56 protein-coding genes (2 of these 56 only partly in view) are annotated in these 55,692 nt (G+C 63.8%); 29 read left to right on the forward strand and 27 right to left on the reverse strand.

Features of this window, described 5'->3' with window-relative positions:
* The 4 genes from glnT to F3H95_RS18460 all read right to left on the reverse strand — a co-directional run.
* Positions 1-76, reverse strand: the start of a protein-coding gene (glnT, locus tag F3H95_RS18445; RefSeq protein ID WP_149747066.1) for a type III glutamate--ammonia ligase. Its footprint begins 1,232 nt before the window's first position; only the first 76 of its 1,308 coding nucleotides appear in the window; it begins with the start codon at positions 74-76; its stop codon lies beyond the left edge, outside the window.
* 82 nt (positions 77-158) lie between these two features.
* The gene (locus F3H95_RS18450; protein ID WP_149747067.1) at positions 159-1,487 is read right to left on the reverse strand and encodes an FMN-binding glutamate synthase family protein; all 1,329 of its coding nucleotides are present in this window, start codon (positions 1,485-1,487) and stop codon (positions 159-161) included.
* A gap of 14 nt (positions 1,488-1,501) precedes the next feature.
* Entirely contained in the window at positions 1,502-2,188 is a 687-nt protein-coding gene (locus tag F3H95_RS18455) for a GXGXG domain-containing protein (protein WP_149747068.1), read from the reverse strand.
* Between the two features lies 1 nt (position 2,189).
* Positions 2,190-3,095, reverse strand: a complete 906-nt coding sequence (locus tag F3H95_RS18460; RefSeq protein ID WP_149747069.1) for a glutamine amidotransferase family protein — start codon at positions 3,093-3,095, stop codon at positions 2,190-2,192.
* Positions 3,096-3,339: 244 nt separating this feature from the next.
* Here F3H95_RS18460 and F3H95_RS18465 point away from each other — a divergent pair, with 244 nt between their 5' ends.
* From F3H95_RS18465 to F3H95_RS18525, 13 genes are all read left to right on the forward strand, one after another.
* Positions 3,340-5,655, forward strand: coding sequence for a bifunctional salicylyl-CoA 5-hydroxylase/oxidoreductase (locus F3H95_RS18465; RefSeq protein ID WP_149747070.1), 2,316 nt, complete (start codon positions 3,340-3,342; stop codon positions 5,653-5,655).
* A gap of 7 nt (positions 5,656-5,662) precedes the next feature.
* Positions 5,663-6,448, forward strand: a complete 786-nt coding sequence (locus F3H95_RS18470) for an SDR family NAD(P)-dependent oxidoreductase (RefSeq protein WP_149747071.1) — start codon at positions 5,663-5,665, stop codon at positions 6,446-6,448.
* Positions 6,449-6,470: 22 nt separating this feature from the next.
* On the forward strand, positions 6,471-6,890 hold the full coding sequence (locus tag F3H95_RS18475; protein ID WP_142880581.1) for a thioesterase family protein: 420 nt from the start codon (positions 6,471-6,473) through the stop codon (positions 6,888-6,890).
* On the forward strand, positions 6,883-7,278 hold the full coding sequence (locus F3H95_RS18480) for a RidA family protein (RefSeq protein ID WP_149747130.1): 396 nt from the start codon (positions 6,883-6,885) through the stop codon (positions 7,276-7,278). Before F3H95_RS18475 ends, F3H95_RS18480 begins: the two co-directional genes overlap by 8 nt.
* Positions 7,279-7,310: 32 nt before the next feature.
* Positions 7,311-7,736: a cupin domain-containing protein gene (locus tag F3H95_RS18485; protein ID WP_142880580.1), complete on the forward strand. Its 426-nt coding sequence runs from the start codon at positions 7,311-7,313 to the stop codon at positions 7,734-7,736.
* Complete coding sequence (locus tag F3H95_RS18490; RefSeq protein ID WP_149747072.1) at positions 7,736-8,584, forward strand: fumarylacetoacetate hydrolase family protein; 849 nt, start codon at positions 7,736-7,738, stop codon at positions 8,582-8,584. The genes F3H95_RS18485 and F3H95_RS18490 overlap by 1 nt, the downstream gene beginning before the upstream one ends.
* Before the next feature lie 2 nt (positions 8,585-8,586).
* On the forward strand, positions 8,587-9,378 hold the full coding sequence (locus tag F3H95_RS18495; protein WP_149747073.1) for an SDR family oxidoreductase: 792 nt from the start codon (positions 8,587-8,589) through the stop codon (positions 9,376-9,378).
* A 178-nt stretch (positions 9,379-9,556) separates the two neighbouring features.
* Positions 9,557-10,486 carry a transcriptional regulator gene (locus F3H95_RS18500; protein ID WP_149747074.1) on the forward strand — a complete coding sequence of 310 codons (930 nt, stop codon included), beginning with the start codon at positions 9,557-9,559 and terminating at the stop codon, positions 10,484-10,486.
* A gap of 123 nt (positions 10,487-10,609) precedes the next feature.
* The gene (locus F3H95_RS18505; RefSeq protein ID WP_149747075.1) at positions 10,610-12,121 is read left to right on the forward strand and encodes an alpha-N-arabinofuranosidase; all 1,512 of its coding nucleotides are present in this window, start codon (positions 10,610-10,612) and stop codon (positions 12,119-12,121) included.
* A 7-nt stretch (positions 12,122-12,128) separates the two neighbouring features.
* Positions 12,129-13,199 (forward strand): ABC transporter ATP-binding protein, encoded by a 1,071-nt coding sequence (locus tag F3H95_RS18510; RefSeq protein WP_149747076.1) that lies wholly within the window; start codon positions 12,129-12,131, stop codon positions 13,197-13,199.
* 89 nt (positions 13,200-13,288) lie between these two features.
* Complete coding sequence (locus F3H95_RS18515) at positions 13,289-14,563, forward strand: extracellular solute-binding protein (RefSeq protein WP_142880574.1); 1,275 nt, start codon at positions 13,289-13,291, stop codon at positions 14,561-14,563.
* A 79-nt stretch (positions 14,564-14,642) separates the two neighbouring features.
* Positions 14,643-15,521, forward strand: coding sequence for a sugar ABC transporter permease (locus F3H95_RS18520; RefSeq protein ID WP_149747131.1), 879 nt, complete (start codon positions 14,643-14,645; stop codon positions 15,519-15,521).
* Positions 15,518-16,345: a carbohydrate ABC transporter permease gene (locus F3H95_RS18525; protein WP_142880573.1), complete on the forward strand. Its 828-nt coding sequence runs from the start codon at positions 15,518-15,520 to the stop codon at positions 16,343-16,345. The genes F3H95_RS18520 and F3H95_RS18525 overlap by 4 nt, the downstream gene beginning before the upstream one ends.
* Positions 16,346-16,357: 12 nt before the next feature.
* Here the strand turns inward: F3H95_RS18525 and F3H95_RS18530 are convergent, their stop codons facing one another.
* From F3H95_RS18530 to F3H95_RS18590, 13 genes are all read right to left on the reverse strand, one after another.
* Complete coding sequence (locus F3H95_RS18530) at positions 16,358-17,215, reverse strand: FoF1 ATP synthase subunit gamma (RefSeq protein ID WP_149747077.1); 858 nt, start codon at positions 17,213-17,215, stop codon at positions 16,358-16,360.
* Positions 17,212-18,762, reverse strand: a complete 1,551-nt coding sequence (locus F3H95_RS18535) for a F0F1 ATP synthase subunit alpha (protein WP_149747078.1) — start codon at positions 18,760-18,762, stop codon at positions 17,212-17,214. The genes F3H95_RS18530 and F3H95_RS18535 overlap by 4 nt, the downstream gene beginning before the upstream one ends.
* Positions 18,755-19,492, reverse strand: a complete 738-nt coding sequence (locus F3H95_RS18540; RefSeq protein ID WP_149747079.1) for a F0F1 ATP synthase subunit delta — start codon at positions 19,490-19,492, stop codon at positions 18,755-18,757. The genes F3H95_RS18535 and F3H95_RS18540 overlap by 8 nt, the downstream gene beginning before the upstream one ends.
* 12 nt (positions 19,493-19,504) lie before the next feature.
* The gene (locus F3H95_RS18545; RefSeq protein ID WP_142880569.1) at positions 19,505-19,750 is read right to left on the reverse strand and encodes a F0F1 ATP synthase subunit C; all 246 of its coding nucleotides are present in this window, start codon (positions 19,748-19,750) and stop codon (positions 19,505-19,507) included.
* Between the two features lie 2 nt (positions 19,751-19,752).
* The gene (locus F3H95_RS18550; protein WP_149747132.1) at positions 19,753-20,454 is read right to left on the reverse strand and encodes a F0F1 ATP synthase subunit A; all 702 of its coding nucleotides are present in this window, start codon (positions 20,452-20,454) and stop codon (positions 19,753-19,755) included.
* Positions 20,454-20,756: an ATP synthase subunit I gene (locus F3H95_RS18555; RefSeq protein WP_210248570.1), complete on the reverse strand. Its 303-nt coding sequence runs from the start codon at positions 20,754-20,756 to the stop codon at positions 20,454-20,456. The genes F3H95_RS18550 and F3H95_RS18555 overlap by 1 nt, the downstream gene beginning before the upstream one ends.
* Positions 20,743-21,051: an AtpZ/AtpI family protein gene (locus tag F3H95_RS18560; protein WP_149747080.1), complete on the reverse strand. Its 309-nt coding sequence runs from the start codon at positions 21,049-21,051 to the stop codon at positions 20,743-20,745. The genes F3H95_RS18555 and F3H95_RS18560 overlap by 14 nt, the downstream gene beginning before the upstream one ends.
* Positions 21,048-21,494: a F0F1 ATP synthase subunit epsilon gene (locus F3H95_RS18565; RefSeq protein ID WP_244618066.1), complete on the reverse strand. Its 447-nt coding sequence runs from the start codon at positions 21,492-21,494 to the stop codon at positions 21,048-21,050. Before F3H95_RS18565 ends, F3H95_RS18560 begins: the two co-directional genes overlap by 4 nt.
* A complete protein-coding gene (gene atpD / locus F3H95_RS18570; protein WP_149747081.1) occupies positions 21,494-22,942 on the reverse strand; it encodes a F0F1 ATP synthase subunit beta in 1,449 nt (482 codons plus the stop codon). Before atpD ends, F3H95_RS18565 begins: the two co-directional genes overlap by 1 nt.
* A 201-nt stretch (positions 22,943-23,143) precedes the next feature.
* Entirely contained in the window at positions 23,144-24,409 is a 1,266-nt protein-coding gene (locus F3H95_RS18575; protein ID WP_149747082.1) for an ABC transporter substrate-binding protein, read from the reverse strand.
* A 1-nt stretch (position 24,410) separates the two neighbouring features.
* Complete coding sequence (locus F3H95_RS18580) at positions 24,411-25,457, reverse strand: aldo/keto reductase (RefSeq protein ID WP_149747083.1); 1,047 nt, start codon at positions 25,455-25,457, stop codon at positions 24,411-24,413.
* Positions 25,458-25,461: 4 nt separating this feature from the next.
* The gene (locus F3H95_RS18585) at positions 25,462-25,806 is read right to left on the reverse strand and encodes a TIGR04076 family protein (RefSeq protein ID WP_142880562.1); all 345 of its coding nucleotides are present in this window, start codon (positions 25,804-25,806) and stop codon (positions 25,462-25,464) included.
* Complete coding sequence (locus F3H95_RS18590; protein WP_149747084.1) at positions 25,803-26,516, reverse strand: GntR family transcriptional regulator; 714 nt, start codon at positions 26,514-26,516, stop codon at positions 25,803-25,805. The genes F3H95_RS18585 and F3H95_RS18590 overlap by 4 nt, the downstream gene beginning before the upstream one ends.
* 100 nt (positions 26,517-26,616) lie before the next feature.
* On the opposite strand from F3H95_RS18590, the gene F3H95_RS18595 reads away from it, so the two are divergent.
* From F3H95_RS18595 to F3H95_RS18635, 9 genes are all read left to right on the forward strand, one after another.
* The gene (locus F3H95_RS18595) at positions 26,617-27,417 is read left to right on the forward strand and encodes an ABC transporter ATP-binding protein (protein WP_142880631.1); all 801 of its coding nucleotides are present in this window, start codon (positions 26,617-26,619) and stop codon (positions 27,415-27,417) included.
* A complete protein-coding gene (locus F3H95_RS18600; RefSeq protein WP_142880560.1) occupies positions 27,414-28,157 on the forward strand; it encodes an ABC transporter ATP-binding protein in 744 nt (247 codons plus the stop codon). The genes F3H95_RS18595 and F3H95_RS18600 overlap by 4 nt, the downstream gene beginning before the upstream one ends.
* Positions 28,154-29,065: a branched-chain amino acid ABC transporter permease gene (locus F3H95_RS18605; protein WP_142880559.1), complete on the forward strand. Its 912-nt coding sequence runs from the start codon at positions 28,154-28,156 to the stop codon at positions 29,063-29,065. The genes F3H95_RS18600 and F3H95_RS18605 overlap by 4 nt, the downstream gene beginning before the upstream one ends.
* Entirely contained in the window at positions 29,062-30,045 is a 984-nt protein-coding gene (locus F3H95_RS18610) for a branched-chain amino acid ABC transporter permease (RefSeq protein WP_149747085.1), read from the forward strand. The genes F3H95_RS18605 and F3H95_RS18610 overlap by 4 nt, the downstream gene beginning before the upstream one ends.
* 5 nt (positions 30,046-30,050) lie before the next feature.
* Positions 30,051-31,520 (forward strand): aldo/keto reductase, encoded by a 1,470-nt coding sequence (locus tag F3H95_RS18615; RefSeq protein ID WP_149747086.1) that lies wholly within the window; start codon positions 30,051-30,053, stop codon positions 31,518-31,520.
* 169 nt (positions 31,521-31,689) lie between these two features.
* Positions 31,690-32,229 (forward strand): gluconokinase, encoded by a 540-nt coding sequence (locus F3H95_RS18620; protein ID WP_244618067.1) that lies wholly within the window; start codon positions 31,690-31,692, stop codon positions 32,227-32,229.
* 111 nt (positions 32,230-32,340) lie between these two features.
* Positions 32,341-33,291 (forward strand): DUF1403 family protein, encoded by a 951-nt coding sequence (locus F3H95_RS18625; RefSeq protein WP_149747087.1) that lies wholly within the window; start codon positions 32,341-32,343, stop codon positions 33,289-33,291.
* Between the two features lie 2 nt (positions 33,292-33,293).
* Complete coding sequence (locus F3H95_RS18630; RefSeq protein ID WP_142880555.1) at positions 33,294-33,947, forward strand: SMC-Scp complex subunit ScpB; 654 nt, start codon at positions 33,294-33,296, stop codon at positions 33,945-33,947.
* Between the two features lie 140 nt (positions 33,948-34,087).
* A complete protein-coding gene (locus F3H95_RS18635; protein WP_149747088.1) occupies positions 34,088-35,959 on the forward strand; it encodes an adenine deaminase C-terminal domain-containing protein in 1,872 nt (623 codons plus the stop codon).
* A gap of 96 nt (positions 35,960-36,055) precedes the next feature.
* Here the strand turns inward: F3H95_RS18635 and F3H95_RS18640 are convergent, their stop codons facing one another.
* The 4 genes from F3H95_RS18640 to F3H95_RS18655 form a co-directional block, all read right to left on the reverse strand.
* Positions 36,056-37,126, reverse strand: a complete 1,071-nt coding sequence (locus F3H95_RS18640) for an ABC transporter ATP-binding protein (RefSeq protein ID WP_142880553.1) — start codon at positions 37,124-37,126, stop codon at positions 36,056-36,058.
* A gap of 7 nt (positions 37,127-37,133) precedes the next feature.
* Entirely contained in the window at positions 37,134-37,925 is a 792-nt protein-coding gene (locus tag F3H95_RS18645; RefSeq protein ID WP_149747089.1) for an ABC transporter permease, read from the reverse strand.
* Position 37,926: 1 nt separating this feature from the next.
* On the reverse strand, positions 37,927-38,754 hold the full coding sequence (locus F3H95_RS18650) for an ABC transporter permease (RefSeq protein WP_142880551.1): 828 nt from the start codon (positions 38,752-38,754) through the stop codon (positions 37,927-37,929).
* A gap of 186 nt (positions 38,755-38,940) precedes the next feature.
* Positions 38,941-39,909 carry an ABC transporter substrate-binding protein gene (locus F3H95_RS18655; protein WP_244618074.1) on the reverse strand — a complete coding sequence of 323 codons (969 nt, stop codon included), beginning with the start codon at positions 39,907-39,909 and terminating at the stop codon, positions 38,941-38,943.
* 609 nt (positions 39,910-40,518) lie between these two features.
* Between F3H95_RS18655 and repA the strand changes: the two genes are divergently transcribed.
* The 3 genes from repA (at position 40,519) to repC (ending at position 44,204) form a co-directional block, all read left to right on the forward strand.
* Complete coding sequence (gene repA, locus F3H95_RS18660) at positions 40,519-41,706, forward strand: plasmid partitioning protein RepA (protein WP_142880549.1); 1,188 nt, start codon at positions 40,519-40,521, stop codon at positions 41,704-41,706.
* 72 nt (positions 41,707-41,778) lie between these two features.
* On the forward strand, positions 41,779-42,762 hold the full coding sequence (gene repB / locus F3H95_RS18665) for a plasmid partitioning protein RepB (RefSeq protein ID WP_149747091.1): 984 nt from the start codon (positions 41,779-41,781) through the stop codon (positions 42,760-42,762).
* 161 nt (positions 42,763-42,923) lie between these two features.
* Positions 42,924-44,204 (forward strand): plasmid replication protein RepC, encoded by a 1,281-nt coding sequence (gene repC / locus F3H95_RS18670; protein ID WP_149747092.1) that lies wholly within the window; start codon positions 42,924-42,926, stop codon positions 44,202-44,204.
* Between the two features lie 35 nt (positions 44,205-44,239).
* Here repC and F3H95_RS18675 read toward each other — a convergent pair whose 3' ends face one another.
* The 4 genes from F3H95_RS18675 to F3H95_RS18690 form a co-directional block, all read right to left on the reverse strand.
* Positions 44,240-45,310 carry a Gfo/Idh/MocA family oxidoreductase gene (locus tag F3H95_RS18675; RefSeq protein ID WP_149747093.1) on the reverse strand — a complete coding sequence of 357 codons (1,071 nt, stop codon included), beginning with the start codon at positions 45,308-45,310 and terminating at the stop codon, positions 44,240-44,242.
* Positions 45,307-46,329, reverse strand: coding sequence for a Gfo/Idh/MocA family oxidoreductase (locus F3H95_RS18680; protein ID WP_142880545.1), 1,023 nt, complete (start codon positions 46,327-46,329; stop codon positions 45,307-45,309). The genes F3H95_RS18675 and F3H95_RS18680 overlap by 4 nt, the downstream gene beginning before the upstream one ends.
* A 222-nt stretch (positions 46,330-46,551) precedes the next feature.
* On the reverse strand, positions 46,552-47,832 hold the full coding sequence (locus F3H95_RS18685; protein WP_142880544.1) for an extracellular solute-binding protein: 1,281 nt from the start codon (positions 47,830-47,832) through the stop codon (positions 46,552-46,554).
* A gap of 123 nt (positions 47,833-47,955) precedes the next feature.
* Positions 47,956-49,074 carry a glycoside hydrolase family 88 protein gene (locus F3H95_RS18690; RefSeq protein WP_149747094.1) on the reverse strand — a complete coding sequence of 373 codons (1,119 nt, stop codon included), beginning with the start codon at positions 49,072-49,074 and terminating at the stop codon, positions 47,956-47,958.
* Between the two features lie 195 nt (positions 49,075-49,269).
* On the opposite strand from F3H95_RS18690, the gene F3H95_RS18695 reads away from it, so the two are divergent.
* Together F3H95_RS18695 and speB are read left to right on the forward strand one after the other, a co-directional pair.
* Complete coding sequence (locus tag F3H95_RS18695) at positions 49,270-50,058, forward strand: IclR family transcriptional regulator C-terminal domain-containing protein (protein WP_149747095.1); 789 nt, start codon at positions 49,270-49,272, stop codon at positions 50,056-50,058.
* A gap of 177 nt (positions 50,059-50,235) precedes the next feature.
* Entirely contained in the window at positions 50,236-51,297 is a 1,062-nt protein-coding gene (gene speB / locus F3H95_RS18700) for an agmatinase (RefSeq protein WP_149747096.1), read from the forward strand.
* A gap of 16 nt (positions 51,298-51,313) precedes the next feature.
* On the opposite strand, the gene F3H95_RS18705 is transcribed toward speB, so the two are convergent.
* Positions 51,314-52,354, reverse strand: a complete 1,041-nt coding sequence (locus tag F3H95_RS18705) for a dipeptidase (protein ID WP_149747097.1) — start codon at positions 52,352-52,354, stop codon at positions 51,314-51,316.
* Between the two features lie 304 nt (positions 52,355-52,658).
* On the opposite strand from F3H95_RS18705, the gene F3H95_RS18710 reads away from it, so the two are divergent.
* Both F3H95_RS18710 and F3H95_RS18715 read left to right on the forward strand, forming a co-directional pair.
* Positions 52,659-54,167, forward strand: a complete 1,509-nt coding sequence (locus F3H95_RS18710; protein WP_149747098.1) for a serine hydrolase domain-containing protein — start codon at positions 52,659-52,661, stop codon at positions 54,165-54,167.
* A 79-nt stretch (positions 54,168-54,246) separates the two neighbouring features.
* Positions 54,247-55,131 (forward strand): LysR family transcriptional regulator, encoded by an 885-nt coding sequence (locus tag F3H95_RS18715; protein ID WP_142880538.1) that lies wholly within the window; start codon positions 54,247-54,249, stop codon positions 55,129-55,131.
* 36 nt (positions 55,132-55,167) lie between these two features.
* Here F3H95_RS18715 and F3H95_RS18720 read toward each other — a convergent pair whose 3' ends face one another.
* Positions 55,168-55,692: the 3' portion of a D-amino-acid transaminase gene (locus tag F3H95_RS18720; RefSeq protein ID WP_149747099.1), read on the reverse strand. Its footprint extends 342 nt past the window's final position; the window shows 525 of its 867 coding nt (coding positions 343-867); the start codon falls outside the window, past its right edge; it ends in the stop codon at positions 55,168-55,170.

Raw genomic sequence — 55,692 nt, forward strand, 5'->3', positions numbered from 1 at the left:
CGAACAGGTCCGTATAGCTGATCATGAAATAGCGAATGCCGCGCTCGGCGGCGAAATCTGCAAGATGCTGTGTCACGTCGTTCCCCTGTTTTTATGGATTGAGACACAATCAGCGATGAAAAAGGCCGCCTTCCCGAAGAAAAGGCGGCCGGCAGTTTTCAGAAGCCTCCCTTGCCCGGATACCAGTCGGTGCCGGCAAGCGGTACCTTCGCCATGGCGGCGGCCTCCATCGTCAGCGCACAGAGGTCTTCCGGCTCCAGATTGTGCAGCCTGTTCTTGCCGCAGGCGCGGGCAATGGTCTGCGCCTCGAGTGTCATGACCTTGAGATAGTTGGCGAGACGTCGACCGGCGACGACTGGATCGAGCCGGGCGGCAAGCTCGGGGTCCTGCGTCGTGATGCCGGCCGGGTCCCTGCCTTCGTGCCAGTCGTCATAGGCACCGGCGGTGGTGCCGAGCGCGCGGTACTCTTCCTCCCATTTCGGGTCGTTGTCGCCGATGGCAACCAGCGCCGCCGTGCCGATCGAGACCGCATCGGCGCCCAGTGCAAGCGCCTTCGCCACATCGGCGCCGGAGCGGATGCCGCCGGAGATGATCAACTGCACTTTGCGGTGCAGGCCGAGATCCTGCAGGGCCTGCACGGCGGGGCGGATGCAGGCGAGCGTGGGCATTCCGACATGCTCGATGAAGACATCCTGGGTTGCGGCTGTGCCGCCCTGCATGCCGTCCAGCACCACCACATCAGCCCCGGCCTTCACGGCAAGCGCCGTGTCGTAATAGGGACGCGCTCCGCCAACCTTCACGTAGATCGGCTTTTCCCAGTCGGTGATCTCGCGCAGTTCGAGGATCTTGATTTCCAGATCATCCGGCCCGGTCCAGTCCGGATGGCGGCAAGCGGAGCGCTGGTCGATGCCTTTCGGCAGGGTGCGCATCTCCGCCACCCGGTCGGAAATCTTCTGCCCCAGCAGCATGCCGCCGCCGCCGGGTTTGGCCCCTTGCCCGACGACAATCTCGATGGCATCGGCGCGGCGCAGGTCGCGCGGGTTCATGCCGTAGCGGGAGGGAAGGTACTGATAGACCAGCACCTGGGAATGACCGCGCTCCTCGTCCGTCATGCCACCGTCGCCGGTCGTGGTGGAGGTGCCGGCCAGGGTCGCGCCACGCCCCAGTGCTTCCTTGGCATTGCCGGACAGCGCGCCGAAACTCATGCCGGCAATGGTGATCGGGATCTTCAGCTCGATCGGCTTCCTGGCGAAACGGGTGCCGAGCACCACCGAGGTCTCGCACTTCTCGCGGTAGCCTTCGAGCGGATAGCGGGAAATGGAGGCGCCGAGGAACAGCAGGTCGTCGAAATGCGGCACCTTGCGCTTGGTGCCGCCGCCCCTGATGTCGTAGATGCCGGTTGCTGCCGCCCGGCGGATTTCCGCCAGCGTATGGTCATCGAAGGTGGCAGACTTGCGCGGCGGGGTCAGCGGATTGTGATAGCTCATGAACGCCCCTTGCCTCAGTATGCGTCGGCATTGTCGATATGGAAATTGTAGAGTTTGCGGGCGGACCCATAGCGCCTGAACTCTTCCGGCTTCACGCCGGTGACGCCCGCCTTTTCCAGAAGCCTGGCCAGCTTTTCCAGATGCTTCGGCTTCATCGGCTTCTCGATGCAATCGGCGCCGAGGCTTTTCACCGAACCGCGCACGAAAAGCTTTGCCTCATAGAGGGAATCGCCCAATGCCTCGCCGGCATCACCACAGACGACGAGATGGCCTGACTGCCCCATGAAGGCCGACATGTGACCGATCGATCCGTGCACGACGATATCGATGCCTTTCATCGAGATGCCGCAGCGCGAGGCCGCATTGCCCTTGATCACCAGCAGCCCGCCGCGCCCGGTGGCGCCCGCATATTGCGAGGCATCCCCCTCCACGATCACGGTCCCGGACATCATGTTTTCCGCCACCCCCGGCCCGGCCGAGCCATGGACCGTGACGGTTCCGCCGTCGTTCATGCCGGCACAGTAATAGCCGACCGATCCATGCACCTCGACCGAAACCGGACTGTCGATGCCGACCGCAACAGCGTGATGCCCGCGCGGGTTCACCACCTCGAAGCGGGTGTCGTTCGTGCCCTGCTCCAGCCCGTGCAGCGCGCTGTTCAATGCCCGGAGTGGCGTTGCGGAGAGATCGAAAACAGGCATGTCAGGCGGCCTTCTCGTGGTCCCAGAAGTAGACGGTGGCGGGTTCCGGCTCCCAGACGCGTGCGGCCTCGATGTCCGGAAGGTTGACGAGGGCCCGATATTCGGAGCCGAAGGCGACGTAACGGTCGGTTTCGGCCATCACGGCCGGCTTGCAGGCAATCGGATCGCGCAGCACGCCGAAGCCGGTCCGGGTGCCGACGACGAAGGTGAAGAAGCCGTCGAGATCGTCCAATGCGCCGGTCAGAGCTTCGCCAAGATCCTTGCCGGAGGCCATTTCGGCGGTGAGATAGGCGGCGGCGACCTCGGAATCATTGTCCGTCTCGAAGGTCATGCCGCTCCGCACAAGCGTACGGCGCAGGTTGTTGTGATTGGAGAGCGAGCCGTTGTGGACCAGACACTGATCCGGTCCGGTGGAAAAGGGATGGGCGCCAAGCGTGGTGACCGCACTTTCGGTTGCCATGCGCGTGTGGCCGATGCCGTGCGTACCGCCCATGGCCCGGACGCCGAAGCGGGAAACGACATCGCCCGGCAGCCCCACTTCCTTGAAGATCTCGACACTTTCGCCAGCACCCATGATGCGGATTGACGGCCGAAGCTTCTCCAGCAAGGCGCGGATGTCGCCCCGGCGGTCTGCGGCGATCTCGATCACCGCATGCGTGTTCTTCTCCGTCACCGTGGCGGGCAGGCCGGCTGCGGAAAGCTCTGCTGTCAGATTGGCAAAATCCGCGCCCGGTCTGGCCGATTGCACGGTGATCTTGGCGATTCCCGGCCGAGGCGTGCCGTAAATGGCGATTCCGGCGGAGTCCGGCCCCCGATCCGTCATGGTGATCAGCATGTCCGAGAGAAGATCACCCAGCTGTGGTGTAAGGCTCTTGTCCTTCAGGAACAATCCCACAATGCCGCACATCCGCGTTCTCCCTGATATCGCTGCCTGTATGCTTAGCAGCGTGGCGGAATGAAATCAATCACAGGGAATAAAAGTTGCCTTATAAGAATTATTGGCTACATCTGAAAGCCTCCGACGTGGCCGATCTCAGACAGTGTTCGATGGTGCGGCTGGGCAGTTGACAGGCCTCGGCTCTCTAGATACTTTAACCTTAAAATAAATCGAAGCCCTTCCGCGATCGAGGGGCGCGACCACGGAGGGTTTCATGCGTATCGTCTGCATTGGCGGGGGGCCTGCGGGGCTTTATTTTGCGCTTCTGATGAAGAAGCTGCATCCGGACCACACGGTCACGGTGGTGGAGCGGAACCGTCCCTATGACACCTTCGGATGGGGGGTGGTGTTCTCCGACCAGACGATGCAATCGATGCGCGCCTGGGATGGCGAAAGTGCCGCCGAGATCGAGGACGCCTTCAATCACTGGGACGATATCGAGGTTCTGTTCAAGGGAACCCGTCAACGCACCACCGGTCATGGTTTCGTCGGCATTGGCCGCCGCAAGCTGCTGAACATCCTGCAGGCGCGCTGCGAGGCGCTGGGCGTAGAGCTGGTCTTCGAACGGGAAGCCGAGAGTGATCTGGATTTCCCTGAGGCTGATCTGGTGATCGCCTGCGACGGCGTGAACTCCCGTATCCGCGCCCGTTACGCCGAGGTGTTCCAGCCCGACATGGTGGTTCGTCCGAACCGCTATATCTGGCTTGGTACCCACAAGCTGTTCGACGCCTTCACCTTCGATTTCCGCAAGACGGATCACGGCTGGTTCCAGGCGCATATCTACAAGTTCGATGACAAGACCTCGACCTTCATCATCGAAACGACGGAAGAAGCCTATCAGGCTCACAAGCTCGGCGAGATGTCGCAGGACGAGTCGATCCGGTTCTGCCAGGACCTTTTTGCCGAGACGCTGGAGGGTGCGGAGCTGATGACCAATGCGCGCCATCTGCGCGGCTCTGCCTGGCTGAACTTCCAGCGGCTGATCTGTGGCACCTGGAGCCATTTCAACGGCAACAGTCACGTGGTCCTGATGGGGGATGCCGCCCACACCGCCCATTTTGCCATCGGCTCCGGCACCAAGCTCGCGATTGACGATGCGATCGAACTCGCGAACCAGTTCAACAAGGCCGGCCACGGCAAGGACAGTATTGCCGATGTCCTCAAGATCTATGAGGAGATCCGTCGCGTCGACGTCGCCCGCATCCAGAATGCGGCGCGCAACGCCATGGAGTGGTTCGAGGTCGTCGGCCAACGGTATGCGGACACGCTGGAGCCGGAACAGTTCATGTATTCCATGCTGACCCGCTCGCAGCGCATCAGCCACGAAAACCTGCGCCTGCGCGACAAGACGTGGCTGGAAGGCTACGAGCGCTGGTTTGCTGCCAAGCAGGGCCTCAATGTGACAGAAGGCGAGCGCTGCCTGCCACCGATGTTCACGCCCTACAAAGTGCGTGGTCTCACACTGCCGAACCGAATCGTTGTCTCGCCCATGGCCATGTATTCGGCCAAGGACGGTCTGATCGACGACTTCCATATGGTGCATCTCGGCAGCCGTGCGCTCGGCGGCGCGGGTCTCGTCTTCGCCGAGATGACCTGCGTGTCGCCTGATGCCCGCATCACACCTGGCTGCCTCGGCCTCTGGAACGATGAGCAGATGGAAGGCTGGAAGCGGCTTGTCGCCTTCGTCCACGGCAATTCCAGTGCCAAGGTCGCCGTTCAGCTTGGCCATGCCGGCCGCAAGGGCGCGACCAAGCTTGCCTGGGAAGGTATCGACCAGCCGCTCGAAAGCGGCGACTGGCCGCTTCTGTCGGCCTCGGCGCTGCCGTACCTCAAGCACAGCAAGGTGCCGAAGGCGATGGACCGGGCCGACATGGACCGCGTCAAGGCCGATTTCGTCGCCGCCACGAAGCGCGCGGCGGAAGCCGGCGTCGACTGGCTCGAATTCCACGCCGCCCATGGCTATCTGATGTCCAGCTTCCTGTCGCCGCTGACCAACCGGCGCGAGGACGAATATGGCGGCAGCCACGAGAACCGGGCGCGCTATCCGCTGGAAGTGTTCAAGGCGGTGCGCGAAGCCTGGCCGGCCGACAAGCCGATCTCGGTGCGCCTCTCCTGCCACGACTGGTTCGAGGGCGGCAATACGCCGGAGGATGCGGCGATCTTTGCGCAGATGTTCAAGGATGCCGGCGCCGACCTCATCGACTGCTCGTCGGGTCAGGTATGGAAGGAAGAGCAGCCGGTCTATGGCCGTCTCTTCCAGACACCCTTCTCCGACAAGATCCGCAACGAGATCGGCATCGCAACCATCGCGGTCGGAGCCATTTCGGAAGCAGATCACGCCAATTCGATCATCGCCGCCGGTCGTGCCGATCTCTGCGCTGTTGCCCGTCCGCATCTGGCAGACCCCGCCTGGGCGCTGCACGAGGCAGCCAGGATCGGTCTGAAGAACGTGGCGTGGCCGAAACAGTACATGTCCGGCAAATATCAGTACGAGGCGAACCTCGCCCGTGCCGCAACGCCTTCGAAGTGAGGCGGACGTGGCGCACTCGCTTCAGGACACGCATGTTCTCGTTACCGGCGCCGGTTCCGGCATCGGTGCGGCCATTGCACGCCGGCTCGCGCGCGACGGCGCCCGGTTGACGCTGGCCGGCCGCCGTGCGGAACCGCTGGAGGCTCTGGCCGGCGAACTCGGCGGTGGGCGGGCCTTTCCCCTCGCCGGCTTCGATGTCACCGATGCGCAGGCCATCGCGGCGGGGCTGGAAAAGGCGCGTGCGAACTTCGGCCCCGTCTCGATCCTCGTCAACAATGCCGGCGAAGCGCCGAGTGCGTCTTTCGAGAGGACAAGCCTCGACCTCTGGTCGAAGGTGCTGGCCGTCGATCTGACTGGCGTCTTTCAGGTGACGCAGGCAGTGCTGCCGGATTTGAAGGCGCATGGGACAGGTGCCCGCATCATCACCATCGCCTCGACCGCCGGGCTGACGGGCTATGCCTATGTTTCTGCCTATTGCGCCGCCAAGCATGGGGTGATCGGGCTGACGCGGGCGCTGGCGCTGGAGCTTGCCCGCAGCGGCATCACCGTCAACGCGGTCTGTCCGGGCTTCACCGACACCCCGATCATTGCCCGTTCGATCGAGACGATCATGCAGAAGACGGGGCGCAGCGCCGAGGAGGCGCTGGCCGAATTCACCCGGTCAAATCCGCAGGGACGTCTCGTCGCCCCCGAGGAGGTGGCCGATAGCGTCGCGTGGCTTGCCGCACCGGGCGCCTCTGCCGTGACCGGGCAGGCGATCGCGGTCGCCGGCGGCGAGATCATGGCCGGATAACAGGAAAAGCGGGAGAAACCCCATGCCCTTCACCATTTCCAAGCCGATGCGGTTCGGCGATTGCGACCTGACCGGGATCGCCTATCACCCGGCCTATCTCTCCATGCTGGTCGACGTCAACGAGGCGATGTTCGCCTCCTTCGGCATCACCTGGAAGGAGATCATGTTCGAGCGCAAGCTCGGTCTGCCGACCGTGACGCTGAACCTCGAATTCAAGAAGCCGGCCGTCTATGGCGACGTGCTGGATTTTGCCGTCACGGTGCGCGCCATCGGCCGCGCCTCGCTCGATCTCGAAACGGTGGTCACCGTGGACGGCGACATCATCTGGACGGTGCGCCAGCGCATCGTGATGACCTCGACGATCGATCACAAGTCCCATCCCTGGCCTGACGACATCCGGGCAGGCCTTACCCGTTATCTGGAGCCCCGTCATGATGCATGAAATCATCCAGCCTGAAGGCTGGGCCAAACCCATCGGCTATTCCAACGGCATCAGTGCCCGTGGCCGCATCGTGCAGGTCGGGGGGCAGATCGGCTGGGATGAACAATGCGAGTTCCATTCCGACGACTTTGTCGATCAGGTGCGCCAGACGCTGACCAACATCGTCACCGTTCTGGCGGCTGCGGATGCCAAGCCGGAACATCTGATCCAGATGACCTGGTATTTTACCGACCGCGACGCCTATCGCTCGCGCATGCGCGAGGTCGGCGAGGTCTACCGCGCCATCATCGGCCGGCATTTCCCGCCCATGGCCGCCGTACAGGTGGTGGCGCTGATGGAAGACCGCGCCAAGGTCGAGATCCAGGCGCTCGCCGTCGTGCCGGACTGAGCGCGATATCCATTTAACCCGAGGAGGACAACATGAACACCAAGGTTATGCCCGTCGTCACCCGCAAGGGGCAGGAAGACACCGGAACCGGCCAGTCCGGCGGCTGCGTGCGCGTCTCCGGCGTCAGCCCCCAGCATACGCCGGCCACGAAAATCTGGTTCGGCAAGGTTTCCAACGAACCCGGCTACCGCTCCTATCCGCATCACCATGGCGAGGCCGAAACCGGCGGCTATGTGCTGAAGGGCAAGGGCCGCATCTATTTCGGCGAGAACTGGCAGGAATATCTCGACATGGAAGAGGGCGACTTCATCTTCGTGCCGCCGCACTGGCCGCATATCGAGGTCAACATGTCGACCACCGAAGAACTGGTGTGGCTGACCACCCGCACCCCGGACAACATCGTCGTCAACCTGCCCGACGTCGATGACAGCATCCTCGTTGGCTACAGGCGCGCCTGATGAAACTCCTCCGTCATGGCCCGGCGGGCGCCGAAAGGCCCGCCCTTCTCGATGCGGACGGCAAGATCCGCGATCTCTCCGGCATCGTTGCCGACATCGCCGGTGACACGCTCTCCGACGAAGGCCTCGCACGCCTGCGGGCCATTGATCCGGCGAGCCTTCCCGAAGTCACTCCCGCGCGCATCGGCGCCTGCGTCGCGCGGCCCGGCAAATTCATCTGTGTCGGCCTGAACTATGCCGACCATGCGAAGGAAACCGGCAAGGCGCCGCCGGAGGAACCGATCCTCTTCATGAAGGCTACCTCCGCCGTGGTCGGCCCGAATGACGATATCGAGATCCCCCGCGGTTCCACCAAGGCGGATTGGGAAGTCGAACTCGGCGTCGTGATCGGTACACGCGCCAAATATGTCTCCGAGGACAAGGCGCTTGAACATGTGGCGGGCTATTGCGTCGTCAACGACGTGTCCGAACGCGCCTTCCAGTCGGAGCGCGGCGGCCAGTGGACCAAGGGCAAGAGCCATGACACCTTCGGCCCGATCGGCCCCTGGCTGGTGACGCGCGACGAGGTGGCGGACCCGCAGAACCTTGCGCTCTGGCTTGATGTCGACGGCGTTCGCCGCCAGACCGGGTCCACTGCCACGATGATCTTCGGTGTCGCTCATCTCGTCAGCTATATCAGCCAGTTCATGACGCTGGAGCCTGGCGACATCATCGCCACCGGCACGCCACCCGGTGTCGGCATGGGCATCCGTCCCGAGCCGGTCTTCCTGAAGCCCGGTCAGGTGATCACGCTCGGCATCGACGGTCTGGGCAGCCAGCATCAGGCGACCATCGAGGCGAGGGAGTGACCATGGCCGATCTTGCAGGCAAACTCGCCATCGTCACCGGCGGTGCACGCGGACAGGGCGAGGCGGAGGCCCGGCTGCTGACCGCCAGGGGGGCGGCCGTCATCATCGCCGACGTGCTGGCCGATGAAGGGCGCGCGCTCGCGGACGCCCTGCAGGCAGAGGGCCGCGAGGCCCGCTTCGCCTTTCTCGACGTTTCCGACCCGGCGAGCTGGGACGGGATCATCGCGCTCGCCCGCGACTGGAAGGGGCACATCGACATCCTCGTCAACAATGCCGGCATCATCAACCGCACGCTGGTGGAGACGACGGCGCTCGACGCCTGGGAGCGGGTGCTGAAGGTGAACCTCACCGGTGCCTTCCTCGGCATCCAGGCGGTGGCGCCGCTGATGGCCAAGGGCGGTGGCGGCTCGATTGTCAACATCTCGTCGAACAGCGGCTTTTCCGGCCATTACGATCCGGCCTACACGGCGAGCAAATGGGGCCTGCGCGGTCTGACCCGCAGCGCTGCCATGGAGTTTGCGACCAAGGGCATCCGCGTCAATGCGATCTGCCCCGGCCTGGTGGTGACCGGGCTCAATGCCGGCAGCCCGCATCTGAGGCCGATGATCGAGATGACGCCGATGAAGCGCAGCGGCAAGCCGGAAGAAATTGCCGAACTGGTGCTGTTCCTCGCTTCGGACGCCTCCAGCTTCATCACCGGCGAGGATTTCGTCATCGATGGAGGCTTCACGGCCGGCGCCGCCTATCGCCGCGTCGCCGTCGAAACCGGCATCTACAAGGATGCGACCGACTGAAATCGAGTGCCGGCGGCTTTCCCCTGGCCGCCGGCAGCGCCTCCCCCGCCATATCCACGCCCTCCGTTGCGGCCATTCGAAAAATCGTCTCGCCGCGTGCATAGCTGATCGACAGCTGCCCTCCGTTCCTTTAAATCAGATAGTTCGATACACATCTGTCTGGGCCGGATAACAACGCATGACTCCCAATTTTCTGCTGATCGATGCCGAGAAGGAATTCGACGTCCTGAAGGCCGCCGCCTCGCTGGTGCGCGTCCAGATCCTCAAGGTGCTGCATGAATCCAACGGCCTGAATGTCAACGAGATCGCCGATCGGCTGCAGCAGCCGCAGTCCTCGATTTCCGCCAGCGTGGCGGTGCTGGAGGCGGCCGGGCTTGTCCGCACCGAAACGAAAAAAGCGCGCAAGGGCAGCCAGAAGATCTGCTTTGCTACCTGTGATGAGCTGATCATCTCCTTCCACAAGCCGGAAAAGGCGGCGGACGCGAACCTGATCAGCGTGTCCATGCCGCTTGGCCTCTATACCCAAAGCTCCGTCACGGCCCCCTGCGGTATCTGTTCGCCCGATGGCATCATCGGTCTCCTCGATGTCCCCGATACCTTCATGGACCCGGACCGGATGAAGGCGGCGCTGCTGTGGTTTACCTCGGGCTATGTGGAATATCAGTTTCCCAACAACGCCAAGATTCAGGGACGCACCATCGAGGAGATGGAGTTTTCCATGGAAGTCAGTTCCGAAGTGCCGGGCACGCACAGCAACTGGCCCTCGGATATCACGCTTTCGGTCAACGGCGTGGAGCTCGGTGTCTGGACCTCGCCCGGCGATTTCGGTGACAAGCGCGGCACCTATACCCCCGATTGGTGGAAGCTTTCCGGCTCGCAATACGGCATGCTGAAGACCTGGCGGATCACCAGTGACGGCGCCTTCGTCGATGGCAAGCGCATCTCAGATGTTTCTCTGAAGGATCTCGATCTGTCAGCGCATCGCTCCATCCGCCTGCGCATTGAGGTCAAGCAGGATGCCCGCCATCCGGGTGGTCTCAACATCTTCGGACGCGGTTTCGGCAATTACGACCAGGAGATTCTGCTGCGGCTGCGCACCGCCGTGTGAAATCCGACAATCGATCAAAAGTATGATTTTAGACGTTGACATCAGGTCGACCTCCGATAACAATATCATAAAATAGAGTTTGTACCAAAATTTTTGATACAAACTTGCATGGGAGGAGACCTTATGAAAACGCGTGTTTCCGTCCACCGGGATTTCCGGATTGGGCGCATTGACGATCGTCTTTATTCTGCCTTCATCGAGCACATGGGCCGCGCCATCTATGGCGGCATCTATGAGCCGGGCCATCCGGAAGCCGATGCAAACGGCTTCCGCAAGGATGTGCTGAAATTCGTGCAGGACCTCAAGATCCCGGCGATCCGTTATCCCGGCGGCAATTTCGTCTCTGCTTATCGCTGGGAAGACGGGATCGGCCCGCGCGACCAGCGGCCGATCCGCCTCGATCTCGCCTGGCGCTCCAAGGAAACCAACCAGATCGGCATCAACGAGTTTGCTGCCTGGGCCGGCATGGCTGGCATCGAGATGATGCTCGCCGTCAACCTCGGCTCGCGCGGCCTCGATGATGCGCGCAACTTCCTCGAATACGTGAATTTCCCGGGCGGCACGACGCTGAGCGACCTGCGCCGCAGCCATGGCGCCAACGAACCGCACGGCGTCAAGATGTGGTGCCTCGGCAACGAGATGGACGGCCCCTGGCAGATCGGCCACAAGACGGCCGTGGAATATGGCCGTCTCGCCAACGAAACCGCCAAGGCGTTCAAGGGCTTCGACCCGACCATCGAGGCGATCGTCTGCGGCAGTTCCAACGACCGCATGCCGACCTATCCCGAATGGGAGCGCGAGGTTCTGGAGGAGTGCTACGAGAATGTCGACCACATCTCGCTGCACAAATATTTCGGCAACAACAGCCGCGACACGCTGAACTATTTCGGCAAGATCGAGGAAACCGGCCGCTACATCCAGACCATCGGCGGCGTCATCGATTACGTGAAGGCGAAGAAGCGCGCCAAGAATGATGTCGGCATCTGCTTCGACGAATGGAACGTCTGGTATCATATCCGCGAGGAAGACGGGCAGCGCATCAAGAGCTGGGATTGGCCGGAAGCCCCTGCCCTGCTCGAAGAAACCTACAATTTCGAGGATGCGCTCTTTGTCGCCGGCCTGCTGAACGAGTTCATCCGTCGCTCCGATCGCGTCCGCATCGCCTGCATCGCCCAGCTCGTCAACGTGATCGCGCCGATCCGCGCCGAGAAGAACGGTCCGGCCTGGCGCCAGACGATCTACTACCCCTACCAGTTCGCCTCGCTCTATGGTCGCGGCGAGGCGCTGAACGTCGCCGTCGATTGCCCGACCTATGACTGCAGCACGGCCGATGACGTGAAATATCTGGACGTTGCCGGTGTCTACAATGCGGACGAGGGCGTGGTCACGCTGTTCGTGCTGAACCGTCACCTGACGGAAACGGCGGAACTCGATGTCAGCCTGATTGGCTATTCCAGGCCGGAACTTGCCCTACATCTCGTCATGGAAGGCCATGATCTGCGCATCGGCAACGGCCCTGACGCGCCGGATCGCGTCGTTCCCGTCACCGGCAGCGGCGTTGCCGTCGAGGATGGCGCGCTGAAGGGCAGGCTTGCGCCGCTTTCGTATCATGTCCTGCGCGTGAAGGTTCAGTGAGGCGGCCATGGGTGTCCGCCTCACCAATGTCGCCAAGACGTTTGGCAGTTTCCACGCCCTGCGCGATGTCTCCATGGAGATCCCGACGGGCAGCTTTGCCGTGTTCGTCGGCCCTTCCGGCTGCGGGAAATCCACGCTGCTGCGCATGATCGCTGGACTGGAGGAGACGAGCGGCGGCGCGATCGTCATCGACGATCGCGATGTGACCGCCGTCGAGCCCGCCGAGCGGCAGGTTGCCATGGTGTTCCAGAACTATGCGCTCTATCCGCATCTCTCCGTGTTCGAGAACATGGCCTTCAGCCTGCGGCTCGCCCGCCGGCCGAAGGAGGAGGTGAACAGGCGGGTCCAGGAGGCCGCGCGCATCCTGCAACTCGGGGAGCATCTTCCGAAGAAGCCCTCGCAGCTTTCGGGCGGCCAGCGCCAGCGCGTGGCGATCGGCCGGGCGATCGTGCGCCAGCCGAAGGTCTTTCTGTTCGATGAACCGCTGTCGAACCTCGATGCGGAACTGCGCGTGCAGATGCGGCTGGAACTGACACGACTGCACCGCCAGCTGGGCGCCACGATGATTTACGTGACGCATGACCAGGTGGAGGCGATGACGCTGGCCGACCGGATCTTCGTGCTGAAGGGCGGCGTGGTGCAGCAGGCCGGCGCGCCGCTTGCCCTCTACGACGACCCCGACAACCGCTTCGTGGCGGGCTTCATCGGCTCGCCCTCGATGAACTTCCTGCCGGCGGTGATCGCCGCGCGCGAGGGACACCGGGTGAACTTGCAGCTGGAAGGCAGCGAGCACGCTTTTACGGCCGACCTTTCCGGCCAGGCAGCGGTCGGCCAGGCGGTCGAGATCGGGGTGAGGCCCGAGCATTTCAGGATCGGCGGCGCGGGGCTGCCGGTGCAGGTGGAGGTCGCCGAGGAGCTTGGCGACGTCTCCTATCTCTATGCCCGCACGGCAAGCGGGCGGGAAATCGTGGTGCAGCGGCAGGGGTCCCGCGACCGGCTGGACGGTCAGACCGTCCAGCTTTCTGCAGAACCGCGGCACGTGCTGGTCTTCGATGGTGAAGGCCGCAGGCTTCGCTAGGGCGCGAGGAGGCGTCCGGTGAATGGGATCACCTGTCCGCATCTGACCGGGCAGAGCATGATCATGTGAGAAAAACGGGAGGAGAAACGATGAGACTGATCAAGACGATACTTCTTGGCACGGCGCTCAGCCTTGCCGCCCTGCCGGCGCTTGCCAAGCAGGATATCATCTGGTGGGACTTCCTGTCCGGCGGCGACGGCGTGCGCATGAAGGCGCTCATCGATGCCTTCAACAAGGAACATCCGGACATCCAGATCAAGGGCACGACGCTCGAATGGGGCGTGCCCTTCTACACCAAGGTCCGTACGGCCTCTGCCGTTGGCGAAGGCCCTGATGTAATGACCTACCACCTGTCTCGCGCGCCGCTCGGCCTCGAGGAGAAGGTCCTGAGCGAGATCACCCCGAAGGATCTCGAGGATGCCGGCCTCAAAACCGGCGATTTCTTCGATGCGCCGATCAAGGCCGCCACCCATGACGGCAAGCTCTATGCGGTGCCCTTCGATATCCACGCGCTCATTCTTTATTATAATGCCGACATGCTGAAGGGCTCGCCCTATCTCGATGCCAACGGCAAGCTGACCGGCATCAAGACGCTCGCCGATTTCGAGGCGGCGCTGGCCTGGCTGAAGGGCAAGGGCGTGCCGACGCCGGTGACCTATCAGTCCGGTGGCGATGCGGGCGTCTGGCGCGTCTTCTACACGCTTCTGTCGCAGCAGGGCGGTGAATTCGTCACCAATGGCAAGGTTCTGGATGGCGACAATGCCGAGAAGGCTGCCAAGGTGATCGACACCATGTCGCGCTGGCGTGAAAAGGGCTGGGCGCCGGAACAGGCGGAATACCAGGCTTCCGTGGCGCTCTTCTCGGCCGGCAAATCCGCCTTCCAGCTGAACGGCGTCTGGGAAGTGCCGACCTACAAGGACCTGGAAAAGAACGGCAAGCTGGGCTTCAAGTGGAGCGCCGTGGAAATTCCACCCTTCATGGGCAAGCGCGCCACCTGGGCGGATTCGCATGCCTTCGCCATTCCCAACGAGGGCGCCAAGACCGTGTCCGGCGAAAAGCGCGCCGCGGTCATGAAGGTGATCGGCTGGATGGAAAAGCATGCGATCGGCTGGGCCGATGCCGGCCATATCCCGGCCTACAAGGCGGTGACCGAAAGCGCGGACTACAAGGCGCTGCAGCCGAACGCCACCTATGCGACGCTGGCCGAGGCGGCAGCCTTCGATCCGCAGACCCGCATCACCGGCGTCGCCTCGCCCGCCTATGATGCCTCGCTCAACATCATCGCCCCGGCCATCCAGGGCTATATGAGCGGTGCGGATGCCGTCCAGCAGATCAAGACCGAGCTTCAAGGCAAGCTCAAGTGATCTGCCTTCGCCCTCCGGTTCCCTTCGCCGGAGGGCGATTTTCGCACGCCCTGACATGCTGGAGGTCGCAACCGTGGCAATGATCGAAAACCGGCGCAAGAAGTCGCTGATTGCCCTGACCATGGTCACGCCCTTTGTGGTGACCTTTTCCGTCTTCTTCCTCTACCCGATGCTGGACATGATCCGCATCAGCTTCACCGATGCTCCGCTTGTGGGCGCGGGGCACTGGGTCGGCTTCGACAATTATCTGAAGCTGTTCGGCGACCGGCTGTTCACGCTGTCGCTGAAGAACAATGCCTATTTCGTGGCGCTTACCGTCATCCCGACCACGGTGATCGCGCTTCTGATCGCGCTTGCCATCAACCGCCTGTCGGGCTTTCGCCAGACATTCGTCATGAGCCTGTTCTTCATGCCCTATGTGCTGCCTGTCTCGGTGGTGACGGAACTGTGGGCCTGGATGCTCGACCTGCAGTTCGGCGTGCTGCAGCCGGTGATCGCGCTGTTTACCGGCAAGCCGGTCGCCGTCTTCAAGAACCCCTACTGGGTGATGCCGATGGTGGCGGTGGTGACGATCTGGTGGACCAACGGCTTCAATGTGCTGCTGTTCATCGCCGGTCTGCGCAATATTCCAAGCGAACTCTATGAGGCGGCCTCGCTGGATGGCGCGACCACGTGGCAGAAATTCTCGCGCGTCACCTGGCCGCTGCTTTGGCCGGTCACGGCCCTCGTGCTGACCCTGCAGCTCATCCTGCAGCTGAAGATCTTCGACCAGATCTATCTTCTGAGCGGCGGCGGTCCGTTCAACTCGTCCTACGTGCTGCTCCTGAAGGTCTATCGCGAGGCCTTCCAGTCCAACAATGGCGGCTATGCCTCGGCGGTGGCGACGGTCCTGTTCCTGCTGATCGTGGTCATTTCCGTCCTGCAATTCCAGCTTGTGCGCATCCGGAGAGCCTCATGAGCCCGATGAGACGCCTCGAAAACATCGTGTTGACCGTGCTGACCCTGATGGCGGCGCTGGTGTGGATCTTTCCGCTCTACTGGGGCTTCCTGACCTCGATCCGCTCGGAGGAGAACGCGGCCGGTAGCGTCTCCATCCTGCCGGACGAGTTTCAGCTGAAGGCCTATCTGGATGCGATCTTCAACACCAAGCTGATGCTCTGGTATGTGAATTCCATCGGAACGGCGACCATCGTCACCGTGCTTGTCATCCTGATCTCGATGCTCTGCGCCTACGCGCTCTCGCAGATCCGCTTTCCCGGTCGGCGGCTGCTTTACGGCCTGGTGCTGGGCAGTTTCATGGTGCCGGGGCAGACGCTGGTCGTTACCCAGTTCATCCTGATGAAGGACCTGAACCTCATCAACACCTGGGCCGGCATCATCCTGCCGCAGCTGATCGCGCCGATCGTCATCATCGTCTACAAGCAGTTCTTCGACGGTGTGCCGAAGGAAATGCGGGAAGCCGTGGTGCTGGATGGCGGCGGCGAATATACGATCCTGTTCAAGGTCTTCCTGCCGCTCAACTGGGGCATCACCACCGCCATGTCGATCGTCACCTTCATCGGCGTCTGGAATGCCTTCTTCTGGCCGTTCCTGGTGGTTACCTCGGAGGACATGATGACGGTGCCGGTCGGCATCACCCAGGTCAACGATGCCTTCGGCATTCATTATGCGCGGCTGATGGCGGTCGCCATGCTGGCGGCCATGCCTGTCATCCTCGCCTATGTCATCTTCCAGCGGCGCGTCACCGATGCCATCATGATCTCGTCCGGCGTGAAGGGGTAAGGCCAGCCCTGTTCAGGCGGATGCCGAGGACAGAATGCTGGTGCTGAGTTCGCTGATTTCGTTGCTGATCTCCTCCTGCCGCTGGCGGCGTGCAGAGGCGGTGAGCGTCTCCAGCGTTTCCGAGACGTTGCGCTCCGCCGACATCATGGCGCGCATGCGCGTTTCATTTTCCGCGGCATAGGAGAGAACGACCGCCTCGCAGATTTCGGCGAAGACATATTCTTCCGCAAGGCTTTCGAACAGGGTTTCGGGAGAGAGATGAAGGAGGGGCGGCGTGCGGCCGGCCGGCCGGTCCAGCTGGCTGGCGTCGAAAGGAATGATCTGCCGTTCGATGATGTCTGCCATCGCCCCGCCCGGATTGGCGTAGAGCAGCGAGACGCGCTCCACCGGCTCCTTGCCGATCCGCTCGTAGATTTCCTCCATGATGCGGTTGCTGAGGCTCGCTGCCTCGGCGGTGGCGGAAATCATCGGCGCGGACCAGGAGGGCTGCAGATCGCGCTCCAGTGCCGCGAGAATCCCGCGATCCCCGATCAGCAGCAATTCCACCGCCTGGTCCTGCCTGTCGTCACGCAGGCGGACGAACCGGTCGAGGATGCGCCGGCTGAAGCCTCCCGCAAAGCCTTGCTCCGCACAGAGGGCGACGACGAGATGCGAGCCTTTGCGCCATCGGGCAGGAGCGGGCGTTTGTCCCGACGGCGCCACGCGGCCGATTGCGGCCGCAATGGTCGCGGCATAGGCCCGCACGCCAGCGAGATGATGGCTGGCCTCTTGCGCGCGGGCGGCCGCCATGCCGCGCATCGCCTCGATCACCGAAGACAGCTGCTCGACGGAACGGATGCGCGCCTCGATATCGGTCAGCCGCTCGCTCATGCGGCCTCCGGCGTGGCCGCAGTGGCGCGTGCCAGATCGCTGCCCAGCATCCGCACGGCCTCGATCAGCTGTTTGCGGATCTCCTCCGACAGCATGCCGCTGCCTGCTAGCTGGTCGACGGCGGTCCGCGCCTGTGCGTCGAGATGGGCCGGCAGACGCTGGCAAAGATCCGGGATCACCTCGACGGGAATGGTATCCAGCACGCCATCATTGAGGGCGGCCAGCAGCGCCACCTGATCGGCCATGCGCAGGCCGCGAAAGCGTGGCTGGGTGAGCAGGGCGCGGATGCGCTTGCCATGCTCGATCTGCGGCTTGACCCGCGTATCGGACATGCCGCCGAAGCGGGTAAAGCTCTCCAGTTCGAGAAACTGCGAATAATCGAGCCGGATGCGGCCAGAGACATCCCGCAACGCCTTCTTCTGCGCCTTGCCGCCGACGCGGCTGACGCTGAGGCCGACATCCACCGGCGGTCGCTGGTCGAGCGCCAGAAGCCGGGTGGAGAGCACGATCTGGCCATCGGTGATCGAAATCAGATTGGTGGGGATATAGGCCGACAGATTGCCGGCATCCGTCTGGGCAATCGGCAGTGCCGTGATCGATCCCCCGCCAAGCGCCGGCGACAGCTTGGCCGCGCGTTCCAGCAGCCGCGCATGGATATAGAAAATGTCGCCCGGATAGGCCTCGCGCCCAGGGGGCTCGCGCGTCAACAGCGCCAGTTCGCGGTGGGTGGCGGCATGTTTGGTGAGATCGTCGATGACGATCAGCACATGCTGGCCGCGATCGCGGAAATATTCGGCCATCGAGAAGGCGGCGAAGGGGGCGATCCATTGCAGGCCCGCCGCCGAGGAGGCCGCGGCCACCACGAAGATGCAGCGCTCCGGCGCGCCATGGGCGCGTACGGCCGCGATCACCCGTTCGACATCGGACGCGCGCTGGCCGATCGCCACGTAGACGCAGATCATGTCGGACTGCTTCTGGTTGACGATGGCATCGACGCCGATGGAGGTCTTGCCGGTGGCGCGGTCGCCGATGATGAGCTCACGCTGGCCGCGCCCGAGCGCGAAGAGCGCGTCCACTACCAGAATACCGGTCTCGGCCGGTTCGCTCACCAGATCCCGCTCGATGATGGAGGGGGCCGGCCGCTCCGCCGGCAGCATGTCGGTGGCCTGAATGGGCGGCCCCCCGTCCAGCGGCCGTCCCAGCGGATCGACGACGCGGCCAAGCAGTGCCGGCCCCACCGGCACGGTGACCACCGTACCGGTGCCGCGTACCCGCGAGCCGGCTCGTACCGCCTCGCCCTCGTCCAGCAGCACGGTGCCGATGTCTCGGGCTTCCAGGGTCAGCGCGAAACCCAGCCGATCGTTGTCGAACAGCAGCAACTCGTTCAGCCTCACGTCCGGCAGGCCGGAGACGCGGGCGATGCCATCCGCCACCTGTTCGACGCGTCCGAGCGAGGCTGCATCGGCCGACAGCGTGACATCGGCGAGTTGCTGCTGCTGGTGCGTGAGCCAGCCGTTCGTGCCTGTGGCGTCCGGCGTATCAGTCATGATGGATCAACCTTGCTTCGATGCGTTCGAGATCGGCGCGGAAACTGTTGCGCACCAGGGCATGCGGCGCCTCGAGTTCCAGCCCCGCGAGGAGCGACGGGTCGGTCTCGGTGGTGAGGGTGACGGAGCGGCCGAGGATTCTTTCCAGCACGTCCTGGCAGGCTTGCCGTTCGGCATCCGTCAGCGGGCGCGCTGCGGTGAGGATCAGCGGCTGATCCGGGTTGCCCATGCCGGCACGTGTCTCTTCCGGCAGATGGGCGACCGCGTCGGACAAGCCGTCGATGAAACCGGATACCAGCAGTTCGGAGGGCAGGCGGGCGAGAAGCTTGCGGGTGATCTCCAGCGAAAGCCGGCTGGCTTCGGTCGCAAGCCGTGTCATTTCCGCCTCCTTCAGCGCGACGGTCGCCGCCTCCGCATCCGCGCGGATCCTTGCCGCATCCCGGTTCGCATCGGAGAGGATTGCCTCGGCGGTTGCCCTGGCCTTCGCCTCCGCATCGGCCATCACACGCTCCCGCTCGGCGGAAAGCCTGTCGGCATTCACCTGCGCTTCTGCCTCGTGGGCAAGTGCTGCCGCACGGCTTGCCTCGGCCTGTGCCAGCACGGTATCGGCCGCCTCCTGCCGCTTCCGCACGATGTCGGCCACGGGGCGAAAGAGGAAGCGGGAAAAGATCCACAGAAGGACGCCGACATTGAGCGCCTGAAGACCGAGCGTCCACCAGTCGATGTGCATGGGAACAACCCGTCACTTCACGAAGGGATTGGCAAACAGCACCAGCAGCGCGATGACGAGGCAGTAGATCGCCATGGTTTCGATCATCGCGAGGCCGACGAACAGCGTGCGCGAGAGCGTGCCGGCCGATTCCGGCTGACGGGCGATGGCATCCATGGCCGCGGCAACCGCCCGGCCTTCGGCAAGTGCCGGGCCGATGGCGCCGAAGCCGACGGCAAGCGCTGCGGCAATGATGCTGATGGCGGGCAGGATATCCATGGTCAGTCTTCCTTCTGCGGCGGTTGGGGTTCCGGCTTGCCGCCCTCTTCGCCGCTGACGGCGGAGCCGAGGAAGACGGTCGCCAGAATGGCGAAGATGTAGGCCTGAACGGCACCGGTCAGCAGATCGAGTGCCATCAGTGGGATAGGCACCAGCAGGCCGGCGAGCGACAGCACGATGCCGATGACGAAGACGCCGCTCATCACATTGCCGAACAGGCGCACGATCAGCGAAAAGGTGCGGGTGATCTGTTCGATGATGTTGAGCGGGATCATCACCCAGCTCGGCTCGGCAAAGGTCTTGAGATATCCGCCAAGGCCGCGCACCCGGATGCCGAAATAAAGGGTGGCGCCGGCAACAAGGGCCGCCAGCGCTGCATCCGTCTCGATATGGGCGGTTGGCGGTTCGACGCCGGGGATCAGCGACGACCAGTTGGCGATGAAAATGAAGAGAAACAGCGTGCCGATCAGCGTACGGTACGGCGCGGGATCGACCTGCATGCTCTCGCGGATCTGCCCGTCGATGACCTCGACGATCATCTCCAGCACGGCCTGCACCGGGCCTGCCTTGATGGTCAGGCGGCGGGTGGCAAGCCACAGGCCGAGCGTCATGACGGCCATGATGCCCCAGGTGACCACCACGGGGTCCGAGACGGGGATCGGCCCGATATGAAACAGGACATCGGTCGAGAGCGGCGAGGAGATCATGAGGCCCGCCTTTCCCGCTTGAGGATCAGCGCACGGCTGAGCAGAAGGCCGGACAGGCCGGCGAGAAGGGCGACGGCCCCGATCTTCGCCATCACGACCATGACCACGATCAGCAGGCCGAAGCGGACAAGCTGCAGCAGGAAAGCCCGGCCAAACCGGCCTTGCGCGAAAAATTCGGTATTCCGCTTCAGCGTCAGGAAATGCAGGAGGCCGAGCGCCAGGCCGGCGGCGAAGCCGATGAGGGCGGCAAGCGGGGCGGCAGCCGTCGCAAAGGATATCAGGATCTCAATCATGGCCATGCATCCATTTCCAGGCGGACCAGAGCCCGACCGCCGCACCGGCGACGATCAGACCGGCGGAAAAGAGAATGCCGGTTGACAGAAGGCGGTCGAGCCAGTGGCCGGCGAGAAGCCCGAGCAGGATCGGCACGACGATTGCCCAGCCGAGCACGCCGATTTGCGCCAGCCGGCGGCTGAAGGGCGGCTCCGGATTGTCGTCACCGGCCCTCTTGCGCTCCGCAGCCTGATGGGCGGCCTCGATCAGACGGTCGTCGCGCGGTTCGGGACGCGCCGCCTTTTCCGGTTTCTTGCTCATGGGGCCCCCTCCCGGCTGTCGAAGGCCCCGCCCGTCTCACCCTGCGGATTGAGATAGTGCATCAGCTGACGCACCGCGCGCGCATGCACCCGCATCTGGGCGGTGGAGGCGCGGCGGGCGGCATCCCGTTCCTCTTCCACGAAGGCGGCGACATCGGCGGCCAGTGTGTCGAGCGCGGTGCCGAGCTTGCCCTGCCGGCAGGCGATCGCCACCTCGCTTCCCTGCGAAACCGTCATGATGCCGCCCCGCACGGCGCAAAAGCCCGCTTCGCCCGCCTCGGTCATCCAGCGCACCACCGAGACCGGCAGCGCGGTGAGGAAATCCACATGACCTGGCAGGATGCCGAAGCTGCCGCTCGCATCTTCTGCCCTGAGCGAGCGGATGGGGCTGGCCTTGACGAGCACGTCGAACGGCGTGCTGATGGTGAGGGCGAGCGTGCGCATCAGGCGGCCCTTTCGCCACTGGCGGATGCGGCACCGGCGGCCTGTCGCCCGGCCTCCTCCTTCTGCCGGGCTTCGTCGATGGTGCCGACCATGTAAAGCGAGTTTTCCTGCCAGTCGTCGCACACACCGGAGAGGATCGCCTTGCAGCCGGCGATCGTATCGGCCAGGCTGACGGAACGTCCGGGAATGCCGGTAAAGGCCTCTGTCACCACGAAGGGCTGGCTCAGGAAGCGCTGCAGCCGGCGCGCCCGCTGCACGACCTTGCGGTCGGCAGCGCCCAGCTCGTCCATGCCGAGCAGAGCGATCACATCCTGCAGTTCGCGGTAATGTTCGATGGCGCGGCGCACCGCCACCGCCGTATCCGCATGCTCCTTTCCCACCACATCCGCCTCCAGCAGGGTGGAGGATGAGGCGATCGGATCGACGGCGGGATACATGCCCTCGGCCGCCATGGCGCGCGACAGGACGACGGTGCTGTCCACATGCGCGGCAATGGTGGTGACGGCCGGATCGGTGAAATCGTCGGCCGGCACATAGACGGCCTCGATGGCGGTGACGGAGGCATCGCCGACCGATGCGATCCGCTCCTGCAGGGCGGCGACTTCACTGGCAAGTGTCGGCTGGTAGCCGACGCGCGACGGCAGGCGTCCGAGAAGACCCGAGACTTCCGCCCCCGCCTGGACAAAGCGGAAGATGTTGTCCATCAGCAGCAGCACGTTCTGCTGCTTCTCGTCGCGGAAATATTCTGCGATTGACAGCGCTGTCATCGGCACGCGCCAGCGCGCACCGGGCGGTTCGTTCATTTGCCCGTAGACGAGGGCCGTGCGCTCCAGCATGCGTGAGGCCGTCATGTCCAGCAGCATTTCGTGGCCTTCGCGCGAGCGCTCGCCGACGCCGGCAAAGACGGAAATGCCCTTGTAGCTTTTCACCATGGCCTGGATCAGTTCCATGACGAGAACCGTCTTGCCGACACCGGCGCCGCCGAACATGGCGGCCTTCCCGCCGAGCGGCAGCGGGGCGAGCAGATCCAGCACCTTGATGCCGGTGACGAACAGGCTGGTCTTGCCGGTCTGTGCCGACAGCGGCGGCGCGGCGCGATGGATGGGGCGACGGATCGTCTCGGGACCGAAGGCCGCGCCGTTGTCGCGCACGGTGCCGGTCACGTCAATCAGGCGGCCGAGCACGACATCGCCAACCGGCACGGTGACCGGACCTTGCGTGTTTTCGACCCGGCTGCCGCGCTTCAGGCCCATGGTGGCCTGCAATGCGATGGCGCGCACGGCAGTATCGCCGAGATGCGCCTGCACTTCCGCCAGCACGGGTTCTCCGTCGGTTTCGATGCGCAGCGCGTCATTGATGCGGGGGAGATGATCCGCCGGGAAGGCAACGTCGATGATGGCGCCGCGCACCGCGAGAACCTTGCCGTCGATGGATGCTGATTCTGCCATCCTGCCGCGTCTCCGCCACGTGAGCGATGCGTGGAAGGACCTCACGCATCAGATTGCCCGGTTGTGATGGCCTACCTTCCGCCGATGGGAGGACGTCGACATTGATGCATGTCAAAACTGACGGTGCATCGGATCGGTGCAAAGTGCGGAAACGATGTGGGGGCCTTTCGGCCCCCGCTGGAGATCGGATGATCGGCGTCCTTACTTGGTGAGCTGTGCCTTGATCTTGGAAACCTCGTCGGCGCTCATCTCGCCGATGGTCGTCACCTGGCCGTCCTTGATCTTCCACAGACGGAAGGGGCCGGTGATGTCGCCATACTTGTCGAAGGAGACCGGGCCGATGACGCCTTCATACTTGACCGGCTTGCCGTCCTTGATGAGCTTCAGCGCCTTTTCGAATTCCGCCTTGCCGGCATGGATCGGCGTGCCGCCTTCGGCCACCACCTCGGAAATCGCGGTCTTGATGGCGGCCTTGTCCGCCTTGCCGGCCTTGGCGATGGCGAGCGCCACGATGGCACCGGCATCATAGGAGCGGTCGGCGGCCGGCGCGCCCGGCGAAATGCCGCCGGAGAACTTTTCGTAATTGGCGTTGAAATACTCCGTCGAGGCCGTCGGGCTGGTGCCGGACGAGGTACCATAGGCATCGTTCAGATACTGTACGCCGACGCTTTCGATGAAGTCCTTGGAGTTCATGCCGTCATTCAGCAGGAACTTGGCAGCGCCACCGCCGGAGAGCCAGGCGCGGGCGATCGTTGCGCCATCGACCGGCGTGCTGACGAGGTAGAGAGCGTCCGGATCGCCCTTCATCGCGGCACTTGCTTCAGACGAATAGCTTGCCTGCTTTTCGTTGTAGGGCGTGGTGGAGGTGATCGTGCCCCCAAGCTTGGCATAGGCGGCGGTGAACTCCTTCACCATGTTGACGCCGAAGTCGTTGTTGACGTGGATGATGGCGATCTTTTTCAGGCCCTGGTCGAGGGCGTATTTCGCGGCCGCCGTGCCTTGCAGCGCATCCGACGTGATGGTGCGGAAGAACACGCCATTCGTCTTGCCGTCGCGGCCAAGCGCCGTCAGCGTCGGCGAGGACGAGGCGGGCGACACCTGCACGACGCCGGCCGGCGCCGTCACCGAGGTCAGGATCGGGATCGACACCGACGAGATGATGCCGCCGATGATGACCGGCACCTTCTTGATGTTGACGAGCTGGGTGGCCTGGTCGACGGCCACCGTGCCCTGGCTCTGGCTGTCGCGGGTGTCCATCACCAGCTTGCAGCCGCCGACGCCGCCGGCATCGTTGAAATCCTTGAAGGCCATTTCGACGGACTTGGCGCCCGCCTTGCCGTATTCGCCGGCAGGGCCGGTCAGTTCCATGACGACGCCGACGGTGATGTCGCAATCGGCGGAGAAGGCCGGGAGGGCCGAGACGGCAAGCCCTGCCAGCATGGTGGATGCAAGAACGAGTTTTTTCATGTCATTCCCCTTTGTTCAGATTGTATTTCATGATGCTGCCGTGACGTCCGTTGCGGTCGCGTTCGAGCGTGTAGACGTCACCCTCCAACTCCTTCGCCTCGGCCATCACGGCCTCGATATCGGAGAGATCCTTGTCCGACAGGGTGATGTCGGAAATGGCGAGATTTTCTGCCAGATGATCGCGGTTGCGCGCGCCGACGATGACGGCGGCCACGCCCGGACGCCGCAGCATGGCGGCGCTGGCGATGGTTGCGATATCGGTCTGGTGGCGGTCGGCGATGCCCCGCAGTGTGCCAAGCAGCGCCTGGAACAGGTCCCAGCCGCCGATATCGTCGATGATCAGCTTATACTTGGTGAGCGACCGGTTCTCGAGCGGATGGGAGGGTTCGGCAAGGCCCAGCCACTTGTCGCTGAGGAAGCCACCCGCCACCGTGCCGTAGCAGAACAGCGCGAAATCATGCTGTGCGGCGAGTGATACCATGCGCTTTTCCGGCCGCCGGTCGAGCAGCGAATATTGCAGCTGCAGCGAGGCAAGCGGAATGCCGGCGGCGATGAGCGCTTCGATATGGTCGCTGTCGAAATTGGTGCCGCTGACCTTGTCGATCTTGCCGGCCTGCTGGAGCTCCTTCAGCCAGCCTGCCGTCTCCAGCCAGCCGTCGATGTCATAGGCCCACCAGTGGAACTGCACGAGGTCCAGCCGTTCGAGGTTGAGCCGCTTCAGCGAGGTATCGATGACGCCCTCGACGTAAGCCTTGCTGATGGTGGGCAGCACCGTAAGGTCCGGCACGAACTTGGTGTGCACGCGAATGCGGCGCAGCGCCTCTTCACCGCGAAGGTCGCGATAGGCAAGGCGGAAGCGGCCGATCAACTCCTCGACACCGGTATAGATATCGGCACAGTCGAAGGTGGTGATGCCGGCATCGGCGAACGCTACCATATCCTCCACCGCGACGGCCGGATCGACGGCGCCGTGCCCGCCGGCAAGCTGCCAGCCGCCGCGGATGACGCGGGAGATTTCATAGCCGGGGGCGAGCGTGATGCGTTGCATGGGATCAGTCTTCTCTCAAGGGAACGGCAGTGGTTTCGGCATGGCTGAAGCGGCGAAGCCCGGTGCGGCGGATGCGCAGGCGCGTCGCGCAGTTCGGATCGGGACAGGCGATATCCGCATCCGTCGTCATCCAGTCATGCGGATGGGTGGGGCGCTGCTTGGCGGCCAGGAGCGGCAGCACGGAAGCGAGCGAGTAGATGGAGATGCCCTGCCCCGGCGGCAGATACAGCATCTCGCCCTTCAGCTCGAAATGATCGCCGGGCTTGGCACCGCAATAAACGGGTCCGTCTTCCGGGACCACGACCTCGACATGCAGGTCGAAGAGTTCGAAGCTGTCATCCTTGCTCATGCCGCCTCCTCGCCGCTCGCCAGTCGCGCCCGAACGAGATCGAAGGAACGGCCAATATCGTTGGCGAGCGCCTGCATGGCCGTCTCCGCATCGCCGTTCTCGATCGCCTCGATCATCGCCCAGTGATGATCGGTCGCGGCAAGGCCACCCTGTTCGTCATGGATCTGCGCGGCGGCCCGAACCACGGGACCCGATTGCAGCCACAGGCTTTCGACAATCGGAATCAGCACATGCGAACCGGCGGCGCGATAGATGTGGAAGTGGAAGCGCTGGTTGAACTGCGAGGTGACGGGGCCGATGTCCTGACCATGCTCTTCGAAGGCATGATCGCAATCGTGATTGACCTGTTTGAGGATTGCGATGTCCTCGGCGCTGAGATTGGGCAGGGCAACCTGGACGAGGCGGCCTTCGATCAGCACGCGCGCACGCTCCAGATCGTCCAGCCGCTGGCGGGTGATCAGCGGCACGCGCACGGTGCGGTTCGGCATGGCCTCCAGCGCCTGTTCCGAGACGAGGCGGCCGAGCGCTTCACGCACCGGCATGGTGCTGGTCTGCAGCCGTTCGGCCAGATCAACGATCCGCAGCGGATCGCCGGCGGCAAAGCCGCCATTGATCAAGGTCTGGCGCAACTGGCCATAGACGCGATCCTGAACGGTTTCCCGTCCGACCGGCGTCAGCGCCTCGACGCTGTTCAAGTGTGTTTCCGTCATCCCTGCCTCATGCATCAGCCGTTCAATTTTCCGGTTGATTTTCTTTTAGGCTTAAAGTTTGATCAAACATCATACATCAAATCAAGACCCAATTTTCATGATGACCGCAAGCGCAATTCCACAAAGCTCTGCACACCCTCCCCCGATGATCGAGGCAAGACGCCTGACCAAGCGGTTTTTCGGCATGACGGCGGTGGACGGCATGTCGCTGACGGTCGGGCGTCAGGAAATGGTGGGGCTGATCGGGCCGAACGGCGCCGGCAAGACGACGATGTTCAGCCTGATTGCCGGCAGCATGCAGCCGACCTCCGGCGAATTGTGGATTGCCGGCCGCGAAGTCTCCCGCGAGGCCCCGGAAAAGCGCATCGGCCATGGCTTGGCCCGCACTTTCCAGATTCCAAAGCCCTTTGCCGAAATGAGCGTGCTGGAGAACCTGCTGGTTGGCGGGCAGCGCCAGCAGGGCGAAGGCCTGATCGCCAACTTTCTGAAGCCGGCGACGGTGCGTGCTGAGGAGAAGGCGCTGATCGAAAAGGCGCGCGGACTTCTCGACTTCGTCACCCTCTCCCATCTCGAACATCAGCCGGCGCGGGTCCTGTCTGGCGGCCAGCGCAAGCTTCTGGAGCTTGCCCGCGTGCTGATGGCCGATCCGGACGTGATCCTGCTCGATGAGCCGGCAGCCGGCGTCAATCCGGCGCTGCTGGAGGTCATCATCGAGCGCGTCATCGCGCTCAACAAACAGGGCAAGTCGATCCTGCTGATCGAGCACAACATGGACATGGTGTCGCGGCTCTGCACCCGCGTCGTTGCCATGGCGCTCGGCAGGCTGCTGGCGGAAGGCACGCCTGCGGACGTTGCCTCCAACCCGGCGGTCATCGAAGCCTATCTCGGAGGCGGCGCATGACGGCCCCCATTCTTTCGACCCACGGACTTGTGGCCGGCTACGAGCCGGACCTGCCGATCGTGCGCGGCATCGATTTTTCCGTGTCGAGTGGCGAACTGGTGGTGCTGCTCGGTCCGAATGGTGCTGGCAAATCCACCTTCGTCAAGGCGATTGCCGGTCTGGTGCCCATCCATGCCGGCACGATGATGCTGAACGGACGCGACATCACCCATGTCAGCCCGCACCGCAAGGTGGCGGAGGGGCTGGCCTTCGTCCCGCAGACGGAAAACGTCTTTGCGACCATGACCATTCTGGAAAACCTGCAGATCGCGGTTGCGCATCTTCCGAAAGCAAAACGTGGCGCCGCCATCGAGGCGCTGTTTGCCCGCTTCCCGGATCTGGCTGCCCGGCCCTCGCGTCTGGCAGGCGCGCTGTCCGGCGGCCAGCGGCAGATGCTGGCGGTGGCGCGCGCGCTGGCGCTCGATCCGCCGGTCATCATCCTCGACGAGCCCTCGGCCGGCCTTTCGCCCAAAATCGTCAGCGAAGTCTTCGACATGCTGAAGGCGATCAATGCCGGCGGCGTGACCGTGCTGCTGGTGGAGCAGAACGTGAAGGCAGCACTTGCGATTGCCAGCCGCGCCGTCATCCTTGCCGAAGGCCGCATTGCCCATGAAGGCCTGCCGGAGGAACTCGCCAGCGATCCGCTGGTCGGAAAGATCTATCTCGGCACCGCGCATGGCCATCAGGGGGCGCCCGCATGAACCCGCAATTCATCATGGACGGCCTGATTGCCGGTGCGATCATCGGCCTTGGCGCCGTCGGCGTGACGCTGACCTATTCCATTCTGCGCTTCTCGAATTTCGCCCATGGCGAGCTTTTGTCCTGGGGCGCCTATCTGGCGCTTGCGGTTGCCGGTGCGCTCGGCTTCCTGTCGGCAGGCCTGACAAAGCCCATCGCGCCCTTCTCCTTCGGCTGGGCGCTGCCCATCTCGGCCGTGATTGCGATTGGGTTGACGGGCCTTCTGGCGCTGGCGGTGGATGCCCTCCTCTTCTCCAGCTTCCGCCGTCGCGGCAGCGCGATTATCATCATGGTGATGGCAAGTTTCGGCGCGTCGCTGGCGCTGCGCAGCCTTCTGGAATTCCTGTTTACCTCGAAGCCCGCCTATTTCACCAAGGCGCTGCAGATTGCCATGAAGCTTGGCGGCGGTCTTCGCGCCACGCCGGACCAGTTGCTGATGCTGGGGGTGGCGCTGGTCGCCGTCGTCACCGTGCATCTTTTGATGACGCGCACGGATATCGGCCGCGCCATGCGGGCGGTCAGTGAGAATCCGGCACTCGCCAGCATTGCCGGCATCGATGTGCGCCGGGTGATCCGTACCGTCTGGTTCCTCGGTGCTGCCCTCGCCTGCGTCGCCGGCATCATGAGCGGGCTCCTGATCCAGATCCGCCCCTATCTCGGCCATGACCTGCTGCTGCCGCTGTTTGCCGCGGCCATCCTCGGCGGCATCGGTTCGGTGCCGGGCGCGATGCTGGCCGGCCTCATCATCGGGCTCTGTGAGGCGCTTGCCGTGCAGGCGGTGGGGGCGGAATGGCGCGCCGCCGTCTCCTTCGTCATCCTCATCGCCGTCCTCCTCGTGCGTCCGCGCGGCCTGTTCGGGAAAGCGTCATGACCCTCGATATTCTCGCCTATGCCGCCTTCTTCCTGTCGATGGCGCTGACCTATGCGATCATCTGCCTGGGCCTCAATGTGCAATGGGGGATGACCGGTCTGTTCAATGTCGGCATTGCCGCCTTCGTCGCTGTCGGCGCCTATACCTCGGCGCTTCTGACCACCCCACCGAGCCCGGACCGTTTCGGCGGTTTCGAGCTGCCGATCTTCGTCGGCTGGCTGGGGGCGGCTGTGACCTCCGGTCTGCTCTCCTGGGCGGTCGGGGCGCTCACGATCCGGCTGCGGTCCGATTATCTGGCGATCGCCACCTTCGGCATCGCGGTTACCGTGCAGCTCTGCATGCTGAACCTGCAGCCGTTGACCGGTGGCCCCTTCGGCATCGGCTTCATTCCGCGCCCTTTTGCCGAGCTGCAGGACAATGCGCTGGCGTTCAGCCTCGCCAATTTCGCGGTGATGGCCGTGGTGGTGCTCGCCCTTTATCTTGCTCTTGAACATCTGGCGAAAAGCCCGTGGGGCCGCGTGCTGCGGGCCATCCGCGAGGATGAGATGGCGGCGCAGGCGCTCGGCAAGCGGCCGATCCGCTTTCGTCTGCAGGCCTTTACGCTGGGCGGCGCTATCATGGGCCTTGCCGGTGCCGCACAGGCGCATTTCATCGGCTTTATCGCGCCGGACAATTACATGCCGATCCTCACCTTCCAGGTCTGGGCCATGCTGATCGTCGGCGGCTCCGGCAACAATCGCGGTGCGATTGCCGGTGCCATTCTCGTCTGGGGGCTCTGGGCGCTGTCTGCCGCTGCCGTCTCCACCTTCGTCCCGGCAGAACAGCAGGCGCGCGCCGCCTCGCTGCAGATCGTCGCCATCGGCGTCGGCCTCTGCCTCATGCTTCTCTGGCGCCCGCGCGGCCTGTTCGGCGAGGTCAGTCCGCTGACCCGCCTGAAATCGCTGCGCAGCGCCCCATCCAAGGCCCCATCCAAGGAATGACCCTCATGCACGCCCGTCCCGAACGCACCCTTCTTGCCCCCGGTCTGGAGATCAGCCGCCTCGTCTGCGGCCTCTGGCAGGTGGCCGATATCGAGAAGGATGGCACGACCATCGATCCCGAACAGGGCGCCGATGCGCTGGAGGCCTATGCCCGTGCCGGCTTCGACACCTTCGACATGGCCGATCACTATGGCTCGGCCGAAATCATCACCGGCCATCTGCTGAAGCGGTTTCCGGCAGGCAGTGGTAAGCCGCGTGCCTTTACCAAATGGTGCCCCGAACCCGGCCCGATGACCCGTGATATCGTGCGGCGCGGCGTGGAAGAGCGGTTGCAGCGCCTCGGCGTCGACAGGATCGACCTCTTGCAATTCCACTGGTGGACATTCGAACATCCGGCCTGGCTCGATGCGCTCCACGAAATGCAGGCGATGAAGCAGGAGGGCCTGATCGGCGCGCTCGGCCTCACCAATGTCGATGCGGCGCATCTTTCGCTGGCGCTGGCCGATGGTATCGAGATTGCCAGCAATCAGGTTTCTTTCTCGCTGGTCGATCGCCGCGCCGCCGGCGCCCTGTCGGATCTCTGCGCCACAAGCGGCGTGAAGCTTCTCGCCTATGGCACGCTCTGCGGCGGCTTTCTTTCCGAAAAGTGGCTCGGCCAGCCGGAGCCTGCCTCCATTGCCGACTGGAGCCGCTCGAAATACAAGCGCTTCATCGATACGGCCGGCGGCTGGGAGCCCTATCAGGCGATCCTGCGCGCCGCCTCCGAGATAGCGAGGAAGCATGGCGTCTCGCTGTCGAACGTCGCGAGCCGCTGGGTGCTGGAGCATCAGGTGGTGGCGGCCACCATCATCGGCGCGCGGCTTGGCGAAAGCGAGCATCGCGACGACAACCTCAACGTCTTCCGGTTCGCGCTGGATGCGGAGGATCACGCCCTGCTGGATGCGGCTTTTGCAGGCACGAAGCCGATCCCCGGCGATTGCGGCGACGAGTACCGCAAGCCACCCTTCCTCACGGCGTCCGGCGATCTCAGCCATCATCTCGATGCCATTCCGTCCGTCTATCAGGCCGAGCCGGTGCCGGGCCGCCCGGGTCGCCTGCGGGTTTCCTCCGGCAGCATCTGGGAACCGATCGCCGGCTACAGCCGTGCGGTCCGGATCGGCAACCGCGTGCTTGTCTCCGGCACCACGGCAACCCATGGCACCGACCGTTGCGTGGCGCCCGGCGATGCCGGCGCGCAGGCGACCTATATCCTCGACAAGATCGCCGCCTCGCTCAATCCGCTGGGCGCCAAGATGGAGGATGTTGTCCGTACCCGCATCTACCTGAAGGATGCCGAAAAATGGGAGCCGGTGTCCCGCGCCCATGGCCGCGTGTTCGGCACGGTGCTGCCGGCCAACACGCTGATCGAGGCCGGCAACCTGATCGGCGATTATGAGGTGGAGATCGAGGTGGAGGCCGTGATCGACGAGGCCTGACCGTCTCGTCTGGCCGCGCACCGTTGTCCTTGGCGCATCCTGCCATATGTTGACCCCTGCCATGACAGCGGGCGATGCCTGCCGTCGAGCGAAGACAGATCGCAGAGAGGATCGGAACTGCCGTCTCCAGACGGTGGAAACCGACCGTAGCAGGAAGGACATCAGGCCGATGACGACGACGGACGAAGGACAGGCTGTTGAGCTTCCCCTGCGCATGGTGCTGATGGGGGTGGCGGGTTCGGGCAAGTCCAGCGTTGGGGAGGCGCTCGCCCGGCGCACCGGTGCGCTCTATTCCGATGGCGATGATCTGCACCCCAGGGAAAACATCGAGAAGATGAGCCGCGGCGAGGCCCTGACCGATGCGGACCGCTGGCCCTGGCTGACCCGGGTCGGCGAGCGGTTGGCCGGTGCCACGAAGCCGCTGATCGTCGGCTGCTCGGCGCTGAAGCGCATTTACCGCGACCATATCCGGCAAGAGGCTGGAGGCCCGGTGGTTTTCGTGCATCTCTCCGGATCGCGAGCGGTGATTGCGGCACGCATGGGCACCCGCACCGGCCACTTCATGCCAACCACCCTGCTTGACAGCCAGTTCGCGGCACTTGAGCCGCCGGGGCCGGATGAAAATGCCGTAACCATCGATATCGATCAGCCTCTGGACGCTGTGGTAGATGCCATCCTGGCGGCCTTGCGCGATCTGCCGCGGGCCTGAAAGACGCCATTGCCCTGTCTTGTCGGCGGTCACACTGTTTCCGGTGCATGACGGCCGATGGTGGTCTTGCACGGACTGGCGCCTTCCCCGAAGCCGTCTATGCTTCCTGTCATGAGTCCAGCAGCCGATGTGCGCCCCGTCCCTGACCCTTCCTTCCAGCTTCCCGGCTGGGCGGGCCGGCGCGTGGCCGTCACCTCGGAAGCGGAGGCCGCCTTTCTGGCGGGGGCAGCCCTTCTCGCGCTCGACCGGGTGGTCCGGGCCGATTATCCTTGGGCCGGTGCATGGCGGCAACGTCTTGCCCTGCGCTCTGCCGTCTCTGCCGTGCGCCTGGCCGGGCGCCGCGAGGATGAAGCGGCCCTGCGCGACGGCTGGGTGCTGCGCCGTCCGGCCGACGAGCCCGGGCCTTCCGGCAATCTCTATGCCGCCTGGAAGCGGCTTGCGTCCCGCCCGCCGACACTGAACGAAGCGAACCTGCGGCAGGTGGTGTCGCTGCTCGATCTCCCATGGAGCGATGATCTTTCAGGATTGCCCGCGCTTTGCGGAAGACTGCGTGTTGAAACGGCAAGCGCGCCTTCCGCCATGGCCCAAGGGATGGTCAGGGTTTCGGCACTGGGAGTCCCTTACGAACTGCTCGGCTGGTGGCTGGCGGATGCGCTGCTGGCCGAGATGATGCAATGGCCCGCCGCGGTGCCGCTTTTGATGGCGGAGCGTTTTTCGCCCCGGCTACGCAGCGAAGGCAGCCAGCGCCGCCTCCTGCCTGGAGAGGCGAATTTCGCTTCCGCGCTCTCGCTCGTTCTCGCCGATGCCGTGCGCCATGCTCTGACGCTGGCCGGCGAGATGGATCGGCGCGCCACGCGCCTGCTGGCGGTGGCACCCAAACTGCGCGCAAAGGGGGCAGGCGATGCCATCGGCCTGCTGCTTGGCGAGGATGCCGTCTCTGGCTCGCTCACCACCCCTCGCCTCTCCCGCTTCGCCTCGCGCCGACTGTTTGACCGCCTGCTCGATCTGGAGGCCGTGCGGGAGCTTTCCGGCCGGCCCAACTTTCGCATCTTCGGGATCTGACCATGGCACGCACGCCTCGTCCACCCGATGTGCTGGATACCGACCTTCCCGGTCTGTCTCCAGAGGCGCGCTGGCGTGAATGGATGAACCGGGTGGAGGCGGTGATTTTTGCTTCCTCCGAACCGGTCGGCCGGGCGATGCTGGCACGCGTCGTTGGGCGTGACTGCGATCTCGACCGCCTGATCGAGGACATCCAGGCAGGACTTGCCACGCGGCCGTTCGAAATCGTCAGCATCGCCGGCGGCTTCCAGTATCGCACCCGGCCGGCTTATGCGGCGGCGGTGCGTGTCTCGGGTGCGCCGGTGTCGGCATCGCCGGGGCTTTCCCAGCACGAGGCAACGGTGCTGATGGTGATCGGCTACTTCCAGCCAGTGACGCGCAGCGAGCTCTCCCGCATCTTCGGGCGGGAGGTGAGCCGTGACACCATTGCCGCGCTCCGTCGGCAGGATTTTATCGCCGCCGGTCCGCGCAGCCCCCTTCCCGGCGCGCCCTACACCTATGTGACGACGCCGGCCTTTCTGGCCGCCTTCGGTCTCTCGAACCTGCGCGATCTGCCGGATCTCGAAATGCTGGAGGATGCCGGGCTTTTGAGCCGCCATCTGATGCGCAAGGATGCCCTCTCCGATCTTCTGGAAGGAGAGGTCGAGGAGGAGTAGGATTCTTCACGGCCAACGGGAAGAAGCGGTTGCGACAGGCGTGTCCGGCCTTTATGCCGGAAGGTGAACGTGCCCGGACGACATTTTCTCCGTCGTCCCTTCCGGCTTCCCGCCTTCCCGCCTGATCAGAAGAGGTCGCCATGCGCCCTGACGTTACTCCTGTCGATATCAATCCTGACTCCGCCACTGAAATCGCTATCCGCCAACAGTTGACGCTCGTTGCGCTTGGCAAGGCGCCGGCGGATGTGGCGCTTCGCGTCGGGCGGTTGCTGGATGTCGCGACCCGCTGTTGGTCCGAGGATCAGGAGATCGTCATCAAGGATCGGCGCATCGCCTATGTCGGGCCGGCCGGCAGCTATCCGGGCGAAGTCGCCCTGCGGGTGCACGAGCCGGACCTTGCGGCCGTGCCGGGGCTTGGCGAGGTGCACAAGCATATAGAAAGCTCGCATCTGACTCCTGAATGGGAGGCGGCGCTGGTGTTGCCGCGCGGCAATACCTGGACCTGCGAGGCGAGCCACGAGTTTTCCAATGTCAACGGCGGCAAGACGCTGGAGTTCTGGCTGAAGGCCCGCGAGGCGGGCTCGCCGCTGAAGATTTTTCCCCTGCCCGGCTCGGCCGTGCCGCCAACCGGCTACGAGCATGGCGGCGGATATCTCGGCTATGACGAGCAGAAGGCCTTCCTGAAGCAGAGCCTGATGGTGGCGGGCCTCGACGAGGTGATGGACTGGCCGGCGGTATGGAACCGCGACAACCCCTCCTATGACCGGCTCTGGGGCATGATCCGCGCCACCTTCGAGCAGCGCGGTGTGGTCGAGGGGCATGCTGCCGGCATTCGCGACCTGCCGACCATCAATGCCTTTGCCGCAGCGGGCCTTGCCTCCGATCACGAGGCCTGGACCTTCGAGGAGTTCTGGGACAAGCTTTCGCATGGCCTGTTCATGGAACTGCGACCGCACAGCCTGCCGGACGTGATCACGGGGCTGCTTCAGCGTGGTCTCTCCGACTGGTCGCAGATCGCCTTCACGACGGATGATCGCAGCGCCTCCGATACGCTGAAGCTCGGCGCGACGGATTACAATGTGCGGCTTGCCATCGAGTCGGGGCTTGCCCCTGAAATCGCCATCCAGTGCGCGACGATCAACCCCGCGCGCCACATGCGCCTCACGCCCTGGGTCGGTTCGATCGCACCCGGCCGCTATGCCGATATCGTGTTGCTGTCGAATGTCGAGCGCTTCGAGATCGCCAAGGTCTGGGCGGATGGGCGACAGGTTTCCGAGGGCACGCGTTATCTGCCGGATGTGCCGCGCATCGACTGGCCGGACTGGGCGACGAAGACGGTCAATATCGGCCGGCCGCTGGTCGCTGCCGATTTCGCCATCGCCGCCGAACCCGGTCGTGCCACCATGCAGGCCGCCGTGCTGCGCCCCTTCCACTGGGCGGATGATTTTCTCGTTTACGAGCTGCCGGTTGAGGACGGGCTGGTACAGCGGGATGCCAGCCGCAACATTACGAAATTCTCGGTGGTCGATCGCTTTTCCGGCCAGGCTGCGGTGTCGAAGATGTTCTGGATCGGCTGCGGCCCGCGCACGCCAAATACGGCGCTTGCCTGCTCCATGGCGCATGACAAGCATAACATCTGGTGCGTCGGCTCCTCCGATGCGGCCATGGCGCTCGCCGTCAACGCGATTGCCGACAATGATGGCGGCTGGGCACTGGTGCGGGAAGGCAAGGTGGTCGCGACCGTGCGCTATGAGGTGGCCGGCCTGATGACCTGCCGGGCTCCGGAAGCTCTGCATGCCGAGATGCAGGCGCTTTATGCCGAGGGCGACAAGATCGACTGGATGTACGAGCCGACCTTCAGTCCGCGCTGGTTCCCCGGCTTTCCCGAGCGGCTGGCCTTTGCCACGCTGACCTGCGCCCCCTGGCGCTGGGTTCTTGTGGCGCCCTCCGACTACGCACCGCAAGGTCTCGTCAACGTGCAGACCGGTGCGGTTCAGCCGGTGGTGTTCTGACCATGAAAAACGGCCCGTGCGCTTTTAAGCAAAATCGATGCTTGAAAGCGCACGGGCTGTCGACTGCGAAAATGACGGTGGATCAGCCGCCCGGACTCAGTCTTCCGGTGGCAGAATGCAGCACTGTTCCGGCACCGGCGAAAGGATTGCCGAACTGCCCGGTTCCAGCGGTTCGGTCAGCGGCCCGTTGCCGAGATAATCCCCGCCCGGCGTGCTGCATTGATACTGATAGGCGCGGCCGAGATAGGTGCGGATGCCGAGCGTGACGGGGATCCCCGCCGGCCTCCCCTCCCCTGCCCGTGTGACGGCAAGACCATCCGGGCGGGCCGCCAGCACGAAACGATCCGGGATTGCCCCGAAGGCATCCTGCGAGAGCGTCAGCGTGGCGCCGGCATCGGTTTGCGCCGTCACCGCCCCGCCGTCGCGCGCGCTCACCCGCATCGGGATCAGGTTCTCGAAGCCGACGAAACGGGCGACAAAGCTGTTGGCAGGGCGCTGGTAGAGCACTTCCGGCCGGTCGAGCTGCATGATGCGGCCGGCATTCATGATCGCCACGCGGTCGGAAATCGAGAAGGCCTCTTCCTGGTCATGCGTGACATAGAGCGAGGTCGTGCCATTGGCGCGCTGCAGCCGGCGGATCTCCACGCGCATATCGACGCGCAGCTTGGCGTCGAGGTTGGACAGCGGCTCGTCGAACATCAGGAGCGGCGGTTCGATGACGAGTGCGCGGGCAAGCGCCACCCGCTGCTTCTGCCCGCCGGACAGGGCGGCCGGCATGCGCTCGGCAAAGCTTGCCAGTCCGACGCGCTCCAGCATCGCATCCGCCTTTTTCAGCCGCTCGGCGGCGCCGAGGCCACGCTGCTTCAGGCCGAAGGCCACGTTGTCGCGCACGGACAGATGCGGAAAGAGCGCATAATTCTGGAAGACGAGGCCGATATTGCGCTGGTGGGCCGGAAGGCGGGTCAGGTCCCGCTCGCCGAGCCGGATGCTGCCGCTGGTGGGCTCGAGAAAGCCTGCGACGAGACGCAGCGTCGTCGTCTTGCCGCAGCCGGAGGAGCCGAGCAGCGAGACGAGTTCGCCGGCTGCGACGGCCAGCGACAGGTCCTTCAGGACCTGCGTGGACCCATAATGGGCGGTTACGGAATCAAGGGTCAGCGATACGGTCACGGTCAGGTCACTTTGTCAGGAAGGTCAGGCCGAGGGTGGCTTCGACGATGGCCATGACGCCGACCGTCAGAACCATCAGGAGCACGGAAACGGAGGCGATGGTGGGATCGAAGAACTGTTCCATATGGGCAAGAATCTGGATCGGCAGGGTGGAAATCCCCGGCCCGGTCAGGAACAGCGAAACGGAGACGTCATTCATCGAGGTGATGAAGGCAAGGATGAAGGCGGCGATCACGCCGGCGCTGATATTGGGCAGCACCACGGTGAAGAAGGTTTTGAGCGGCGGGCAGCCGAGGCTGATCGCGGCTTCCTCGATCGAAAAATCGAAGGAGGCGAGGCTCGCCCCCACCACCCGCACCGCATAGGGCAGCACCAGCAGTGCATGCCCGAGCAGAAGGACGAGAAAGACCGGAAGTCCGAGGCTGATGGTGACGGATTTCAGCAGTGAAAAGCCCAGCACGATTTCCGGCACCAGGATCGGCAGCACGAAGACATTCGCAAGCCAGGACGGCAGCCGGATGCGGAAGCGGTTCAGCGCATAGGCGGCGGGAATGCCGATCAGCAGCGCGAGTGCTGTTCCAAGCAAGGCGATCTGCAGGCTGGTGATCGCCGTGGTGCGAAAGGCGCTGATCTCGAAGATGTTGGTGAACCAGCGCAGGGTAAAACCCTGCGGCGGAAAGGTGAGATAGCTGGTATCGCTGACGGCAGCGCCAAGGATGATGAACAGCGGTGTCACGAGGATCGCGAAGATCAGGCTGGCGGTGATGGTCAGGGCAGGATGCAGGCTGGTGCGCATAATGTCAGGCCGCCAAGGGGTTCAGGCGGCGTGCAAGCCGCGTCATGACAAGAACGATCGCGATGGTGACCACCACCATGATCGCGGCAACGGTCGAGGCGCCTGTCCAGTCGAAGGTCACCATGGCGCGCTGGTAAAGCAGCGTGCCCATCATCATCTGCCGTTCGCCGCCGAGCAGCTGCGGCGTGGCGTAAGAGGTGAAGCTGCCGGTAAAGACCAGCACCGCGCCGACAATCAGGCCCGGCATGGCCAGCGGCAGGATCACCTGGCGGAATACGGCAAACGGAGCCGCGCCGAGCGAGCTTGCCGCTTCCAGCACATCCTTCGGAATGCCTTCGAGAACGCCGGACAGGGTCAGGATCATCAACGGGACGAAAAGATAGACCATGGCGGCAATCACTGCGCCTTCGGTGTAAAGCATCGATATCGGCTCGGCGATCACCCCGAGTGCCAGCAGTGCGCTGTTGATGATGCCGTTCTTGCCAAGCAGGATCAGCCAGGCGAAGGAGCGCACCACCACGCCCGTCAGCAGCGGAAAGACGGCGGCGATGATCATGATGCTTTTCAACCGGCCCGGCATCTGCGCCACCACATAGGCCGCAATGAAGCCGAGGACGACCGAGATCACCGTGGTGATGAGCGAGACTTCCACCGTTCGCCACAGTACCGTGCGACGAAAGCCGCTATTGAAGAAGGCAAGATAGGGGGCTGCCCAGCCCTTCGCATCGGCAAAGGTGGCAAGCAGCGTGGCGCCCACCGGCAGGATCAGCAGAAGAAGGACCAGAAGGCTCGCCGGAACGACGAGGATCCAGGGGGTTAACCGTTTCACCATCGCTTGCTCGGATGGCTCATCCAGGATCCATTGCGGACGGATGCAGCCTTGATTGGAATGTAGAATGAACTTTGGTACGCGCCCTGCGGCGGCTTTGCGACACAATGGCGCAATTGACTGCGTCATTCAAGCAGGCGGCCCGGCTTTTGCCGGGCCATCCCGTGGGCAAATCGGGCTTTTGCACGCTCAGCGGCTAAAGATTTCGTTCCAGCGGTCGAGCCAGTCGGTCTTGGCTTCGTTCAGCTTCTGGTAATCGAGACGGTTCAGTTTGCCGATCATCTCCGGGCCGTAGGTCCACAGCTTGGCCTGATCCGGTGTCAGCGTAACCTTGGTGGAAACCGGGGCGTCGACCCCCTGCTCCGCTTCGATCTGCTGGACATCCTTCGACAGGATGAAGTTGATGAACTGGTGGGCGAGGTCGACATTCTCCGACCCCTTGGGAATGTTGACCGTATTCAGCGTTGCAATGTCACCGTCGGACAAGGCGGCCCAGGTCATGGTCGGCACGGCGGCCTTCATCGAGGCAAGCGTGAAGTCCTGGGCGATGGCAACCTTGGCCTCGCCGGTGGAAATGAGGTTCACCAGTTCGGAGCCGGTGTTGTAATTCTTGGCGACATTGGTCTTCAGCGCGCCGACGGCTTCGAAAGCCTTGTCCGCATTGGTGAAGGGATCGACGCCGGCATGCTTGGCAGACTGCAGCACAACCATCGGGCCTGCCGTCGTGGTAATGCCGGGCAGCGTGATGGCCGACTTCAGGTCCGCGCGCCACAGATCATTCCAGGCCGTGATCGGCGGATTGACCTTGGCCGAATCGTAGACGATGCCGACGCGGCCGATCGTGTAGGCCGGACCATAGCCGCCCTGCGGATCCTTGGCGAGATCATAGAGATCGGCAAGGTTCGACAGCTTGGCAGCGTCGACCTTCTGGAACAGACCTTCGGCAATGCCGATCTGCGAATAGCTGTCGGTAAGATAGATGACATCGACGCCTTTGCCACCACGCAGCTTCAGCTTGTTGAGGCGATCGGCATTGTTGCCGGTCTCGAAAACGATGTCGCAGCCGCAGATCTTCTTGAAGGGCTCTACGATATTGGCGTTCAGCTTGTCACCGTTATAGCCCCACCAGGAGATGGTCAGCGTCTTGGCTTCAGCCATGCTGGAGGTCGCGGCAGCCAGCGCGACACCGAACGCCAGGGCCGAGGCGCGCAGGCGGGTCTGTTCAATCATGTGCGTGTGTCCTTCTAAGGGAATAAACCAAAAGGCTCGCGGATGCTCTCTTGCCCTCGGCGGCGTAATCTTAACGGGGGGCGTACCAAATTCAAGCTCAAGAAGAAGGCATGCATAATTATCATGCACTCATTCCGTTTTGCGACCAAAGATCTGTGGCTTGTCATGCAGGGGCCTGTCAGGAAAGAGCGTCGCTGACCCGCCAGGGCGCCTTCGTACAGGCCGACGGCTTGAATGGTGTAAACGTCTTGAAGTGACCCCGGAGACTGGCCCATTCTGAGCTCAGCTTCCAGGCGAATCGGTGCCGACTGATTCTCTCGATTGCACGTGCGATTCGGCGCCTGATACCAACTCAGTGTGGTCCGAAGTGCCGTTTGCAGCGCAAAGGGGGGTGATTCCGGCTCGGATTCCTGTGTGAGTCCGTCTCCCGGTCTTGATTCCCCGGCGCCTCGTCTTGCGCCGCCAATGGAATCGGCTCACAGTGACGATAATTGGTGGCTTATCGCCATATTATCGTGACTAAGGGCGAGCTGGACAATGAACGTGACTAAGCCGATGCGCGATCCTGTCGTCAGTTTTGCGGACACGATCCTTGATCAGGGCAGCGAGATTTCGACGAAACTCGACATGCTGCGCATCGAGAAGTTTCCGCCGAACGCGCAGAAGACGCTCCGGCAGTTTTCTCTGGCCGAGGTCGCCGATTTCGTCGGCGTCTCGCAGAGCTATCTGAAGAAGCTGCACCTGCAGGGCAAGGGCGTCGAGCCTTCCGTCACGTCGACCGGTCGACGGTATTATACGGCCAGCCAGATGAACGAACTGCGCACGCTGCTTGATCGCGTTCCCCATCGCCGGCCCGGTGACAAGCTGCAGGTTATCGCGGTTGTCAACTTCAAGGGTGGATCAGGCAAGACCACGACCTCTGCGCACCTTGCGCAATATCTGGCATTGCGCGGTTTCCGGACGCTGGCCGTTGACCTCGACCCGCAGGCCTCGATGACGGCGCTCTATGGCATCCAGCCGGAACTGGACGAGAAGCCGTCCTTCTATGAGGCGCTGCGCTATGACGAGCAGCGGCGTTCGCTGTCGGATATCATCCAGCCGACCAACTTTCCCAATCTCGATATTGTGCCGGCCAATCTCGAACTTCAGGAATATGAGTACGAGACGCCGCTGGCCATGCAGCGCAAGGACTCCAGCGAGGGCAAGCTGTTCTATACGCGCATCGGCGCGGCTCTGGCCGAAGTGGAAGAGGATTACGATGTCGTGGTCGTCGATTGTCCGCCGCAGCTTGGCTATCTCACGCTGACGGCCCTAACGGCTGCCACCTCGGTGCTGATCACCGTGCATCCGCAGATGCTCGACATCATGTCGATGTCGCAGTTCCTGCTGATGCTGGGCGATATTCTGAAGAGCGTCGAAGGCGCCGGTGTTACCGTGACGCTCGACTGGTTCCGCTATCTCATCACGCGCTATGAACCGATGGATATTCCGCAGCAGCAGATGGTCGGCTTCATGCAGTCAATGTTCGCGCCACAGATGATGAAGAACCACATGCTGAAATCGACGGCAGTCTCCGATGCGGGCCTGACCAAGCAGACGCTGTATGAGGTGGAACGGTCGCTTTTTACACCGGCAACCTATGACCGTGCGCGCGAAGCGATGGATCTCGTCAATGCGGAAGTGGTTGATCTGATGCTGCAGGCGTGGGGTCGGCGCGTGGCGTGACGTTGTCAGCCGTACAGATGAGGGATTTATCGTTGTCGATCAACGATTTGCAGACGAAGTGGATGGGATGTCATGGCGCGTAAGGATGTCTTCGCCAACATCAACAGTGCAGAAAGCCCGCGTCCCGAGCGAAAGGCGACGCCTGGTTATGCCACGCGCGGTGCTTCGCGCTCGATGATCAGCTCGCTCGGCGAGCTTGCGGAGAAGGCGGCCAAGGCCGAGCAGATCCTGCAGGGCGAGGCGGTGGTGGAACTCGATCCGTCGCTGGTTGATGCCTCCTTCGTCTCTGACCGCATGGAAGATGACGAGGTTGCCTTCGCCGAACTGGTCGATGCGATCCGCGAGCGCGGGCAGGACACCCCGATCCTGGTGCGCCCTCACCCTTCCGCCGAGGGTCGCTATCAGGTGGTGTTCGGCCATCGGCGCCTGCGGGCCGCCGCCTTGCTCGCCCGGCCGGTTCGTGCCGTCGTCAAGCCGGTGGTCGATGTCGATCACGTCATCGCGCAAGGCCAGGAAAACTCGGCGCGCGAAAACCTGTCTTTCATCGAACGGGCCACGTTCGGGCAGCAGCTGCTGGATCTCGGCTACGAACGCCGAACGATCCAGCTGGCGCTCTCGGTCGATGCGCCGATGCTGACGCGCATGCTCTCCGTCACCGGCCGTGTTCCGGCCCGCGTCGTCGCCGCCATCGGCACAGCCAAGGCCATCGGCCGCGATCGCTGGCTGGAGCTGGCGCAGCTGATTGAGCATCCGGACAATGTGGTGCGCGCAGCAAGCGCCATTGCGGAACAGGGCTTTGCCGCCCTGCCCTCGGAACAGCGATTCGAGCGCGTTCTGGCGCAGCTGAAGAAGCCGAAGGCTGCGCCACGCCGAAGCGGCGCGGTCTCTGCGTCGACCTGGCAGGCGGACGACAAGGCGCTGACTGCCGAATACAAGAATACCGGAAAGTCCTTTTCGCTTTCGCTGAAGGCCAGGGATGCCGGCAAATTTGGACGTTATCTCTCGGAGAACCTTGAACGCCTCTATCAGGAGTTCAAGGCGCACGAGAGCCAATGAGGAGACGGAAGCGGTAAAAAGAAAAAGGCCCCCAAGCGACCGAAGTCGTGGAAGCCCTTCTCGTGTGTAGCAACTAGAGAATCGCATTTCCCCGAATCCCTGTCAAGTCTTCACCGTCTGTTTCGCGGGCCGCTTTCTTTTGCCTTTTTGAGGTGAAGGACATGGAGACGCATGCAATCACGACGCCCTTCGGGCGGCGGTCGGTTTCGCTCGCCCTTGTGAAGGGACAGATGGAAACCGCCGAGATCCGCACCGGCAAGGTGGCGGACAAATGGAAGGTGTTTCGGGATATCTCGGAGGCACGGGCGAAGCTTGGTCTTCAGGATCGCAGCCTGGCGGTTCTGCACGCGCTTCTGAGTTTCTATCCGGAGACCGAGCTTTCCGAGGAGAAGGGGCTGATCGTGTTTCCCTCCAACGAGCAGCTGAGCCTGCGTGCCCATGGCATTGCCGGAACGACGCTGCGTCGCCATCTCGGCGCGCTGGTGGAAGCGGGCCTCATTCATCGCAAGGACAGCCCGAACGGCAAGCGCTATGCGCGTCGTGAAACCGGTGGCGCGATCGAACAGGCTTTCGGCTTCAATCTCGCCCCCCTCCTCGCGCGGAGGGAAGAGATTGCGATGCTGGCCCAGACGGTCGCCGCCGAACGCAAGGCGCTATTGGAGATGCGCGAGCGTCTGACCATTTGCCGCCGCGATATCCGGAAGCTGATTTCGGCAGCTCTGGAGGAAGGCCTTTCCGGCAACTGGGGTTTCGTTGAAAGCCAGTATGTGGCGCTCGTTGCCCGCCTTCCCCGCAAGGCAGACCCCATCACGCTTGCCGATCTTCTCGATGATTTTGAACTGCTGCGGGCGGAGGTCGTCAACCGGCTGGAAATTCTGGTAAAATCAACAAAAATAGACGCCAATGCCATCCAAAATGGCGATCACATACAGAATTCAAATACTGAATCCATCACTGAACTTGAACCTGCTTATGACAGAAAGCAGGGCGCGATGGCCGTGATTGCGGGATCGGCGGATGCCGACAGCACAGATGCCGCCAAACAGGAGCCTGTGCCACTTGGCACGAACCGACCGTCTGCTGCAAACGTGGCGATCAAGCCCCTGCCCTTGCCGATGGTTCTGCGCGCTTGCCCGGATATCGTGAATTACGGGCCGGGCGGCGAAATCCTCAGCTGGCGCGATCTGATGGCGGCCGCCGTGGTCACCCGCTCGATGCTGGGCATCAGTCCCTCGGCCTATCAGGAGGCGTGCGAGGTGCTGGGGCCGGAAGCGGCGGCGATCGTCATCGCCTGCATTCTGGAGCGGGCGGGGCAGATCAATTCGGCGGGTGGCTATCTGCGCAATCTGACCCGCCGGGCGCGGCAGGGAGAATTCTCGCTGCCGCCGATGGTGATGGCGCTTTTGCGGGCACAGGGCGGTGAGGGACGGAAGGTGGGTTAGGCCCGCGGCACGAAGATGCGTCGCGGGCCTTCGGATCAGGCCGGCATCCAGCCGTTGACGAGCGGATGGTCCGCAGCCAACGGCAGCGTGACGATCGTCCTGTCGCGTGAAGACTGGTACATGGCCGTGATCAGTTCGAGGGAATGCAAGGCTTCCTCGGGTGAGGGCAAGTAGCGTTCTGCCGTGCCGGTGAGGCGGGCATGGATATCGGCGAACTGGCCGGCAAAGCGCCAGCTTTCCTCGGGCAGGGCCGAGACCACCGCATCGACTTCCGCCTGCCGGGCCGGATCGCGGGCCTGAAAGGTCCAGGGACCTGCGCCGACATGATAGGGTTCGGTTCCCGACGTCATGGTGACGTGTTCGAAAATACCGCGAAAACGGGAGGTGCTGCCGGCCGCACCCAGCGTGATCGACGAACTGACAAGAGCGCCCTGATCCGTGCGCATGGAAATCGCCGCGCAATCCTCCGTTTCGATCGGGTTGACGCGGGTGTCGAGGAAGGCCGCAACCTCGGTGATGGCGCCGGCCAGATGCGTCACCAGATTGTGGGTGTGGATGGCATGGCTGACGATCGCTCCGCCAAGTTCCCCCTTCCAGGTGCCGCGCCAGCGTTCGGAATAATAGACCGCATCGCGATACCAATGGGTTTCGAGCGCCAGCGCATAGGGTTTGCCGAGCAGGCCGCGCGACTTCAGTTCGTGGGCTGCGCGATAGCCGGGGCCGTAGCGGTACTGATAGACGGGAAAGACAAAGCGGCCTGCGGCGTCGGCTGCAGCGATCACCCGGCGCACATCGGCAACGGAACCGGCCAGCGGCTTCTCGCAGACCACATGCTTGCCGGCCGCCAGTGCCTTCAGCGTCATCGGAGCATGGAGGAGGGGCGGCAGGCACAGGTCGACAAGATCGACCTCCGGGTCGGCCAGCACGGCATCGAGATCGCCGATCGGCCGGCTTCCCGGCGCTTCCCGGGCGCCGTCTTCCGCACGCTGAGGGTTGAGGTCGCAGACATAGCGGACGTCGTAGAGTTCGGGCAGTTGCGCATAGCCAATGATATGGGCCTTGCCGATACCGGCGCCGGCGATGGCAACACGAATGCGTCTGGTCATGAGTGAAGGTCCTTTTCGGCAATCATCTGGGCAGTCAGGGCGAGTTCGGTGGCGAGGAAGGCATGGGCCTGCGGCATGGCGGTTTCCGTGCGGTTCTCGACATCCTCGATCAGACGGGAGAAGAAGGGCGTTCCGGCGCCGGCGGCCTGAACATGTTCGACCCCCTTGCCGTCAACGAGGAAGACGTGGTCCTGGCCAGGACGTCCGGCGATATCGACATATTTGCGCAGCTCGATATAGCCTTCCGTGCCGAGCAGGGTCATGCGTCCGTCGCCCCAGGTCGGAAGGCCGTCCGGCGTCAGCCAGTCGACACGGGCATAGCCACGCCCGCCATTGCCTTCCAGCACCACCTCGCCGAAATCCTGGAACTGGGGACGGTCGGGATTGGCGACATTGCCGACATGGGCGGTCACGACGCGCGCCTCGGTCGAGCCGGTGAAATGCAGGAACTGGTCGAACTGGTGCGCGCAGATATCGGTGAGGATGCCGCCGAAGCGGGCGCGGTCCCAGAACCAGGCGGGGCGCAGCGCCGTGTTGCGGCGATGCGGTCCGAGCCCCACCGTCTGGACCACCTTGCCGATGCGGCCCTCGGAGACCAGACGGTCGGCAAGCGTCACGCTTTCCACTGTCAGCCGTTCGGAGAAACAGACGGTCCAGTGCCGTCCCGTCTCGGCGACCGTCTGGCGCAGCGCGGCCAGTTGTTCGAGCGTCGTGCAGCCGGGCTTGTCGACCAGCACATCCTTGCCATGGCGCATGGCAGCGATGGCAATGCCGGCGCGGTCGCTGTTGATGGCGGCACTCAGCACCATGCCGATGCTTTCATCCTCAAGGATCTGCTCGACGGAAAGGCGCGGCGCGTCCGGATAGGAATCGGCAAAGATCTGGATCGTCTTGTCCGGGGTTTCCTCGCCGGTCGCCCAGCCGGCCAGCGTGGCACCGGCGGCGAGAAGGCCGTTCACCATGCCGTAGATATGATTGTGATCGACGCCGATGACGCCGATCCGAAGGGGGATCGTCATCCAGATATCCTTTTTGGTTGAGGGAAGCGGAAGATCAGGCAGGCCGCCGTGTCCGAGCGTATTGACCTCGTGGTGCCGGCAGGTGGGCGGGCATCGGTGCACGACGTGTCGCAAGAGGTTCGCAGACGAGGCGATGGCGAGACGGGGCAGGGCATGGCAATCACGTCGGAGACAGCAATGGGGCTGCTGGCCGTCAGCGGCCAGCAGCGCAGGCGGGCGCCGTTACTGGGCGCGTTCGATGATGGACTGGGCGTCCTCGATGAAGCTCTTTGCCGCCGACTTTGCATCCATGCGGGCAAGAACCACTTCCGTTCCCGTGCGCATGAAGGCATCGCGCACTTCGCCTGCGCCCTTCGGAGCGGGCAGCGGCAGCGCGCCAACCTTGCTCTGGATGGCCGTGAAGTAATCCACCGACAGCTTTTCGACGGGCGTGAGCTTGGGCGCGAGGGCTTCACGCACCTTCGGCGAGGCGGGAATGCCGCGCTCGAGGCCGAGAATCTGGGTGATCTCGGGATCGTTCACCCAGTCGTTCATGTAGGCGATCGCGGTTGCCGGATCCTTGGCATCGCGCGACAGCGACATGAACATCGAGGGCTTGATGAACTGGCCGGGCGCCCCGCCCTTCTTGTGCGGGACCATTGCCGCACCGATCGGATCCTTCGCGACGGCCTGAATGCCGACGAGTTGGTTCGACCAGTAATGCGCCATGGCAGTGTCGCCGACGGCAACGCCGGACTCGGCGATCGGCGCATCGAGGATCACGGTCTTTTCCTTGCCACGCACGGCATCCGCCTTGCGCAGGTCTGCCCAGAACTGCCAGTAGCTCGCCACGTCATCGGCGGTTGCCGCCACCTTGCCGTCCTTGTCATAGAATTCTCGGCCGTTCTGACGAGCCCAGGACTCGAAGGTCTCGATCATCAGCGACAGGTCGTCCGAGCCCTTCACCTTGCCCGCGGACTTGGTGGAAATGGTCTGGCAGGTCTTGGCAAAATCGTCCCAGGTCCAGTTGATCACGTCGATATCGATGCCCGCTTCCTTGAAGACGCGGGTGTTGTAGACGATGACCTGGCTATTCGATCCGATGTTGAGCGCATAGAGCTTGCCGTCGACCTTGCCGCCGGCGAGCGGACCCTGGTCGAAGGAGCCGATCATCAGGCTCTTGTCGATATAGGGATCAAGTGGCAGCAGCGCGCCGCGGCGCACATATTCAAACAGGAAGCGGTAATCCATCTGCACCAGATCGGCCATGTTGCGGCCTGCGGTCTGGGTTGCCATTTTCGTCCAGTAGTCGCCCCAGCCGATGGTTTCGCCGGAGACTTCGACGCCCGCATGCTTCTTCTGGAACAGGTCGATCACCGCAAAGGTGCGCTTGTCGCGTTCCGGATTGCCCCACCAGTAATGGCGGATGCGGGTGGCGGCCCGGGCTGGCATGGCACCGAGCGTGGTGGCGGCAAGGCCTGCGCCGAGCGTGCCGAGAAGCCCGCGTCTTGTGATGTCGCTCATGATATCCTCCTCCTTTGAAAAGCCGGCCTGCTCTGCGGCATCCGGTTGTCTCCCGTTGATGTTTGCCGTTGTGGGTGGAAAGGCGGCTCCTCCCGGTCCCCTCCCGCTGCGGCCTGCCACAGGCTAGATGTAGCTCTGCAGCAATTCCGTCAGGCAGAGCATGGCCATCGCCTGCCCATAGGGCATGGATGTGCGCCGGATCTGCCGGTAGAAGTCGAGGTTGTTGCCCATGGCCGTCCCGAAGGAGACCTGCAGAAGTTCGCCCTCGTCGCTGATATTGTCGATCACGCCGCGCATGGCCCGCTCGGCCGTCTCCCGGTATTCGGGTCCGAGATAGCGCTTGCGCACCCCCTTCATCAGGCCATAGGCGAAGCCGGCGGTGGCGGAGGCTTCCAGATAGCTGCCGGGATCGTCGATCAGCGTGTGCCAGAGGCCGGATTCATCCTGATGTTGGCGCAGTGCGCTGGCTTGCCGGCCCAGTAGCGATAGCAGATGGCGCCGCAGTGGATCCCCGTCCGGGAGATCGACCAGTTCGACGAATTCCGGAATGGCGATGGTCAGCCAGCTGTTGCCGCGGGCCCAGCGGGCGCGGGCGAAATTGTGGTTGCCGTCGAAGGTCCAGCCGTGGAACCAGAGGCCGGTTTCGGTGTCCAGCAGATATTGCGCATGCAGCAGGAACTGGTATTTGGCTTCGTCCACATAGTCCGGTCGGTTCAGCAGCAGACCGATCTTTGCCAGCGGCATCACGCTCATCATCAGCGTGTCGTCCCAGAGCTGCTGGTCGTTGACGCTGTTGTAGACGATGTGCTGCAGCCCGCCCTCCCGCGTGCGCGGCATGTCATGCATCACCCATTCGGCCCAGGTTTCCAGATAGGGCCGGAAGCGCGGATCCGGCGTCATCTCATAGAGATGGGCAAGCGTCAGGAAAGGCGCCACGGTGTTGACATTCTTGGTCGGCGTGCCCTCGGCCAGCCGCGCCTCGAACCAGTCTCGGATAATCTGCATGGCCGTCGCATTGCCCGTCTGCTGCCAGTATTTCAGCAGACCGTAGAGCGCGATGCCATGGGTCCATTCCCAACCGGCCCAACCCTTGGTATCAATGACGCGACCATCCTCAAGCCTGAGGAGAAATTCGCCCGTCTTGTCCTCGATATGGATCAGGTTGTCGGTCAGACGGTCGATCAGATGGCAGACCTCGTTGCGTCCGATGAACGCCGGGCGCTGCCGCAGAAGCGGATGCATGCTTTCAACTCCTCCCCAGTTGAAAAATTTTCGGAACGATGTTCCAAAAACCAGCAGATCACACTCCGGGATGGTTTTCAACGCTGTTTCTGCCGCCTCTCTCGCCTTCCCCGTTCCAACGGATAGGGGAGGGCTTCTTGACAGGCCTGATCGGCAATTTCAGAATGCGGTTCCGAAAAAATGAAAGAAGGGTCCATGCCCGATTCCCAGTCCCGGCCGGAACAGGCGGCCGCCGTTCTCAAGGTCTTTGCGGTGCTGGAGGCACTTGCGGGCGGGCGTCGCTCCAGCCTTGCCGAACTCGCCGAGCGTGCGGCCACCTCGAAGACCACCGCTCATCGTCTGCTGCAGACCATGGTGGATCTCGGCTATGTCGAGCAGGATGCGGACACGGAGAAATATGGGCTTACGCTGCGTCTGTTCAGCCTCGCGGCTCGTTCGCTGCACGAGCGCGACGACCTGCTGCGGGCTGCGGATGGCCCGATGGGCAAGTTGTCGCGCGCCACGGGGGAATCGATCAATCTCGGCGTTCTCGATGCCCGCGAACAGAAGGTCGTCTACATCCACAAATACGATTCCGCCTTTGGCCTGTCGATGACCTCGACGCTTGGCCTGCGCAATCCCTTGCACAGCACGGCACTCGGTAAGGCGTTGCTTGCCTTTCTCGATGAGGACGAGATGCGCGAACGTCTTGCCTGCATGGTGCTGGAACCGCGTGCACCGCGCACCATCACGAATCCGCAGCTTCTTCTGGCCGAATTGCAGGCGACGCGGGCGCGCGGCTATGCCGAGGAGATGGAGGAGAGCGAGGCCGGTGTGCGCTGCATGGCAATCCCCGTCTTTGATCACCTCAGAAAGCCGGTAGCTGCGATCTCGATCTCCTTTCCGCTGCTGCGCTTCGACGAGGCGCGCAAGGACGACTATATCCGGCTGCTCACCGAATGCGGCCTTGCCGCATCCACGGCCCTTGGCTTCCGCTCCATCTGACCGGGAGCGCACGTCTTCATGCGTCCTGCGGGAGAGGGGGGGGCGATCCCGCATGTCCCTTCTGTTTGCGGTTGCTTTCCGCCGGTTTGAAGCTCATCACTGGCCGCTGGATCAGAACGTGACAAGGCTGAGTGTCGCTGCAGGGCGGCAGCGCCTGAATTGCATGGAGCAAATGCCGTGAACGACAAGGACCATCTGGACGCGCTCAGGAAGAAATATGGATCGGCTTCCGGCGGCGATATCTTCGATCCGCATTTCCGCTCCGTGGCGCAGGCGCAGTTTACCGGCAGTGACCGGCGCAAATGGCCCTTTGCCGGTATTCCGACGCTTCTCGACGCACCCTGCATGCCGGATGCTGCGACGCTCGAGGATTTCGGCGGGCTCGACATCGCGCTGATCGGCGTCCCCATGGATCTCGGCGTCACCAACCGCAATGGCAGCCGGTTCGGACCGCGCGCGCTGCGCACCATCGAACGCGTCGGTCCCTACGACCACGTGCTGCGCTGCGCGCCGCTCTCCCGTGCCAGGATCGCCGATATCGGCGACGTGCCGATGCAGAGCCGCTACGATCTCGCCCTGTGCCACGCCGATATCGAGACCTTCTACAAGCGTCTGGTGAAGGCGGGCGTTCGCCCGCTCAGCGTCGGCGGAGATCATTCGATCAGTTCCTCGATCCTGAAGGCGGTCGGTGAGCATCAGCCGGTCGGCATGATCCATATCGACGCCCATTGCGACACGGCCGGTCCCTATGAGGGCGCCAAGTTCCAGCACGGCGGTCCCTTCCGGCTGGCGGTTCTGGATGGCGTGCTCGATCCCCGTCGCACGATCCAGATCGGCATTCGCGGCGGCGCCGAATATCTTTGGGAGTTCTCCTATGAGAGCGGCATGACCGTGATCCATGCCGAGGAGATCGGGGAGGCCTCGATGCCCGCCATCATCGCCAGGGCGCGCGACGTCGTCGGAAACGGCCCGACCTATATTTCCTTCGACATCGACAGCGTCGATCCGGGCTTCGCACCGGGCACCGGCACGCCGGAAGTGGGCGGCCTGCAGCCGCGCGAGGTGCTGCAGCTGCTGCGCGGGCTGCACGGTCTCAACATTGTCGGCGGCGACGTGGTGGAAGTGGCGCCGCAATACGATTCCACCACCAACACCGCCCATATCGCCGCCCAGGTGCTTCACACCATCCTGTGTCTGATGGTGGGGCCGGAGCCTTCAGCCGAGAGCACCGCCGGCTGAGCATTCCCTCAGCCGGTCAGGCGCCGAGCGTGCGTTCCAGCACCGCAAGCCAGTTGCGGTGCGCCACCTTTTCCAGCGCGTCCCGGTCGAAGCCGCGCGCCCGCAACGCGTCCATCAGACGCGGAAGGCCGGCGGCATCCTTCAGTTCGTTGGGCACGGTCGTTCCATCGAAATCCGAACCCAGCGCCACGTGATCGATGCCGATCCGCTCCGCGATGTAGACGACATGATCAACGATGCGCTCCAGCGGGGTTTCCGGGTTCTTCACGCCGTCTTCCCGCAGGAAAAGCACGCCGAAATTGATGCCGACCAGGCCGCCTGTGTCTCTGATGGCATCCAGCTGGCGGTCGGTCAGGTTGCGGCTGTGCGGGCAGAGCGCATGCGCATTCGAATGCGAGGCGACAAGCGGTGCATCGGACAGCTTGGCGATGTCCCAGAAGCCCTGCTCGTTCATGTGCGAGAGATCGACCATGATCTTCAGGCGGTTGCAGGCGCGGATGAGATCCTTGCCGGCCTCCGTCAGGCCCGGGCCGATATCCGGCGAGGAGGGGAAGCGGAACGGCACGCCATGCGCAAAGATGTTCGGGCGGCTCCACACCGGCCCGACGCTGCGAAGCCCCGCCTGATGCAGCACGTGGAGCGCGTCGAGATCGGCGGCGGCGGCTTCGATGCCTTCGATGTGGAAGACGGCGGCGAACCGGTTCGCTGCGATGGCGGTGCGGATCTCGCCGACGTTGCGGCAGACCATCAGCGCGCCTTCGGAGCGCGTTTCGAGATCGAACAGCAGGCGCGCCATGGCCAGCGTCTCGTTCAGGGCATCCGCCTGCGCCGGGGGGACGAAATCGCCATTGGCGTCCGGCCGGCCGCTGGGGGAGGGGATGAAGATGGCGCAGAGGCCGCCCGCCAGCCCGCCGGCGCGCGCGCGTGGCAGGTCGATATGGCCGCCCGTCTCTCCCTCCAGGAAACCGCGGATCGGATCGCCCGCCTCCGTGCGGCGCATCCGCAGCAGAACGTCGTTATGGCCGTCGAAGACGGGGAGGGGGGCAGCCTGTGTCATGGGAATGTCCGTCATAGGGTCAGAGAAGATGTGTCGAAGAGGTAGGCAAGGCGGGCCGCCGGTGCAATTGCAAACCGTGCATAACCTTTGCGAAAAACGGAATTGGTGGCCGTGAGGGCTGACTGCTAAGAGGCCCCTGCAACGAGAGGATTGCGGCGGACCGATGCCGGAGCCCGACCCAAGCGGGGCTCCGGCATTTCCCTTCTGCCCACATGACGGGCAGCGTGGCGAACGCGGGTCTTTTAGGACGGGAGCGGTGCTGCGCCGGTCTCAATCGGCGGAGATGGTCCGCGGAGGACGGAGAATGGGCAAGACCCTGGATTGGAACGCTGCGGCCCTTGCGGCCAAGACACTGACAGCTGCCTGGCAGGCGGACGCGCCGGGCGGCGCCGTGATCGGCTTCGACGCAAACGGCATCCGCTTTGCCCAGGCGGGCGGGCTGGAGAACCTTGCGACGCGCTCGCCCTTCACCTGCCGCAGCGTGGTGCGCTATGCCTCCGTCACCAAGCATGCCTTCGCCGCCATGGTGCTCTCGCACCCGGACGCGATCGGCCTTGAGGATCCGCTTGGCCACCACCTGCCGGAGCTTCGCGAGCCGCTGGCCTCCGTGACGGTGGGTCAGGCGCTCGACATGAGCGGCGGGCTTCCCGACACCCGCGAATGCCTGACGCTTCTCGGCCTTTCCGTCTTCACCGAGACGCGGGCGCCTGCGCTTTTCGACTATCTCTGCCGCCAGACCCGCCTGAACTATGCCGCCGGCACGGAGGTGTCCTATTCCAACACCGGCTATCGGCTGGTGGAGGCGGCGCTCGCCCGCAAGGGCCTGCTCTTCCGTGCCTTCATCCGTGCAGCCGGCTGGCAGGCGCAGGCGGTTCTCGATGCGCCGGAGGGCTGGAACGATCCGGTCGAGGGCCTGATGCCAGGCTATTGGCACGATGGTACAGGCTGGCAGCTCTCTGCGGCCGGCCTGCACATCTCCGCCTCCGGCAGCATGACCGGCAGCGCCGAAAGCCTGATGCACTGGCTGCAGGCGCTGATGGCAGGGGAGGGGCGCTTCTCCGGTCTGCTCGAACGGCTCTCGCAGCCGCGACGGCTCGCGGACGGGCGCACAACCGGTTACGGCCTCGGCCTGCGCCAGACCCGGCTTGGCGACCGCACCTTCATCGGCCATGGCGGCTCGCATCCCGGCTACAAGACCTATTTTCTCCTTGATCCCGAGGCAGGCACGGGTTTCGTCATTGTCTCGAACCGCGAGGATACCAATGGCTACAAGATCGCGCTGGAGGCGATGGCGGCGCTGAACGGACTGCCGCTGCCGACGGCCTCGACCGCGCTTGTCGACGGGCTTTACGTGACCGAACAGGGACCGTGGTGGATCGCGGTCAAGGGCAGCACCGTCACCTGGCTCGACGCGGACGAGAGCGTCTACGAGGACGGCGACGGCTGGGTGAATTCCCGCTCCGCGTCCTCGCCGATGCGGCTGCGCATGGAGGGCTCCGCCATCGTCGGCGAGGTCGGCCATGTGCCCCGGCGTTTCCTGCCGGCCGATGTCTCCGCCTGTGCCAACGACCTTTCCGGCCGCTGGGAGAACGGGGAGGGAGCCTCTTTCGACATTGAGGAGGGCGTGCTTGTCATGGGCATCGGCCCGGTGCGCCAGCGCATGCCGCTGCAGCCGCTGGGGGCCGGACGCTTCCTCTTCACGCTCAAGGACGGACCCTGGACCAAGCGCGTCTGTCTGCATCGCCTCGGCGACGACCATGTGGAACTGGTGCTGAGCCGCGCCCGCATGATCGAATATCGCCGCCGTCGCTGAACGGGGTTTTCTTGATGGCGCTCACGCCCTACAGGGAAGGAACGGCATCGGGAGCCGGTCCTTGCCGAGGGAGCGGAATGTGGACGTCAAATGGCTTGAGGATTTTCTGGCGCTTGCGGCGACGCTGAACTTTTCCAAGGCGGCGGACGAGAGGCATGTGACGCAATCCGCCTTCAGCCGACGCATCAAGCAGCTGGAAGCCTGGGTGGGTGCCACGCTGGTGGACCGTGCCACCTATCCCTCGCGGCTCACCGAGGCGGGCGAGCGCTTCGTCCCGGTTGCCGAGCAGACACTGCAGGCGCTCTATCAGGCGCGGCGCAACCTCCAGCACGAAGACGGGACCGACGCGAGACGTGTGACGCTGACGGCGCTCCACACCCTGTCCTTCACCTTCTTTCCCGACTGGTTGACATCCATCAGCCGCAAGGTGGGCCCGATCGTCTCGCATCTGCGGCCGGATTCCGGCAGCATGGAAGAAAACCTCAATTCGCTGGTGGATGGCCCGTCCGATTTCCTGCTGACCTATCAGCACGCGCATGTGCCCATGCTGCTCGACGGGCGGTTCGAGCATCACCGGCTGGGTTTTGAGACCATCGTGCCGGTCAGCGCGCCCGATGCGAGCGGCCTGCCGCGTCATCGCATCGCGCCGGGCTTTGCCCATGTCACCTATCAGAAGAGTTCGTTCTTCGGCCAGCTGATCGCCGGTGCCATGGCCGATCGCCTGCCGGCTGAACACCGGGTGCATGTGGGCAGCATGTCGGTCGGGCTGAAGGCCATGGCCCAGGCGGGCTGGGGCATGGCCTGGGTGCCGGAAAGCCTTGTGGCGGCGGAGCTTTCCGCCGGCCAGCTGGTGCGGGCCGGCGGCCCCGAATGGGATATCGCCGTCGAGATCCGGCTCTATCGTTCGCGCGAGAACCGGCGCGCGGTCGTCCGCACCATCTGGGATGCACTCGGCGACGCCTGAGGCGGGCAAGCCGCCGCAGGCGGGTCCTGTTCGGCTTCAGACCGCCGTCCTGCGGGCGTGCTCCATGTAGAGCGCGCGCAGTCGCTTGAAGATCGGGCCCGGCGTTCCGTCGCCCACGGGCTGGCCGTCGATCGTGGTGATCGGCACGATGAAATTGGTGGCGCTCGTCAGGCAGGCTTCGCGGGCGGACAGCGCTTCCTCGACGCTGAAGGCGCGCTCCTCGACCGGCAGGCCGGTTTCTTGCGCAAGCTGCAGGATGGCAAGCCGTGTGCAGCCGGGCAGGGTTGCCTCCGAAAGGCCACGGGTGACGATGTGCCCGTCCTGCGTGACGATATAGGCGGTGGAGGATGCCCCTTCGGTGATCAGCCCGTCTTCCTCCATCCAGGCCTCGTCGAAACCGTCGGCCTTGGCGGCACGCTTGGCCAGCACCTGCGGCAGCAGGCAGACGCTCTTGATGTCGCGACGGGCCCAGCGCTGGTCGGGCACGATCTTCACCTTCACGCCGCGCTCCACCGCGGCCACATGCTCCAGCGTCTTTGCCTGGGTGAACATCAGAAGCGT

The organism is Rhizobium sp. RU35A (assembly GCF_900156005.1).
GTDB classification, from domain to species: domain Bacteria; phylum Pseudomonadota; class Alphaproteobacteria; order Rhizobiales; family Rhizobiaceae; genus Neorhizobium; species Neorhizobium straminoryzae.

What these genes read in the sequence shown, in the direction of transcription:
- F3H95_RS18450 (WP_149747067.1), bottom strand. Translation starts at nt 1,487, where the DNA reads ATGAGCTATCACAATCCGCTGACCCCGCCGCGCAAGTCTGCCACCTTC.
- F3H95_RS18455 (WP_149747068.1), bottom strand. Translation starts at nt 2,188, where the DNA reads ATGCCTGTTTTCGATCTCTCCGCAACGCCACTCCGGGCATTGAACAGC.
- F3H95_RS18460 (WP_149747069.1), bottom strand. Translation starts at nt 3,095, where the DNA reads ATGTGCGGCATTGTGGGATTGTTCCTGAAGGACAAGAGCCTTACACCA.
- F3H95_RS18465 (WP_149747070.1), top strand. Translation starts at nt 3,340, where the DNA reads ATGCGTATCGTCTGCATTGGCGGGGGGCCTGCGGGGCTTTATTTTGCG.
- F3H95_RS18475 (WP_142880581.1), top strand. Translation starts at nt 6,471, where the DNA reads ATGCCCTTCACCATTTCCAAGCCGATGCGGTTCGGCGATTGCGACCTG.
- F3H95_RS18480 (WP_149747130.1), top strand. Translation starts at nt 6,883, where the DNA reads ATGCATGAAATCATCCAGCCTGAAGGCTGGGCCAAACCCATCGGCTAT.
- F3H95_RS18485 (WP_142880580.1), top strand. Translation starts at nt 7,311, where the DNA reads ATGAACACCAAGGTTATGCCCGTCGTCACCCGCAAGGGGCAGGAAGAC.
- F3H95_RS18490 (WP_149747072.1), top strand. Translation starts at nt 7,736, where the DNA reads ATGAAACTCCTCCGTCATGGCCCGGCGGGCGCCGAAAGGCCCGCCCTT.
- F3H95_RS18495 (WP_149747073.1), top strand. Translation starts at nt 8,587, where the DNA reads ATGGCCGATCTTGCAGGCAAACTCGCCATCGTCACCGGCGGTGCACGC.
- F3H95_RS18500 (WP_149747074.1), top strand. Translation starts at nt 9,557, where the DNA reads ATGACTCCCAATTTTCTGCTGATCGATGCCGAGAAGGAATTCGACGTC.
- F3H95_RS18505 (WP_149747075.1), top strand. Translation starts at nt 10,610, where the DNA reads ATGAAAACGCGTGTTTCCGTCCACCGGGATTTCCGGATTGGGCGCATT.
- F3H95_RS18510 (WP_149747076.1), top strand. Translation starts at nt 12,129, where the DNA reads ATGGGTGTCCGCCTCACCAATGTCGCCAAGACGTTTGGCAGTTTCCAC.
- F3H95_RS18515 (WP_142880574.1), top strand. Translation starts at nt 13,289, where the DNA reads ATGAGACTGATCAAGACGATACTTCTTGGCACGGCGCTCAGCCTTGCC.
- F3H95_RS18520 (WP_149747131.1), top strand. Translation starts at nt 14,643, where the DNA reads ATGATCGAAAACCGGCGCAAGAAGTCGCTGATTGCCCTGACCATGGTC.
- F3H95_RS18525 (WP_142880573.1), top strand. Translation starts at nt 15,518, where the DNA reads ATGAGCCCGATGAGACGCCTCGAAAACATCGTGTTGACCGTGCTGACC.
- F3H95_RS18530 (WP_149747077.1), bottom strand. Translation starts at nt 17,215, where the DNA reads ATGAGCGAGCGGCTGACCGATATCGAGGCGCGCATCCGTTCCGTCGAG.
- F3H95_RS18535 (WP_149747078.1), bottom strand. Translation starts at nt 18,762, where the DNA reads ATGACTGATACGCCGGACGCCACAGGCACGAACGGCTGGCTCACGCAC.
- F3H95_RS18540 (WP_149747079.1), bottom strand. Translation starts at nt 19,492, where the DNA reads ATGCACATCGACTGGTGGACGCTCGGTCTTCAGGCGCTCAATGTCGGC.
- F3H95_RS18545 (WP_142880569.1), bottom strand. Translation starts at nt 19,750, where the DNA reads ATGGATATCCTGCCCGCCATCAGCATCATTGCCGCAGCGCTTGCCGTC.
- F3H95_RS18555 (WP_210248570.1), bottom strand. Translation starts at nt 20,756, where the DNA reads ATGGCCATGATTGAGATCCTGATATCCTTTGCGACGGCTGCCGCCCCG.
- F3H95_RS18560 (WP_149747080.1), bottom strand. Translation starts at nt 21,051, where the DNA reads ATGAGCAAGAAACCGGAAAAGGCGGCGCGTCCCGAACCGCGCGACGAC.
- F3H95_RS18565 (WP_244618066.1), bottom strand. Translation starts at nt 21,494, where the DNA reads ATGCGCACGCTCGCCCTCACCATCAGCACGCCGTTCGACGTGCTCGTC.
- atpD (WP_149747081.1), bottom strand. Translation starts at nt 22,942, where the DNA reads ATGGCAGAATCAGCATCCATCGACGGCAAGGTTCTCGCGGTGCGCGGC.
- F3H95_RS18575 (WP_149747082.1), bottom strand. Translation starts at nt 24,409, where the DNA reads ATGAAAAAACTCGTTCTTGCATCCACCATGCTGGCAGGGCTTGCCGTC.
- F3H95_RS18580 (WP_149747083.1), bottom strand. Translation starts at nt 25,457, where the DNA reads ATGCAACGCATCACGCTCGCCCCCGGCTATGAAATCTCCCGCGTCATC.
- F3H95_RS18585 (WP_142880562.1), bottom strand. Translation starts at nt 25,806, where the DNA reads ATGAGCAAGGATGACAGCTTCGAACTCTTCGACCTGCATGTCGAGGTC.
- F3H95_RS18590 (WP_149747084.1), bottom strand. Translation starts at nt 26,516, where the DNA reads ATGACGGAAACACACTTGAACAGCGTCGAGGCGCTGACGCCGGTCGGA.
- F3H95_RS18595 (WP_142880631.1), top strand. Translation starts at nt 26,617, where the DNA reads ATGACCGCAAGCGCAATTCCACAAAGCTCTGCACACCCTCCCCCGATG.
- F3H95_RS18600 (WP_142880560.1), top strand. Translation starts at nt 27,414, where the DNA reads ATGACGGCCCCCATTCTTTCGACCCACGGACTTGTGGCCGGCTACGAG.
- F3H95_RS18605 (WP_142880559.1), top strand. Translation starts at nt 28,154, where the DNA reads ATGAACCCGCAATTCATCATGGACGGCCTGATTGCCGGTGCGATCATC.
- F3H95_RS18610 (WP_149747085.1), top strand. Translation starts at nt 29,062, where the DNA reads ATGACCCTCGATATTCTCGCCTATGCCGCCTTCTTCCTGTCGATGGCG.
- F3H95_RS18615 (WP_149747086.1), top strand. Translation starts at nt 30,051, where the DNA reads ATGCACGCCCGTCCCGAACGCACCCTTCTTGCCCCCGGTCTGGAGATC.
- F3H95_RS18620 (WP_244618067.1), top strand. Translation starts at nt 31,690, where the DNA reads ATGACGACGACGGACGAAGGACAGGCTGTTGAGCTTCCCCTGCGCATG.
- F3H95_RS18625 (WP_149747087.1), top strand. Translation starts at nt 32,341, where the DNA reads ATGAGTCCAGCAGCCGATGTGCGCCCCGTCCCTGACCCTTCCTTCCAG.
- F3H95_RS18630 (WP_142880555.1), top strand. Translation starts at nt 33,294, where the DNA reads ATGGCACGCACGCCTCGTCCACCCGATGTGCTGGATACCGACCTTCCC.
- F3H95_RS18635 (WP_149747088.1), top strand. Translation starts at nt 34,088, where the DNA reads ATGCGCCCTGACGTTACTCCTGTCGATATCAATCCTGACTCCGCCACT.
- F3H95_RS18650 (WP_142880551.1), bottom strand. Translation starts at nt 38,754, where the DNA reads ATGGTGAAACGGTTAACCCCCTGGATCCTCGTCGTTCCGGCGAGCCTT.
- F3H95_RS18655 (WP_244618074.1), bottom strand. Translation starts at nt 39,909, where the DNA reads ATGGCTGAAGCCAAGACGCTGACCATCTCCTGGTGGGGCTATAACGGT.
- repA (WP_142880549.1), top strand. Translation starts at nt 40,519, where the DNA reads ATGAACGTGACTAAGCCGATGCGCGATCCTGTCGTCAGTTTTGCGGAC.
- repB (WP_149747091.1), top strand. Translation starts at nt 41,779, where the DNA reads ATGGCGCGTAAGGATGTCTTCGCCAACATCAACAGTGCAGAAAGCCCG.
- repC (WP_149747092.1), top strand. Translation starts at nt 42,924, where the DNA reads ATGGAGACGCATGCAATCACGACGCCCTTCGGGCGGCGGTCGGTTTCG.
- F3H95_RS18675 (WP_149747093.1), bottom strand. Translation starts at nt 45,310, where the DNA reads ATGACCAGACGCATTCGTGTTGCCATCGCCGGCGCCGGTATCGGCAAG.
- F3H95_RS18680 (WP_142880545.1), bottom strand. Translation starts at nt 46,329, where the DNA reads ATGACGATCCCCCTTCGGATCGGCGTCATCGGCGTCGATCACAATCAT.
- F3H95_RS18685 (WP_142880544.1), bottom strand. Translation starts at nt 47,832, where the DNA reads ATGAGCGACATCACAAGACGCGGGCTTCTCGGCACGCTCGGCGCAGGC.
- F3H95_RS18690 (WP_149747094.1), bottom strand. Translation starts at nt 49,074, where the DNA reads ATGCATCCGCTTCTGCGGCAGCGCCCGGCGTTCATCGGACGCAACGAG.
- F3H95_RS18695 (WP_149747095.1), top strand. Translation starts at nt 49,270, where the DNA reads ATGCCCGATTCCCAGTCCCGGCCGGAACAGGCGGCCGCCGTTCTCAAG.
- F3H95_RS18705 (WP_149747097.1), bottom strand. Translation starts at nt 52,354, where the DNA reads ATGACACAGGCTGCCCCCCTCCCCGTCTTCGACGGCCATAACGACGTT.
- F3H95_RS18710 (WP_149747098.1), top strand. Translation starts at nt 52,659, where the DNA reads ATGGGCAAGACCCTGGATTGGAACGCTGCGGCCCTTGCGGCCAAGACA.